Origin of the sequence: Aeromonas sp. 602396 (assembly GCF_049173735.1) — a bacterium.
Classification (GTDB): domain Bacteria; phylum Pseudomonadota; class Gammaproteobacteria; order Enterobacterales; family Aeromonadaceae; genus Aeromonas; species Aeromonas veronii_A.
On the sequence record NZ_JAAKSD010000014.1, the window covers coordinates 1 to 57,039 of the forward strand.

Sequence of the window (57,039 nt, forward strand, 5' to 3'; positions counted from 1 at the left end):
AGGTCGTTTAGCTCAGCTGGGAGAGCACCTCCCTTACAAGGAGGGGGTCACTGGTTCGATCCCAGTAACGACCACCATATTCGCAAGCGAAGCTGAGATATCAGCTTCAGCTTCAGTTGCTGAGAAAGTCCCCACTCAGATGGGGATTTTTTTTGCCCGCAATTCAGTACTTCAACTTCTTCTGTTGCCGGTGTGGCGAGCCGAACGCCACCTCTTATTGTGCCACTCTGCCACTCCGACCCTTCTTCATCCTGCTCTTCCGAGATTGCCCGACTGCACTCCTGTCCATCGTGATGCTGCTCATATGAACGCCTGTAATAAAGCAAACGCCAGCAATAAAAAGGGCAGGCCAAGGCCTGCCCGCAAAGATGCGCAAGGTGCTACATGATCCCGCGGATCAGGATCCCGCTGATCAGCAGCGGCGCCACCACGCGCCAGCACCAGAGCAGCGCCAGACGCAGGGCGGGTGACAGGCCCACAGGGAGAATGGCATCACCCAGGCGCCAGCCCAGCAGCAGGGTCAGTACCAGACCAAACAGCGGCATCATCAGGTTGGAGGTGAGATAGTCGAGCAACTCGAAGATGGTCTTGCCAAACAGGGTCAGATCGCTCCATGGGCCGAACGACAGGCTCACCGGAATGCCGGAGGCCATGATGAGCAGGGTCAACACCCGGCAGGCGCCACGGCGCGACCAGCCCCACTCCTCGGTGGTGAAGCGCACCAGATGCTCCAGCATGGAGATGGAGGAGGAGAGCGCGGCGACCAGCAGCAACAGGAAGAAGACCACCCCCAGCCCCTGACCGAACGGCAGATGACTGAACACGGCAGGCATGGTCATAAAGGTGAGCCCTGGGCCCGCGGTGGGATCGATGCCGGTGGAGGCCAGCGCCGGGAAGATCATCAAGCCCGCCAGCACCGAGATAAGGCTTGCCAGTGTGACCACCCAGACCCCGGAGCGCAGCACCCCTTCGCTATTGGGCAGGTAGGCGCCATAGGTAGTGTGTACCCCGAGCCCGATGGAGAGGGAGAAGAAGGCCAGCCCCAGCGCATCCAGCACGCTCTGGCCGGTCAGCATGGAGAAGTCCGGCAGCAGCAGCTGGCGCACACCCGCCATGGAGCCAGGCATGGAGAGGCCAACCCCCACCAGCAGCAGCATCATGATGAAGAGCGCGGGCATCATCCAGCGCAGCGCCCGCTCCACCCCTTTCTGAATACCTCCCTGCACGAACCACCAGGTTAGCCCGGCAAACACCAGATGGGTCAGCACCGGCCACCAGGGGTTGCTGACATAGCCGTTGAACAGGGCGGTGAGGGCGCTTCCTTCGCTCAGGTTGAGCTTGCCAGCCATCGCCAGCGCGGCGTAACCCACGGTCCAGCCGCCTACCACGCTGTAGAAGCTGTAGATAAAGAAGCCGCAGGCGATCCCCATATACCCCATCCAGCGCCAGTTCGGCCCCACCAGTTTGCGAAAAGCGCCGAGCACCCCGCGCTGGCTATGGCTGCCGAGCAGGGTTTCGCCGACCTGTACCGCTACCCCCAGGGTGAAGCTGAACAGCAGAAACACCAGCAGAAAGGCGCCACCGCCATTGGTGGCGGTCACATAGGGAAACTTCCAGATGGCACCAAGACCAATCGCTGTGCCTGCTGCGGCCAGCACATGACCGAGACGGGAAGACCACTGAACCTGGCTCATACAACCTCCGGGTAACACGACATCGAAGCAATACTCCTCTGTAGCAATAAACGACAGACCATAAAAAAGGCCGCCTGAGGCGACCTTTGCAATGAACATTCAGAAAAACTGTGCGTGCAAGGTCACCTCTCTTGCGAGCTAAAAAATCGACCAAACAGCACGAGGATGGCAGACATGAGGTGATAACCTAACTAATGAATGAGGAAACAGCCTAAACCATGGAAAGAATAATTGACACATAAAATCAAAAATTTTTTTGTGTGCCGCTGTCACCACTCTGACTGTACGTACAACTCAATGTGGAAAACCTCGCAGGGCCGCATCTTTTCTACCTTGTGGCTATTTACTGGGCGATACTCGACGTAGCTTCTTCTGGAACTTGTGGCCGCCACATGGCGCTGACGGGAACAACTATGAGACAGGATGTCATATGAGATGGGTGGTTCTGCTCTGGTGGCTGATCAGCCTGAGTGTGTCGGCGCAGCCCGGATTAACCCTGCTGAGTCACGATTTACCCCCCTTTACCGAATACCGCGACGGCAAGCTCGACGGATTTGCTATTCGCCTGATTGATGAGGTGCAGGAGGAGCTTGGCACCCGTTATCCGGTGCGGATTTACCCGCTCAAGCGGGCGCTGGCGCTGGCACGGGTCGAGCCCGGTTATGGACTGTTCGTGGTACAGCGGCTCCCGGAGCGGGAGTCCCATTTCAAATGGGTTGGCCCGCTCTTTATCAATCGGGTCTTTATCTATCAGGCGCCGGATAGTCGCCACCCGCTGACCTCGCTGGCGCAGCTGCGAGATCTGCCCAGAGTGGGGGTAGTGCTTGGTAACGCCGATGATGTGCGGCTGACCCATGAGGGCTACACCAATCTGGTGCGCTACAAGACAGTCGGGGAGGCGATAGAGCGGCTGATGCTGGGCAAGATCGATGCCTTGCCGATGGCGGAGCTGGTGATGGAGGCCACCCTCGACAAGATGGGGTTATCCCGGCGCAGCATTGTCAGCAGTGGTGTACTGCTCCATCAGGCCGGTCTCTATATCGTCTTCTCCAAGGGAACGGATGATGCCGAGATCACCCGCTGGCAGCATGCCCTGGAGGCCGTCAGAGCCGCACAGGGGCGGGCCGATGAGCCCACCCGCGAAGAGTAACCGTCACACCAGACCGCGAATCAAGATCCCGCCGATCAGCAAGGGGGCAATCCAGCGCCAGCAGTTCATCAGCAAGTGATGCCAGTGGCTGGCAATCCCCTGCGGCAGCGCCTTGCGTCCCAGCTTCCAGCCCAGCAGCAGCGTCAGCATCAGGCCGAACAGCGGCATCATCAGGTTGGAGGTGACAAAGTCCAGCAGCTCGAAAATGGTTTTGCCAAACAGGGTTGCGTGTTGCAGCGGGCCAAACGACAGGCTGACCGGAACACCGCTAACCATGACGAATCCAGTGATGGCGCTGCAGGCCGTGCGGCGTGACCAGCCCCAGGTCTCGCACAGGAAGCACTGCAAATGCTCCAGCAGGGAGATGGCCGAGGAGAGCGCCGCAAAGACCAGCAGGGCGAAGAAGATCACCTCAAGCACCTGACCGAATGCCAGCAGCTGAAACACCGCCGGCATGGTCATGAAGGTGAGACCGGGGCCGGAGGCCGGGTCGATACCGGTCGAGGCCAGCACCGGGAAAATCATCAGCCCCGCCAGTACCGCCACCATGCTGGCCAGCAGCACCACCCAGAGGCTGGAGCGACCAACCCCTTCGCTGGTCGGCAGATAGGCGCCGTAGGTGGTGTGAATGCCCAGACCGATGGAGAGGGAGAAGAAGGCCAGTCCCATGGCATCGAGCACGCCAGACATCCCCAGCTTGCTGAAGTCGGGCATCAGGAAGTGACGTACTCCCGCCATCGCATTGGGCAGGGTGAGGCCAAAGGCGACCAGCATCAGGATCATCAGGAACAGGGCCGGCATCATCCAGCGCAGGGTGCGCTCCACCCCTTTCTGAATGCCGCCTTGCACCACCATCCAGGTGAGGGCGGCAAACAGCAGGTGAGTGAGGATTGGCCAGAGGTCGCCGCTGACATAGTCATTGAAGCGGGCGGTGAGGGCCGCCGCATCCCCATGGTTGAGCTGACCTGAGATAGCCATGCCGGTATAACCCAGGGTCCAGCCGCCCACCACGCTGTAGAAGCAGTAGATGAGCAGGGTAGAGATCACTCCCATTACCCCAACCCAGCGCCACTGTTTGCCGAGCAGATCGGAGAAGGCTCCGACTACCCCGCGGCGACTCATGCTGCCGAGCAGGGTTTCCCCCATCAGTACCGCCACCCCCAGGGTGAAGCTGAACAGCAGAAAGACCAGCAGGAAGGCGCCGCCGCCGTTGACGGCGGTGACATAGGGGAATTTCCAGATTGCGCCGATACCGACCGCGGAACCCGCTGCGGCGAGGATGTAGCCGAGTCGGGATGACCATTGGGACTGCTTCATAAGAACTCCAATCGAGCGCCCCTTGGCAGGGGCAGAATGGCGCTCATGTTACGGAGGTCACTGCGCAATCACTACGACGGTTATCAGGTGTAAATGCGATTTCTTGGCATAATTGGCTAATTTAATTCTGTTTTTAGCCCAATCCTGCCACCAAATAAAAAACCGGAGCGAGATTGCTCCGGTTTGGTCTCTGACAACTGCTCGTCGGCGGACTAGATCACCCCCAGCTCCCGCAGCCGCTCCATCAGGTAGCTGTGGGCGGTATGACGCTCGGAGAGCACTACATCCGGGCGCGGATGGAGGAACAGCGGCAGGGAGATACGCGACTTGGCGGCGCTGCCACCGGTCGGGTTGATGACGCGGTGAGTGGTGGAAGGGTAGTAGCCGCGGGAGGCCTCCTGCAGCATGTCACCGATGTTGATGATGAGGGTGCCAAAGTCGCACGGCACGTCCATCCATTCGCCATCGGAGCCCTTCACCTGCAGCCCCGGCTCGTTGGCGGCGGGCAGAATGGTGAGCAGGTTGATATCCTCGTGGGCGGCGGCGCGGATGGCGCCCGGCTCCTCGGTGCCATCGAACGGCGGATAGTGCAGCACCCGCAGCAGGGTCTTCTGGCTCTCTTCGATCATCGAGGAGAGCGGGCAGCTGTAGTTGGCGGCAATATCGGCCGGGGTGTACTGCTCGACCCAGCTCAGCAGCTCTGCGGCCAGACCGTTGGCGAGGCGATAGTACTCCATCGCCTGCTCTTTCAGCTCTTGTGGCATCTGGCCCCAGGGGTAGATGTGGAAGTACTCCTTGATGTCTTTCTGGCTATGGCCCTTGGCCACCTCGGAGACCGACGGCGGGAAGTAGCCATCCTGAGTCTCGCGGTTGAACAGGAAATCCTGCTTCTGCTCACTCATGAAGAAGCGATACCAGTTGTCGTAGATGGACTGCACCAGCTCTTTCGGAATAGGGTGGTTGGTCAACACGCCAAAGCCGGTGGTTCGCAGGGATTCGGTGAAGCGTTGGGCCGCATCGGGTGAGCGGTAATCGACGGTCAGGACTTTCATTGTTTTTGTTGCGCGCCAGTTAAAAGATGGCGCAGTTTACCTTGCACCTGATAACAAGGAAAGCGGGTTGGCCGCCCGTCTGGCACTGCGTTGAATAGTGACAAAAGCATCAAATAAACCGCGCCAGATCACACGGGGGCGCATCCCTTGTTATGGCCTTTTATCCTCTCTAGAATGCCGCTCACTATCTTTTCCGGAGTCTGTTCATGTCCCCCAAAATCCTGTTGCTGACCCTGCCGGTATTGCTGGCGGGATGCAGTGCCCTGTCAGAAGATGAGTGCCGTACCATGAGTTGGTACAACCTGGGTTATCAGGATGGATCGGAAGGCAAAACCCGTCAGGCGACCCGCGATTACGTTTCGTCTTGCAGCGAATATGGCCTCAAAGTGGATGAGGCCGAGTGGAAACGGGGCTACGACAAGGGGCTGGAGCTCTACTGCATTCCCGAGCTGGCTTACAGCAAGGGCAAGGAGGGGCAGGCTTATCTGGGGGTATGCCCCAATGACGCCAGCTTCCTCAAGCAGTATCAGCGTGGCTACGAAGAGTACAAACTGGCTGCCCGCCTGCGGGAGATCAGCGACGAGCTGGAGCGTACCGAGCGGGATATCGATACGCTTGAACGCAGCATCCGCAACGAAACCAACACGGAACAGCGCGACTACTACCGTGCCAAGCGCGATCGAGCCATTCGCCACTACGAATCCCTGCGCCGGGAGTACAACCGTCTGCGTTATCCGGATCGGGTGATCCAGTTCTCCTTCGGCGGTTAATCCCTCTCTTCATGGCCAGCCCGCGTGCTGGCCATGTTGCATCTTGTCAGATCAGGGCAGTACCCAGCGCTGCAGTGCCAGTGCGATACCATCTTCGTTGTGGTCGGCCGTGACCCGATGGGCATGGCTCTGGATCTGCGGGGCCGCATTGCCCATGGCCACCGCCAGCCCAACTTGCTCGAACATGCTGATGTCGTTGTTGTTATCCCCAAACGCCACCACCTGCTCCATCGCAATCCCTTCGCTGGCTGCCCACTGGGCAAGCCGGTTGCCCTTGCTGCAACCGGGCTGTACCAGCTCCACCGCATAGGGGGCCGCCCAGTCGCGGGTAAAGGGCATCTGCTCGACCACCTCGCCCATAAAGGTGTGCAGGCGTGCCGGATCCTGATTGAACAGCTCCAGTTTCCAGACCGGGTTGTCGAGCCAGCCTGCCAGCTCCTCGACCGGGTGGAGGGCGATCTTGAGGTGGTCTGGCTGATTGGCCGACCAATGGCGGATGCGGGTGACATGCTCTTCGCAGCCGATGTAGCCGATCCCCTCGCTCAGGTGGAACAGAGCGCCCATCTGCTGCGCCTCGACCGCGGCCAGCAGCTCGGTAAGCGGGGCGGCCGCCAGCGGGTCGCCGCTGAGGATCCGGTTTTGCACCGGATCATAGAGATAGGCGCCATTGCTGCAGATGAGGGGGGTGTCGAGGGCCAGCTCGTGGTGGAAGGGGCGTGCCGTCATGTAGTGGCGTCCCGTGACCAGCAGCACCTTGATGCCGTGGGCGCGGGCTTGCGCCAGGGCTGCCCGGGTGGCCGACGAGATCTTGTGATCCCGGGTCAGCAGGGTGCCATCCATATCGAGCGCGATGGCCTTGTACTCACTCATAGCTCCTCCAGCATCGAACAAATCCGCAAAGAGCTTTACCGTCCCAGACCCGGCGCCCCGATGCAAGTCTTGCCCGCAGCCGAAGCGCCGAACTGTGATCCCTTCGTGGCTCAGGTGCAGCTGGCCAGCTGTTGACGACGGTCGGCACGGCGACGCAGCAGATAGAAACCGGCGGCACTGGCAAGGGAGCAGAGGGTGGCGAGATAGAAGGGCCACTCGGTACCGGCCAGCAGCACCAGACTGCCGAGCAGCACCGCCAGGATCTCGCTGCCTACGGCGAGGGCGCGGTAGAGCCCCATCGCCTGCCCCTGTTGCTCCGGGTGACTGCGGTTGGAGATCGCCACCGAAGTGGCCAGCTCCCCCAGACTCATGCCGATGCCAGCGGGAACGAAGGTAAGCGCCAGTCCCCACCAGTGCACGGGCAGGATAAAGAGCAGCATGCCGCTCGCCATCACCAGATGGCCGACAATGCCGAGGGAGCTGCCGCGCCAGTGACGGGCGATGCGGGAGCCGAGCCAGGAGCCCGCCATCATGGGCAGGCTCACCAGCACAGCCGCCTGCGCCAGCTGGGCCGGATCCCAGGCCAGCCGCTCTACCAGCCAGATGTTGAAGTAGGTGAAATAGAGCTGCACGGCGCCATAGCTGATCAGGGTGAGTGCGAAGTAGGGCAGCAGGGCCGGTTGCAGCAGCAACTGGCGGCTGGAGAGAGTCGCGGCCTGAAGGGTGGCCGCCACCGGCGGACGATAGGGGATCAGCCAGAGCACCAGCAGCAGGTTGAGCAGGGTCATCGCGACGGCCAGCCAGGCCGCCAGACTGTAATCCCCCGAGATCACCGCGGCGTAGCCCCCGATCACCGGCCCCACTACCCAGCCCAGATTCATGCCGATGTTGATCCAGGCGAAGCTGCGCGCCTTGTGCTCCTTGCCGGCGAGATCCGCCGCCATCGCCTGCACGATGGCGATGTTGCCGTTGCACAGCCCCTCCACAATCCGGCTGAGCAGCAACAGGGGGAGTGAGCGCCAGGCGATACCGAATGCCATCAGGGCATAGCCTGCCAGCACCCCCGCCAGCGATAGCAACAGCAGTGGCTTGCGGCCATAGCGGTCGGAGAGGCGACCGAGCCAGGGGCTGCCCACCAGCTGGAACAGGGGATAGAGCCCCATGATGACCCCCAGCCACACCTTGCGGCTCCAGTCGGAGGCTTCCGGCGTCAGCATGCCGTGGGCCGGATCCAGCAGCAAAGGTGCCAATACCGGGGAGGGGAGACTGAAGCCTGCAACTGCCAGCGTGACCGTCATGACCAGCACCCAGAGGGGATTTTTGTGCCCGTGTTTCTCCATGTTGCACCCATTAAGTAAAGTTATTTGTTTATTTATGCTGATTAATAGATGGGATTAAGTAAAGTGAATTGTTGATTTAATAAAGGGCGATCCCCATAATGAGACCATGAACGCAAGCACCGACAAGATCCTGTTTCTGCTCAAGAGCCATGGCCCGCAGAGCGCCGCCGCGCTGGGGGAGCAGTTGCAGATGACCTCCATGGGCGCCCGTCAGCACCTGCTCACGCTGGAGCAGGAGGGGTGGGTTACATTCAGCGACGAGGCGCGCGGGCGCGGTCGTCCCGTGCGGCTGTGGCAGCTCACCGAGCAGGCCTGGCAGCGCTTCCCCGATAGCCATAGCGACCTGACCGTGCAACTGATCGACAACGTGCGCGAGCTGTTTGGCGAGGAGGGGATGGAGCGGCTGATCCAGCAGCGGGAGCTGCAGATGCTTGCTCGCTATCAGGAGGCGCTGGGGTCCCATGGTCTCTCTGGCCGGCTGGCGGCGCTCAAGGAGCTGCGTACTCGCGAGGGCTACATGGCGGAGATCCGCCGCGAAGAGGATGGCAGCTGGCTGCTGTGGGAGAGCCACTGTCCCATCTGTGCGGCGGCGCGCACCTGCCGCGGTTTCTGTCGCAGCGAACTGGCGCTGTTTCGCCAGCTGCTGGCGCCGGCGAGGGTGGAGCGGGAGCAATATCTGCTGGAGGGGGCGCATCGCTGCCTCTATCGCATCACGCCGCCCGCGCTCTGATTTCGTCAAACGCCCAAAAACAACAAAGCAGGCGCCGGGATGCCTGCTTTGTTGCCTTCGGGGAGGGGGTTCTCTCGTTCCAGCCCGTCGTTTCCCGATAAGGTAAGACGGCTGATGGGGCTCTTGACCCGGTAAGGTCCTTCACCGCAGAGACCCGGTCAGGTATCTGCTTTGCCACCGGAAGATGGAACCATAGTATCCCTCCCGTGCCGGTGAGTGGTTGCAAAGTAACCACTTTTTTCGGTTGTTTTTGCAATAGTTCACCCTTAATCTAGGAAAAGTGGATTAGTCATTGCAACGAGGAAGGGTAGATGCTGAAACTTGATCGCATAGACAGACATATTCTCGAGCTGATGCAGGAGAATGGCCGCATCAGCAATCTGGAACTGGCCGAGCTGGTCGGGCTCTCGCCGTCCCCCTGCTCCCGCCGGGTCAAGGCGCTGGAGGATGCCGGTCTCATCGACACCCACGTTACTCTGCTCAACGCCCGCCAGCTTGGCCTCACCCTCACCGCCTACATTCACATTTCCATGGACAGACACACGCCCGAGCGGTTCGAAAACTTCGATCGCGCCATCAGCGAACTGCCCGAAGTGCTGGAGTGTGATCTCATCACCGGTAATGATGCCGACTACCAGCTCAAGGTGGTGGTGCGCGACATGGAGCACTATCAGCACTTCCTGCTGGACAAGCTGACCCATATTCCGGGGGTGACCGGGGTGCGCTCCAGCTTCGTGCTGCGTCGCATCAAGCACAAGACGGCACTACCGCTCAACCATCTGGGGTGAGCCCGCGCAAGCCGCTTATATAAACAGAAAGAGGAGGCCACTGGCCTCCTCTTTTGCTATTCGCTCTTGGTTATTCGGTAGTGGTTATCGGGTCTGGATTAGCTGTCGCGGTGACGGGGCGACTGCCGCTGTCAGACGCTGACCTGGCTGATGTCTGCCACCTGCAGCAGCCAGCCGCTCTGCTCCTGCAGCGGTTCGCCGCTGACCCGCAGCCGCTCGCCGGTCGGCACCCATTGCCCCTCGGGCAGTGAGACCAGCAGGCTCTCGCTGCCGTTGTCGAACAGCCAGCGATCTTCGCCAAGCGATTCAATCAGATAACCTTCCATCTCCACTCTGGACTCGGCTTGCCAGGATGGCGCAACGGAATCACGGCTCTCGATGAAATCCCCCTGAACACCAAAACTGGCTAGCCCCCACAGAATGGAGAGCCCGACGATGGATGTTTGCATCTTGTCTCTCCTCTTTTGGAACTGTAGGGCCAGTATGGGAACAGAAAACTGAGCGCACCATGAACAAGGTGGCAAAGTGCTGGCGAGATCGCGAAAAAATCCGGCCAATTGGCCGGCAGTGTCATTTTATGGTGTCTAGATCACACTATTTGGCGGCTTCTTCTGCCATCCGTTCCTCTCTTGGCTTATTCGTCCACATGGCTACCCCACGATGATCCCCACAGATCCCCTCTGCCACCACGGCGCGAACCCGGGTGCCATCTTTGCAAATGGCCTGCCAGGCGTCGGCATCATCGATGGCGAGCGAGTTGGGGGGCGGCGTGGTTTGGCAAGCCGTGAGCAGCAGGGCGCACAGGGGGAGCAATTTTTTCATGGCGGACTCCTCGGGGTAATGGGGGACTGAGAGGATGGGGATGACCTCTCCATCCGGGCTTCACTCCCCAGCATCAGTGATAACCGGTTAAGGGGCAAGGGGGGGGACCACTGACGGCCGCAGGTGCCGTGCAGCCGGGGCTTGCCCTGTGCCCTCCTTGGGCCTAAGGTGAGGCCGTTTTATTGCCTGATTGAAGGAGCGTTTTCATGTCCACTCTCTATCCCCGCGTCGGGGTCGGCGTCATCCTGACCAACGCCCAAGGCCAGGTGCTGCTTGGCAAACGCAAAGGGAGCCATGCCCCCTACTGGTCGATCCCGGGTGGTCATCTGGAGTTGGGGGAGAGCTTCGAGTCGGCGGCGATCCGCGAGGTAGCCGAGGAGACCGGACTTGAGATCCACGGGCCCGAGGTGGTGGCGGTGACCAACAATCTGGAGACATGGCGCGAGAGCGGGCTGCACTATATCTCGGTGACGCTGCACGCTAAGGCCGATGGTGAGCCGCAACTGCTGGAGCCGGAGAAGTGCGAAGGCTGGGTCTGGTGCGATCCGCGCGCGTTGCCCGAGCCCCATTTCGACGCCAGCCGTCAGTCCATCGCCTGCTGGCTGGCGGGACGCTGCTATTTGCCGGGTGATATGCCCATGGTGTCGGCCTAATCAGTCTGATTGTCATAAAACGATCATCGCGCTGTCATAATATCCCCTCTCCATCGGGAGAAGAGGGATGAGGGAGAAGAGCGTGGGACAGGTATTTATTCAGTTTTTATGGCTGGGCTGCATCAGCTTTGGTGGTCCGGCCGCTCATATCGGCTATTTCCAGCGCACCTTCGTCCAGCGGCTTGGCTGGCTGACACAGGCCGAATTTGCCCGCTTGCTGGCGCTGTGCCAACTGCTGCCGGGGCCCGCCTCCAGCCAGCTTGGTTTCGCCATCGGTCGTCATCGCGCCGGTCTGGGCGGGGCGCTCTCAGCTTTTCTTGGCTTCACGCTGCCCTCATTTCTGCTGCTACTGGCGGCCGCGATCGGCATCGGCCAGCTGGGCAGCAATCTGTGGCTCGATGCGGCTTTGCACGGCCTCAAGCTGCTGGCGCTTATCGTGGTGGCCGATGCGGTGTTCACCATGAGTCGTCAGTTCTGTGCCACTGGAATGACCCAAGGGATTATGGTGGTGACCGCTGCCGCACTCTGGTGGCAGCCCGGTCTGCTGACTCAACTGTTGATGCTGGCGGGAGCGGCGTTGATCTGCGCCCGCAGCCAGAGCGGGGCGGGTAGTGTGCCAGCCTCCGCCGAGCTACCTTCTGCCGCCAGCAGTCAGCCTCATTGGCCTACCCTGCTGATGTTTGGCATCCTTTTTATCGGTCTGCCGCTGCTCGGTAGCCCGCTTGGCCAGCTGGTTGCCGACTTCTATCGCGCCGGTAGTCTGGTGTTTGGCGGTGGCCATGTGGTGTTGCCGCTACTGCAAGAGAGCGTGGGACACACTCTCAACGAGCAGCAGTTTCTGACCGGTTACAGCCTGGCCCAGTTGGTGCCGGGCCCCATGTTTACCCTTGCCACCTATCTTGGCGCCCAGCTGCAACCCGAAATGCCGCTGATCGGGGCCCTGTTGGCGACCATGGCGCTGTTTGTGCCCGGTTTTCTGCTGCTCTGGGCGGTGGGCCCCTGCTGGCAACAGTGGCTGGCCCGGCCCCGTCTGGCGGGGGCCGTCACCGGAATCAACGCCGCCGTGGTGGGCTTGTTGTTGGCGGCCCTCTATCAGCCGGTGTGGCAGAGTGCGGTGCTGGCGCCGACCGATCTTGCGCTGGCGGCCATCGGCTTTTATCTGCTGCGGGTGTTGAAGTTGCCGGTGCCGGCCATCGCGGCCCTGTTGGTGATGGCTGCTATCCTGCCGGCGTGAAGCCGGTGAAATCCCGATAAAAAAACGGCGCCTCCATAACGGAGGTGCCGTTTTTATTGCAATGGGTAAACCGTTCAGACCTCGGGTTCGAAATCCAGACTCAGGCTGTTGACGCAGTAGCGCTGGCCGGTCTCGGTCGGTCCATCGGGGAAGACGTGACCGAGGTGAGAGCCGCACTGGCGGCAGGTGATCTCCACCCGCTTCATGCCGTGGCTGTTGTCCTCGGTGTACTCCACCGTCCCCTCGATGGCCTTGTCGAACGAGGGCCAGCCGCAGCCGGAGTCAAACTTCGCTCCTGAGTGAAACAGCACGCTCTTGCAGCAGACACAGAGGTAGTCGCCGCTCTTGCGATTGTGGAGCAGGGCGCCGCTGTAGGGGCGCTCGGTGCCCTTCTCCCAGCAGACGTGAAACTGCTCGGCGGTCAGTTTGCTGCGCCACTGTTCCGGATTGTTACTGCTCATACCGACTCCTTGCCATCCATACCGGAGCCCAGCATAGCGGCTCCGTAAAGCTGACTCCAGCATGCCTCTTATGCTTTGCCTGTATCTGTGATCGAGGTGGCAACCATCTCCTCACCGGATGCAGGGAGAATTTCCTGCTGCGGTGGCTGGGCATCCTCCGCCGTGCTGGCCAGCGCCACCCGCTCCAGCAGTTTGAGGGAGTGGGCCCGGCCGACCGCCACCTGCCGTTTGATGTCATCCGGCAGGAAGGGGAGGCCATCGTTGGTGGCGGTGTCGATAGTCTGGATCCACTCCAGCCCTTCCCCCGGCGGCGGCAGGCGGAACTGGATGTCGTAATCGCTGGCGTTGAACAGCACGTACCAGCGCTCGCCGACACAGTTGATCATGCCGATATCCATGGCGAACGCCTGCCCCATGGGGGCGTGCCAATCCTGATCGGTGAGCTGGTGGCCGTCCGGGTGATACCAGTTGACCTGATGGCAGCTGGACGGGGTGCCATTCCAGCTGTCGTCGCTCAGTTGCAGGTTGGAGAAGACGCAGGACTCCGCCCGCAGCGCCATCATCTGCTGGGTGAAGGCGAACAGCCGCTCATCCTCCGGTCGCCACTGCCAGTTGACCCAGCTGATCTGGTTGTCCTGACAGTAGGCGTTGTTGTTGCCAAGCTGGCTGCGTCCCATCTCGTCCCCGGCGAGGAAGTGGGGAGTACCTTGGGAGAGCAGCAGAGTGGCAATCAGATTGCGCTTCTGCTGCTGGCGCAGGCTGTTGACCCGCGGATCCAGGGTCGGCCCCTCTACCCCATGGTTATAGGAGAGGTTGTTGCCGTGGCCGTCCCGATTGTCTTCACCGTTGGCCTGATTGTGGCGCTGGTTGTAGGAGACCAGATCCTCCAGGGTGAAACCGTCGTGATAGCAGAGGTAGTTGACGCTGCTGTGAGGCGAGCGCCAGTTCTTCGGGAAGATATCCCGCGAGCCGACCAGACGGGTGGCAAAGTCCCCCATCTTGCCCGCATCACCGCGCCAGAAGGCGCGCACCGTGTCGCGATAGCGGTCATTGATCTCCTGCCACTGGCTCGGGAACTGACCCAGCCGGTAGCCGAAGGGGCCGATATCCCAGGGTTCGGCGATGAGCTTGACCTGTGACAGCACTGGGTCGGCCATCACGGCTTTGAAGAAGGCGCCCATGGGCTCGAACTCCCCCGCTTCCCGCGCCAGCGTTACCGCCAGATCGAAACGGAAGCCATCCACCTGCATCTCGGTGACCCAGTAACGCAGAGCATCGAGCACCAGCCGCAGGGTGTTGGGGTGATCCAGATTGACGCTGTTGCCACAACCGGTCACGTTGGCGTGACGGGTGTAGTCCGGGCCGTGGGGACCCGCTTCGAATGCGTAGTAACCGGCGTTGTCAAAGCCCTTGAACGAGAGGGTAGGGCCGTCGAAGCCCGAGGCGGCAGTGTGGTTGTAGACCACATCCAGGATCACCTCGAGCCCGGCCCGGTGCAGCTCGCGCACCATGGTCTTGAACTCGGTCACCGCCTCGTCTGCTCGGGTGCTGTAACGCGGCTCCGGGGCGAAGAAGGCAATGGGGTTGTAGCCCCAGTAGTTGGTCAGTCCCAGCTGCTCCAGTCGCGGTTCCGACATGAAGGCGGCCACCGGCATCAGCTGCACCGAGGTGATGCCGAGGCTCTTCATATGCTCGATAACCAGCGGATGACTGATGCCAAGGTAGGTGCCCTGCAGCGCTTTGGGGATCCCTGGATGCTGCTTGGTAAAGCCCTTGACGTGGGTCTCGTAGATAATGGTGCGGGCCGGACTGATCCCGGGTTTGCCAACCCCTTGCCAGTCAAAACTGTCATCCACTACCACCGACTTGGCAATCATCTCGGCACTGTCACCCTGATAGAGGGCTTCATCCCAGTAGGTGGGACGACTGAGCGCCTTGGCGTAGGGGTCAATCAGCAGTTTTTGCGGATCGAACAGCATCCCCTCCTGCGGAGTACCATAGACCCGATAGCCGTAGCGCTGACCGGCCTTTACGCCGCGCACGTAGCCAAAGCGATACTGGCCACGGCGGCCGGGCAACTCCAGCCGCATCAGCTCATGCTCCTGCTCGTCGTACAGGCAGATCTCCACCTTGTCCGACTGGGGGGCCCAGACGCAGAAGTGGCAACCGTTCTCGTCAAGGCGGGCCCCCAGCGGGTGGCCCACCCCTTTTTCCATTACAAGCATCAAGACTCCTGTTTGATAAACAAGGTCGCCAGCGGCGGCAGATCCAGCACTATGCTGTGTGCCATCCCCTGCCAGGGGGTCGGTTCGGCAGCGAACACCAGACCTACATCATAGTTACTACCCCAGTAATACTCGCTGTCGGTGTTGAGCACCACCCGATAGTGGCCCGCCGCAGGGACGCCGATCCGATATTCGAGACGGGGCACCGGGGTGAAGTTGCAAGCCACCACAATAGTCTGCTTGCCCTCTTTGTCCGCCCGCAGCCAGGCAAAGATGCTGTTGTCGGCATCGTTGTGATCCAGCCAGCGGAAGCCGGTCTGCTCATAATCGGCCTGATACAAGGCAGGCTCATGACGGTAGAGGTGGTTGAGATCGTGGATCAGCCGCTGCTGACCGGCATGCTTGGGATATTGCAGCAGATGCCACGGCAGTTGGGCGTCGTGGTTCCACTCGTTGCTCTGGGCGATTTCGGTGCCCATGAAATTGAGCTTCTTGCCCGGGTGGGCGTACATGAAGCCCATGTAGGCCCGCAGGTTGGCGGCTTGCTGCCACTCGTCGCCCGGCATCTTGTAGAGCATGGAGTGCTTGCCGTGCACCACCTCGTCGTGGGAGAGCGACAGGATGAAGTTCTCGTCATAGTGGTAAACCATGGAGAAGGTCATGTCGTTGTGGTGGTAGCGGCGATGGATCGGTTCTTTCTGCATATAGGTGAGAGTGTCGTGCATCCAGCCCATATTCCACTTGAAGCCAAATCCGAGGCCGCCGAGGAAGGTGGGGCGGGAGACACCGGCAAAGGCGGTGGACTCTTCGGCTATGGTCATGGCGTGGGGATACTTGCCGTAGACCTCCTCGTTGGTCCACTTGAGCAGGCTGATCGCCTCGTAGTTGTGGTTGCCGCCATCGACGTTCGGTACCCATTCACCGGCGTTGCGGGAGTAATCCAGATAGAGCATGGAGGCGACCGCATCCACCCGCAGGCCGTCGATGTGGAACTTGTCGAGCCAGAACAGGGCGCTCGCCACCAGGAACTGGCGCACTGTGTCGCGGCCGAAGTCGTAGATGTAGGAGTTCCAGTCCGGGTGCCAGCCACGGCGCGGATCTTCATATTCGTAGAGCGGGGTGCCGTCGAAACGGGCCAGTCCGTGGGCATCGGACGGGAAGTGGGCGGGCACCCAGTCCAGAATGATGCCGATCCCGGCCTGGTGGCACTGATCGACGAAGTATTTGAAATCATCAGCGGTGCCGTAGCGGCTGGTGGGGGAGAACATGCCCACCGGCTGGTAGCCCCAGGAGCCGCTGAAGGGGTGCTCGGAGACAGGCAGCAGCTCGATGTGGGTGTACTCCATCTCCTTGACGTAGGCGACCAGCTCCACTGCCAGTTCACGCCAGCTCAGGCTGTCGCCGTTGGGGTGGCGTTTCCAGGAGCCGACGTGCAGCTCATAGATGGAGAGCGGCTGCTCGCGTTTGTCGTTGTGCTGGCTGGCAATCCACTCGGCATCCTGCCACTGGTACTGGGCGTGGTCATAGACCACGGAGGCGAACGACGGATACTGCTCGCAGTAAAAGCCGACCGGATCGCTCTTGTGGGGCAGCCGGTTGCCCATGGGGTCTTTGAGCTCAAACTTGTAGCGATCCCCGGCCTTGAGGCCCGGCACAAACAGCACCCAGTGACCGCAGAGGCTGCGCTGCATCGGATGGCGGCGGCCATCCCAGAAGTTGAAATCGCCGATGAGGCTCACGGCGGTGGCGCTCGGCGCATAGACCGCAAAACGTACCCCTTCCACCTGCTGGCCAAGATGCTCCACGGTGCGCAACTGGGCGCCAAGGGTGTGGTAGAGGTTTTCCGGCTGGGCGGTCAGTTCGGCCAGGCCTGCCCAAGCGGCATCCTGAAACTGATAGGGGTCGATGACCTCGGTGGTGGCATCTTGGTAGCTGGCGATCAGCTGATAGGGGAAGGAGTTTTTGCGGCGGGTGAAAACAGTTTCAAAAAGACCCGATTCATCGGTGGGCGCCAGGGTGGCAACGACTTTGCCCGACTTGAGATCCTTGACGCGGACTTCGAGGGCATCAGGCAACCAGGCGGTCAGTTTGAGGCCGGGCCCATCCGGATTGGCCTGCAGGCCTAAGTGAGAGAAGGGATCGGAACAGCGGGCAGCAACCAAACGTTCAACGAGCATCGAGATTTCCTTTCATGACAGAGCATCCACTCCGGCCGAAGCCGGAGTGGATTTAGGTGAGAGCGCTGTGGGAGACAGCGTCTCAACGACTGGCCTCATCACGGGCTTGGCTCATCTTGCCAGCCAGTGCCTTGAGTGCCTCATTGGCAAAAATATCTTCCAGATCAGCGGAAAGCTTGCGGCGCCAGTTGGGGTATTCGTAACTGGTGCCCGGTACGTTGACCGGCTTGTCCATCTCCAGCCAGTCTTCCAGCTGGGTACTGAACAGGGCACAGCTGCCGCGGGACATATGGATCTGCAGACCGTGGTTGAGTTCGGTGTTCATGCCGACCCAGTTCACGTCATGACTGATGTTGTCAGAGATGACCTTGTGGGCATGCAGGCTGTCGAGGATCCGCTGTTTGGCCTGGTGGCGATCAGCATACAGAGTCTTCAGCACATCTTCATCCGGATACAGACCCAGTTGACGGCCGAGCGCCAGATCATCGCAGTGCCAGAAGCCCTTGAGGGTCGGCATGTCGTGGGTGGTCAGGGCTGACATCGCCTGCTCGGTGTAGTGCGCCGGGGAGATAAAGCCGCCATCTTCCTTGGAGCGCTCGAAGAAGAACACCTTGTAGGAGTGGACGCCGTTCTCTTTCAGAGTCACGTCGATCCCCTCCGGCACGGTGCCCAGATCCTCGCCGATCAGCAGGCACTGATTGCGGTGGGATTCGAGGGCCAGAATGCCCAGCAGATCGTTGACCGGATAGTAGATGTAGGCGCCCTTGGCGGCGGACGCTCCGGGCGGTACCCACCACAGGCGCAGCAGTGCCATCACGTGGTCGATGCGCAGTGCGCCGCAGGAGCGCATGTTGGCACGGAACAAGTCCACCATCGGCTGGTAGGCCGCTTCAAACAGCTTGTTCGGGTTCATCGGGGGCAGGCCCCAGTTCTGACCGAGCGGGCCGAGGATATCGGGCGGCGCACCGACAGAGGCTTTCGGGCAGTAGAGATCCTGGTTTGCCCAGATCTCGGTGGAGCCTTCGGAGACGCCCACCGCCAGATCCCGGTAGATACCCATCACCATGCCGGCAGCTTTGGCACGGGCATCGGCTTGCGCCAATTGCTCATCAGCCAGGAACTGCAGATAGAGATAGAAGTTTACATCTTGCGGGTGCTCGGCCATCCAGGCGGCAACGGCAGGGTTGTGGTAATCGCGCAGCTCCTGCGGCCATACCGGCCAGCCCCAGGCATTTTCGCCTTTGGCATAGAAGTGGGCCTGCAGGGCATCAAATGCAGCCTGCTGCTGCAGGCTGTCGCCACCGGCGGCGACGAAGGCATCGAAGGCGGCCTGACGTTCGGCGCTCAGGGTGGCATCGTCGAACACCTGACGCAGCATGCCGATCTTGGTCTCGATGACGCCGGTGTAATCGACGTTCTCTTTGGCGCGCAGATCGGCCAGATGCTGCTGGAAGGCAGGACTTGCCACTTCCGCTTTCAGGCGATCGTTCTGCTGGAATTCGGGCACCGCTTCCACATTGATATAGGCTACGTTGAGCCAGCGACGGGAAGAGGGGCTGTAGGGACTGGCGCTCTCCGGATTGGCCGGATAGAGGGCGTGGATAGGGTTGAGGCCGACGAAGTGGGCACCCCAGGCGGCGGCTTTCTCAACCAGCTGGCCCAGATCGCTGAAGTCACCGATACCCCAGTTATGGCGGCTGCGCAGGCAGTAAAGCTGCACGCTCGGACCCCATACCTTGCGGCCATCGGCAATCGGCGCCTGCTTGTAGCAGGCCTTGGGGGCAACGATGAGGCGCATGGTGGCCAGCGGCTCGTCATTGCCCTCTTCCAGCAACACCAGCTGGTGATAACCCAGCTCCGGGGCCATATCCAGCGTGACGCGATAGGCCTGGCACTCCATCTCTTCAAATTCGGCCACGCCGACCAGCTCACCCTCGATGGGGGTGAATTGACCGGACAGCACTGCACCCTGCTCCTGCTGGAGCTGCCAGGTGAGGGCGTCGTTGACGAATTCGATGGGGAGGCGAACCTCAAGGGTAACGGCGTCGCCGGTGCGAACCACCATCACAGGATCCAGCGCCCGCAGCCAGTGCTGGCGATGCTCCTCTTCCAGCTGCTGCACCAGTGCGGCCTCGTCATCGACGCGGTAGCCCATGGCGCCCAGCATGGCGGCCTTGCTCTCTTCTGATACCTGGGCCGGGTGGCCCCAGGCATCGACATACTCGCTGGCGATACCTTTTGCGGCAGCCAGCTGTTCAATCAGGGTGGTCATAGTTTGAGAATTCCCGCTGTGGATTCTATCTATACTATTTTGTTTGATTTTTATGGGGTGGTACTTGAACAGTGGCTCTTTGGCCATGCTAAACCGCGCACATTTTTACATATCTCTGTGAATGGTTGTGTGACCGAGTAGGCACTATTGTTGATATCTGCGCGATGCCACGATCTGGCACTTTTTTCGTCAAAACGTGGTAATCAGTTACATAAACAGAAAATTAATTTCACAGTTTTTCATGATATAGCGCAATTTCAGACAGAATGTTGGTTGACTCACCGGAGAGTTCTAGTAAATTTACAAGCGGAATTTTCTTTGACTACTGAACAGTTAGGTAACTAAATATGACTATCAAAGTAGGTATTAACGGTTTTGGCCGTATCGGTCGTTTCGTATTCCGTCTGGCTTGCGAGCGTGCAGACATCGAAGTTGTTGGTATCAACGACCTGATCGATGTTGACTACATGGCTTACATGCTGAAGTACGATTCAACTCACGGTCGTTTCAACGGTACCGTTGAAGTTAAAGACGGCAACCTGGTTGTAAACGGCAAAACCGTACGTGTTACCGCTGAGCGTGACCCGGCCAACCTGAAGTGGGGCGAAATCGGTGTTGACGTTGTTGCTGAAGCTACCGGTCTGTTCCTGACCGACGAGACTGCTCGTAAGCACATCGCTGCTGGTGCCAAGAAAGTTGTTCTGACTGGCCCGTCCAAAGACGCTACCCCGATGTTCGTAATGGGTGTTAACGACTCTACCTACGCTGGCCAGGACATCGTTTCCAACGCTTCCTGCACCACCAACTGCCTGGCACCGATCGCCAAGGTTCTGAACGATACCTTCGGTATCGAGTCTGGCCTGATGACCACCGTTCACGCTACCACTGCTACCCAGAAGACCGTTGATGGTCCGTCTGCCAAAGACTGGCGCGGTGGCCGCGGTGCGGCTCAGAACATCATCCCGTCCTCTACCGGTGCAGCCAAAGCTGTTGGCGTAGTTATCCCGGAACTGAAAGGCCTGCTGACCGGTATGGCTTTCCGTGTTCCGACTCCGGACGTGTCTGTTGTTGACCTGACCGTTAACCTGAAGAAAGCTGCCACCTACGCAGAAATCTGCGAAGCGATGAAAGCTGCTTCCGAAGGCGCTATGAAAGGCGTTCTGGGCTACACCGAAGACGAAGTTGTATCTACCGACTTCCTGGGTGAGCGTCAGACCTCCGTATTCGATGCCAAGGCTGGTATCCAGCTGAACGACAAATTCGTTAAAGTTGTATCCTGGTACGACAACGAAATGGGCTACTCCAGCAAAGTTCTGGATCTGATCGCTCACATCTCCAAGTAATTTGGGATGCGCAATCGCGTAGCTTGAAAAAGGCGGCCATTGGCCGCCTTTTTGTTTTTCGGTTTCCCCTGATGACAGGAGTCCACATGCAATCCATTCGTCCCCTGACAGCCAATTGCAAGCTTGCCAACAATGCGGCCGGTCTGCCGGTTCTCACTATCAACAACGACTATGCCAAGGCCGAGATCAGCCTGTTTGGCGCCCATGTGCTGAGCTATCAGCGTCATGGCGAGCCGGCCTCCATCTGGCTGAGTGACAAAGCGGTGCTGGATGGCAGCAAGCCTGTTCGCGGTGGTATCCCGATCTGCTGGCCCTGGTTTGGCCCGGCGCCCGCCCGCGTCGGTAGCGGCAAGCCCTCCCACGGTTTTGCCCGTACCACCCTCTGGATGCTGGACGGGGTCTCCGATCACGCTGATGGCACGCTTGTTCATCTTTCCCTGCGCGACAGCGAGGCAACCCGCGCCCTGTGGGATCACCCCTTCGAACTGGAGCTGGACGTGCTGGTGGGCAAAGAGCTTTCGCTGGTGCTGACCACTCGCAACACAGGTAGCCAGCCGCTGACTTATAGCGGTGCGCTGCATACCTATTTGCAGATCAGCGCACCGGAGGCGGTGAGCGTGAGCGGTCTGGGCGAGCCCTATGCCGACAAGCTGACCGGACAGGATGCCAAGCAGCAGGGGGCATTGACCCTGAGTGGGCCGCTGGATCGGGTCTACTGGCAGCCAGAGGCGCTGGTGAGCGTGCAGTATGGTGAGCGCGAGACCCGGGTAGTGAGCGGTAACCACGACAGCGTGGTGGTCTGGACCCCCTGGCTGGAAGGGGCTACCGCCATGGCCGACATGAGCGACGATGGCTATCGCACTATGTTGTGTGTCGAGGCCGCCATCGCTGGCGAGGCGGGGGTGACCGTTGCGCCGGATGAAGAGCACAGTCTCTCTACCGTGATCATCTGATCAGGATGAGGTTCAGATAAATAAAGAGGGCTCCCGCGGGAGCCCTCTTTGCATCTCGTGACGGCGGCAATCAGGCGTTGCCCTGGGTCTTGAGCTTGAGTTCGGCGGCGAAATTGAGCATGCGATCGAGGGGGATCAAGGCTTTGACCCGCAGATCTTCATCGACATGGATCTCGTGGCGCTCGGCACCGTCGGTGAGCGCCTCCTTGATCGCCACCAGACCGTTCATCGCCATCCAGGGGCAGTGGGCGCAGCTGCGGCAGGTAGCGCCATCGCCACCGGTCGGTGCTTCCACCATCTCTTTCTCCGGACAGGCCTGCTGCATCTTGTAGAAGATGCCCCGATCGGTCGCCACGATCAGCTTCTGCTGGGGCAGCTCCTTGGCCGCCTTGATCAGCTGGCTGGTGGAGCCCACCGCATCGGCCAGCTCGATCACCGAGGCGGGGGATTCCGGATGAACCAGCACGGCGGCATCCGGATTCTGCTCTTTCAGCTCGCGCAGGGCGCGGGCCTTGAACTCGTCGTGGACGATGCAGTGGCCCTGCCAGCGCAGCATCTGCGCCCCGGTTTTCTTCTCGATATAGGCACCCAGATGGCGATCCGGGCCCCAGATGATTTTGTGACCCAGGCTGTCGAGGTGTTCGACGATCTCGAGCGCGATGCTGGAGGTCACCACCCAGTCAGCCCGCGCTTTGACCGCAGCCGAGGTATTGGCGTAGACCACCACGGTATGATCCGGGTTGGCATCGCAAAACGCTGAAAACTGCTCGATGGGACAGCCCAGATCGAGGGAGCATTCGGCCTCCAGCGTCGGCATCAGCACCCGCTTGTGGGGGCTCAGGATCTTGGAGGTTTCCCCCATAAAGCGCACCCCGGCGACGATCAGGGTTTGCGCCTCGTGATCGCGGCCAAAGCGGGCCATCTCCAGCGAGTCACCGACGAAACCGCCGGTGGCTTCGGCCAGCGCCTGGATCTCGGGATCCGTGTAGTAATGGGCGACCAGTACCGCCTTGCGCTCCTTGAGCAGCGCCTTGATTTCTGTGGTCAAGGTCGTTCTCTGCTCGGCACTCAGGGGAAGAGGTTTGGCCGGAAAGGGGTAGTCCATTGCGACTACCGGCGGGACACTGCTCAGTGCATTGCTCATTGCGACTGTTCCATCAACGCTCGGGAAGGCAAAAATTATAACCAGAAGCCTGCCACAAACCCATCAACAAATCGGGTGAAGCGCAAGTGGGCGAATATACTCAAGTAATTCGTTGTTATTCTGCCATAAGGAGTTGTCGCATGAAGCAACGTTCCCTCAAGTTCAAGTTGTTGTGCCTTACCATGGGGCTGTTTCTGCTGACCGGGCTGGCCATGACCCTGTTGCAATCGGCCTCTTTCAGCTCCCTTCGCAACATGGTGATGACCCAGACCAGCGATGCACTGGAAGAGGAGGTTTCCCGCAGTCTGCAGTATCAGGCAGAACGCTATGCCATCCAGATTGCCTCGCTGATGCAGAACTCCTATCAGATCCCCCTGACCGTGACCGCCCAGATTGAAGCCGGGATGGCCAAACCGGAACTGCGGTTGTCGCGGCCCCAAGTGGAGTCGTTGCTCGGCAGCAGCCTGCAGCAAGCGAGCGGGATTAGCTCCATTTATGCCCAGTTTGAACCGGATGGCTATGATGGCGAGGATGGCAACTGGCTGGGCGGAGCCAGCCACTCGGTGGCAGGCAAGGGGAGTCTGGAGGTCTATTTCACCAAGGATCAGGGAGGGGCCGTCGCCCAGCAAGCGGTGGACGCTGCTGCCAGCGAGGCCAAGTTTGATACCTCCCTCAACGAGTTCGGCATTCGCAACAGCGAGTGGTATCTCTGTGGTCGCGATACCCGCCAGCCCTGCCTGATGGAGCCTTATCTCTACGAAATCAACCCGGGCAACAAGATGCTCATGACCAGTCTGACTGTGCCCGTGCTGCGTGACGGCAAGTTTGTCGGGCTGGCCGGGGTGGATATGAACCTGCCCATCTTCCAGCAACTGGCTGAAAACCTTGGCAAGAGCCTCTATGACAACAAGGCGGATGTGACCCTGGTCAGCAAGATGGGGCTGATTGTGGGCAGCAACCGCTATGCCGACAAGCTGGGCCGTCCACTCAAGGAGGTGGGCCTGACCCTGCCTGACGGTCGGCCGGTCAGCAGCGACAGTGACTTCATTCTTCATCAGCCCATTCGGGTTGAAGCAGCCAATACCCAGTGGTGGTTGATGATCAAGGTGCCCAAGGCGCTGGCGCTCGGCAAGGCGCACGCCATCAGCAATGAACTGGGCGCCCTGCTGGTGGATGGCCAGCGGCAGCAGATCATCGCCATGGGCGGGATTACCCTGCTGGTGCTGGGGCTGCTGGTCTGGTTTATCCAGACCATTACTGCGCCACTTTCTCTTATCAGCCGCCATGTGGGTCATCTCTCCAGCAACGAGGGTGACCTGACCCAGCAGATGGAGATCGACACCCATCAGGAGCTGATCGATCTGGGGTCCCAGCTCAATGCCTTCCTCGGCAAGCTGCGGGGCATGGTGCAAATGAGCAAGGGGATCGGTCAGCAGGTCTACCAGCAGGCGCGGGAGATGAAACATACCGCCGACACCATGCGCAACAGTCTGGACGAGCAGAATCTGGAGCTGGAGAGCGTGGTGAGCGCCATGCACCAGATGAGTACCACTGCAGTCAGCGTGGCAGGTTATGCCGAGCAGGCGGCGCAGGAGTCGGAAGCGGCGACCCACCACATCAATACCGCCCAGCAGACCCTCAGCAATGCCCGCAACGAGATCCATACTCTGGTCGGCGATATGCATGAGGCGGATAAGGCGGTGGCGCTGGTGGCCCAGCGCAGCACCAATATCAGCCGGATCCTCGATGTGATCCGCGCCATTGCCGAGCAGACCAATCTACTGGCCCTCAATGCCGCCATCGAGGCGGCGCGGGCGGGTGACATGGGCCGCGGCTTTGCAGTGGTGGCGGACGAGGTACGGGCGCTGGCGACCAAAACTCGTGAATCGACCGATGAGATTGGCCAGCTGATTGGCAGTTTGCAGACCGAGGTGAGCAGCAGCCAGCGTCTGATGAATACCGGTATCGAGCGCTCCACTACCACGGTGCAGGGCACCGAGCAGGCGTTCGAGGCACTCAATCGGGTGGTGGCCCAGATCCAGCAGATCCACGACCACATCAGTCAGGTAGCCACCGCCGCCGAGCAGCAGAGTGCGGTGAGCGACACCATCAACCAGAACCTGATGCGGATCGGTGATACCGCCAACGTGATTGGGCAGGAGGCCACCTCCAGCCATCAGCTGAGCGAAGCGCTGGAGCAAGCAGCCACGGCGCTGGCCAGTCAGCTCGATCGGCTGCGTACCTGAGTGGCTGCCAGAGAGACAAAAGCCCGCGAGCGATCGCGGGCTTTTTTATGACTCGATGGCAGAGTTGCGTCAGTTGCGGGGTTCAACCAGCAGGATGTGGGAGTCGGCCCCCACTACCCTGACCTTGCTGCCCGCAGGCAGCGACTCGTCGCAGCGCACCGTCCAGACCGTATCGTCCAGATGTACCCGGCTGGTGCCCTGGGCGACATCATCCAGCAGGGTCAGCTCGCGGCCCATATAGCTCTGCATCCGCTCGTTGATGGTGCTGGCGGCATCCTGACCCGAGTTGTCACGCTGGTGTTGCCAGCGCCACCAGGCCCAGGTGGTGAGCAGGGATTGCACCGCAAACAGCAGCAACTGCGCCTGCCAGCCAAAGGGCCAGATCAGCAGCAGCAGGCCCACTTCCAGCGCGGCGATGCCGGTCCAGAGCAAAAAGCCCACCGAGCCGAGCACCTCGATGGCCAGCAGAATGAAGCCGAGCCCCAGCCAGTGCCAGTGGGTCAGCCCCTCTAACAGGGCAGTCATGACTTACTGCCCTTGCCATCTTTGTTGAACAGCTCGGCCATGCCAGCCACCGAGCCAATCAGGCTGCCCGCTTCCAGCGGCATCATGATGATCTTGCTGTTGGGGCCTTCACCGATGCGGGCCAGTGCTTCGGTATATTTCTGGGCTACGAAGTAGTTGATGGCCTGCAGGTCTCCTTCCGCAATTGCCTGGGAAACCATGTGGGTCGCCTTGGCTTCCGCCTCGGCAGCCCGCTCCCGCGCTTCGGCGGCGAGGAAGGCGGCCTGACGCTCACCCTCGGCTTTGAGGATCTGGGACTGCTTTTCGCCTTCCGCTTTCAGGATCTTGGACTGGCGCACCCCTTCGGCCTCCAGTACCTCGGCCCGTTTCTGGCGCTCGGCCTTCATCTGGGCGTTCATCGCCTCGACCAGTGCCAGCGGCGGGCGCACATCTTTAATCTCGATGCGGGTCACCTTGATGCCCCAGGGGGCGGTGGCGGCATCCATGGTGCGCAACAGCTTCTCGTTGATGGTGTCGCGCTGGGAGAGCATCTCGTCCAGCTCCATGGCGCCGAGCACGGTGCGCATATTGGTCATGGTGAGATTGCGGATGGCGCTGGTGAGATCGTTGACCTCATAACCCGCTTTGCGGGCATCCACCACCTGCACAAAGCTGATGGCGTCGATGGTGACGTTGGCGTTATCGCGGGAGATCACCTCTTGTGCCGGGATATCCAGCACCTGCTCCATCATGATGATCTTGTGGCCGACCCGATCCACGTAGGGGATCAACAGGTTGAGGCCCGGGGTCAGGGTGCGGGTGTAGCGGCCGAAGCGCTCCACCGTCCAGTTGTAGCCCTGGGGCACTATCTTGATGCCCGCGCTCAGGGTGGCGAGCACCAGGAACACGAAAATCCCTAGCACAATCAATGATTCATTCATCATTTAGCTCCTTATGAAACACAGTCCCTAGCCTATGGTCTGGCGTCAGGTACCACAAGTGACTTTGTACGCCTTTGTCATGAATTGGCTTTGCTAATTACCAAAACGCATTAAAAAGCATTTTTTATTATTTTGAGGGATAAGCTGCCCTGCCTATAGTCGCCCCATATTAGTCGTGTTCCGAGGGATGGGCCGAAATGGATTATTTACCTATGTTTGCCAAGTTGGAAGGCCGCCCGGTACTGCTGGTGGGCGGGGGCGAGGTTGCCCTGCGCAAGGCGCGCCTGCTGCTGGCGGCCGGTGCCCGGCTGACCCTGGTCTCCCCGGAGCTTGAACCGGAATTTGCGGAATTCACCGGTCGTTTCACCCATCTGGCGGAGCGCTTCACCCCGGCCCATCTGGCTGGCCAGATTTTGGTGGTGGCGGCGACCGACAACCTCGAAGTCAACGCCCTCGTTTATCAGAGCGCCAACCAGCTGGGTCTGTTCGTCAACGTGGTGGATGACCCCAAACGCTCCAGCTTTATCTTCCCCTCGATCATCGATCGCTCGCCGCTGATGGTAGCGGTCTCCAGTGGCGGCAAGGCGCCGGTGCTGGTGCGCCTGTTGCGTGAGCGGTTGGAGAGCCTGCTGCCGCGCCATCTTGGCGGGCTGACCGAGCTCTCCGGCCGGGTCCGTGACAAGGCCAAGCGGGTGCTCTCCTCGATTTCCGATCGTCGTCGCTTCTGGGAGCGCGCCTTTGCCTCCAACACCCTCGCCAGCCTGATTGAAAAAGAGGATTGGCAAGGTGCCGAGCAGTGGCTGAGTGATGGCCTCGATCAGGCGAAAAGCGAAGTGGGCGAGGTGGTATTGGTCGGCGCGGGCCCCGGTGATCCGGGCCTGCTGACCCTCAAGGCGCTGCAACAGATTCAACAGGCTGAAGTGGTGCTCTACGACCAGCTGGTCTCCGCCGAGATCCTCGATCTGGTGCGCCGCGACGCCACTCTGGTGTCGGTTGGCAAGAAGGCGGGAGCCCACAGCGTGCCGCAGGAGGAGACCAATCGCCTGCTGGTGGAATACGCCAAGGCGGGCAACCGGGTGGTGCGGCTGAAAGGGGGCGATCCCTTTATGTTTGGTCGTGGCGGCGAAGAGCTGGAAGTGCTGGCCGATGAAGGCATCCCCTTCTCGGTAGTGCCCGGCATCACGGCCGCCGCCGGGGCCACCGCCTATGCCGGCATTCCGCTCACTCACCGTGATTACGCCCAGAGCGCCGTCTTTATCACTGGCCATTGCCAGAAAGAGGGCAAGGAGCCCGACTGGCAGCAGCTCGCCGCCACCAGTCAGACCCTGGTGATCTACATGGGGCTGATGCGCTCCGAGCATATCCAGCAGCAACTGGTGGATCACGGCCGAAGCCAAGCCACTCCCATCGCCATTATCGAGCGCGGCACCACATCCCGTCAGCGGGTGCTGACCGGCACGCTTGCCGACTTGGCCGAGCTGGCCAAACAAGCGGTGAGCCCGTCGCTTATCGTCATCGGCGAAGTGGTTGCCCTACGCGATCGGCTGGCTTGGTTTGGAGAAAAAAGCGGCGAGCAGCAGCGCGCTAACCCGGATCTCGATGGCTGCGACCTCAAGCTGGTGCAGCTGGCCTGACCGAGAAAGAGATATTTGATGCGGCTGCCGGTGCGGCCGCGCACTGAACCCCCCAGCGCCCCGAGCAGGCGCATAAGCAATGACCCGAGGACCAACATGGACCGTGAAAGATTGACCCACTTGCAGCAGCCGAACGCGGAGAGCAGTCATGCAGGTGTCTCTCGTGAAAGATTGACACATCTGCAGCAGCTGGAAGCCGAGAGCATCCATATCATCCGCGAGGTAGCTGCCGAATTTGAAAACCCGGTGATGATGTACTCCATCGGCAAGGACTCCTCCGTCATGCTGCACCTGGCCCGCAAGGCCTTCTATCCGGGCAAGATCCCGTTCCCCTTGCTCCACGTCGATACCGACTGGAAGTTCAAGGAGATGATCAAGTTCCGCGACGAGACCGCCAAAAAGTACGGGCTGGATCTTATCGTCCACAAGAACCCGGAAGGGCTCGCCATGGGCATCAACCCCTTCGTCCACGGCAGCGGCAAGCACACCGACATCATGAAGACCGAGGCGCTCAAGCAGGCGCTCAACAAATACGGCTTCGACGCCGCTTTCGGTGGCGCGCGCCGCGACGAGGAGAAGTCCCGTGCCAAGGAGCGGGTCTACTCATTCCGTGACAAGTCTCACCGCTGGGATCCGAAAAACCAGCGTCCCGAGCTGTGGCGGGTCTACAACAGCCAGGTCAACAAGGGGGAGAGCATCCGGGTGTTCCCGCTCTCCAACTGGACCGAGCTGGATATCTGGCAATACATCTATCTGGAAAAGATCGACATAGTGCCGCTCTACTTCGCCGCTTACCGTCCGGTGGTGGAGCGCAACGGCATCAAGATCATGGTGGATGACGATCGTATGCCCATTGGCCCGGAAGACGAAGTGAAGCAGGAACTGGTGCGCTTCCGCACCCTCGGTTGCTACCCGCTGACCGGGGCCATCGAATCCGATGCCACCACCTTGCCGGAAATTATTGAAGAGATGCTGCTCACCACCTCGAGCGAGCGGCAAGGGCGGCTGATTGACCACGATCAGGCCGGCTCCATGGAGCAGAAGAAGCGTCAGGGATATTTCTAAGGAGTCGTCAGCATGAACAGCCATATTCAGACCGCCATCACCGAACAGGGCATCGAAGCCTATCTGCACGCCCAGCAGCACAAGAGCCTGCTGCGTTTTCTCACCTGCGGCAGCGTGGATGACGGCAAGAGCACCCTTATCGGTCGCCTGCTGCACGACTCCCAGCAGATCTATGAAGATCAGCTCAAAGCGCTGGAGTCCGACAGCCAGAAGCTTGGCACCACCGGCGAGAAGCTGGACCTGGCGCTGCTGGTAGACGGCCTGCAGGCCGAGCGCGAGCAGGGCATCACCATCGACGTGGCCTACCGCTACTTCTCCACCGCCAAGCGCAAATTTATCATCTCGGATACCCCGGGCCACGAGCAGTACACCCGCAACATGGCCACCGGCGCCTCTACCTGCGATCTGGCCATCATTCTGATCGATGCCCGCAAGGGTGTGCTGGATCAGACCCGCCGCCACAGCTTTATCGCGAGCCTCTTGGGCATCAAGCAGTTCGTGGTGGCGGTCAACAAGATGGATCTGGTGGAGTTCAGTCAGGAGGTGTTTGAGCGCATCAGTGCCGACTACCGAGAGTTCGCCAAGAAGCTCAGCGTCGACACCATCCATATCGTGCCGGTCTCGGCACTGGACGGTGATAACGTGGTCAACCAGAGCGACAAGCTGGCCTGGTATCAGGGCGAAACCCTGCTTGCTCTGCTGGAGTCTGCCGAGGTTGAGCGCGAGCTGGAGCGCCATCCGGTGCGCCTGCCGGTGCAGTATGTGAACCGCCCCAACCTCGATTTTCGCGGCTTCGCGGGCACGCTCGCCTCTGGCATTCTGCGGGTGGGCGACCGGCTTGCGGTGCTGCCGTCGGGCAAGGAGAGCACAGTGACCCGCATCGTCACCTTCGACGGCGATCTGGAGTACGCCCTGCCGGGTCAGGCCATCACAGTCACCTTCGCCGACGAGATCGACATCAGCCGCGGCGACCTGCTGGTGGATGCCGCCAAGCAGCCGCAAGTGACCCAGAATGTGCTGGCCCATATCGTCTGGATGGGGGAGGAGTCCCTGCAACCGGGCCGGGTCTACGACGTCAAACTGGCCACCAAGAAGAGCCGTGGTCAGGTGGAGGCTATCCGCCACCGCATCGAGATCAACAAGCTGGACGAGCTGCCTGCGAGCGAGCTCAAGCTCAACGAGATTGGCCTGTGCGAGCTCAGCCTCACCGACCCGGTGGCGTTCGACCCGTATCAGGAGATCCGTGATACCGGCAGCTTTATCCTGATCGACCGGCTGACCAACGTCACCGTCGGCGCTGGCATGATAGTGGAAGGCTTGGCGGCCAAAGCGGCAAAAGGGCACTACAGCGAGTTTGAGATCGAGCTCAACGCCCTGGTGCGCAAGCACTTCCCGCACTGGCAAGCCCTTGCCATCGGTAACGACACAAGCAAGGAGTAAGCCCATGACCTGGCAACAATTCCTGGTGCTGGGTCTGCTGGCTGCTCTCGTGGCCCTGCTGATCCAGGGCAAACTCCGCCCGGCGCTGCTCTTCTCGGGCGCCGTGCTCATCACCTACCTGAGCGGGCTGGCGGATATCAACGCCGTGATGGCGGGCTACACCAACAGTGCCCTGCTGACGCTGGTGCTGTTGCTGCTGGTGTCGTTGGCGGTGGAGAAGACCCGCATCATGAGCTGGTTCGCCAATCTGGTGGGCACGGGTTCATTCAACAAGGTGCTGGTGAAGGTGTGGTTCTCCACCGCCTTCCTGTCTGCCTTCGTCAACAACACCGCCGTGGTGGCCTCCATGCTGGGAGCGGTCAAACGCAACCCCAACCATGCGCCATCGCGGCTGCTGCTGCCCATGTGCTTCGCGGCCACTTTTGGCGGGGTGCTGACCCTGATCGGCACCTCCACCAACCTGATCGTCAACAGCTTCCTCATCAAGATGGGGGTACCGCCGCTCGGCATGTTCGACTTCTTTATGGTGGGGGCGGGTACCCTGCTGACCGGTCTGGTGGCCGTGCTGCTGTTTGCCCGCCACCTGCCGGAGCAGGATACCGAGATGAGCCGGGAATCTGGCTACTTTCTCGAAGCCAAGGTGGGCGCCGGTTCACCGCTGGCGGGGCGCAGCGTCAAGGAGAACGGCCTGCGCAGCCTGAAAAGCCTCTATCTGGCAGAAATCATTCGCGGCGAGCAGGTGATCTGCCCGGTGCAGCCGGAACACGAGCTGCACGAAGGGGACGTACTGCTGTTTTGTGGCGATGTGGAGAGCGTCGGTGTGTTGCAGGAGATGAAGGGGCTGGATCTCTACGGCCAGCACCGCCTCAACGGCCAGCATCTGGTGGAGGTGATCGTCAGCCACAGCTCGCGGCTGGTGGGTCAGACCATCAAGGATGCCGAATTTCGCACCCACTTCGATGCGGTGGTACTGGCGGTGCGCCGTGGCGAAACCCAGCTTACCGGTGGCCTCGGCCAGATTGAGCTGCACGCCGGTGATACCCTGCTGCTGGCCCCCGGCCCCCAGTTTGCCCGCAACAAGTCGCTGGGGCGGGAGTTTGTGGTGGTGAGCGGGCTGGAAGCCTCCACCCGTCTCGATGGCAAGCGCAGCGCCGCCGTGGTGCTGGGCTTTCTCGGGGTGCTGGCGCTCTCGGTATTCGATCTGGTGCCGCTGTTCAAGGGCTTGCTGCTGATGCTGGTGGCGCTGCTGCTCACCCGCATCCTGACCCTGGACGAGATCCGCCGCCGCTTTCCGCTGGATATCTGGCTGGTGGTGGGCGGGGCGCTCGCCATCGCCGATCAGCTCGAAAAGAGCGGGCTGGCGAAGCTTATCGCCGACTGGCTGATGGGGGAGTTTAACGGTGCCAGCCCCATCATCGCCTTTATCGGTATTTATGTGTTTACGCTGGTGCTGACCGAGCTGATGAGCAACAACGCCGCCGCCGCGCTGGCCTTCCCCATGGGCTACCAGCTGGCGCTCAGCATGGATGTCTCGACCATGCCGTTTATTCTGGCGGTGCTGTTCGGGGCGAGCTCCAGCTTTATCCTGCCCTATGGCTACCAGACCAACCTGATGGTCTATGCCGCGGGCAACTACAAGATGCCGGACTACCTCAAGCTGGCCCTGCCGGTCTCGCTGGCCTATAGCCTCGGGGTGATTGTGATGGTGCCCCTGCTGTTTCCGTTTTAAGGCATAAGTGCCAATCAAGGAGTCTGGGATGAGCAATGCCATGGCATCAGCACGTTGTCGGCGGATAGTCCGAGGCGGCTCCCAGTGGTGCCGGACAGTTTAAGTTTTGAGGCGTGAGCGCCAAGCAAGGAGTGTGGGATGAGCAATATCGTGTGGCACAAGCATGCCGTCGACAAACAGAGCCGGGCCGAGCTTAAAGGGCAAAAACCGCTGGTGATCTGGTTTACCGGGCTGTCGGGGGCGGGCAAATCGACCCTGGCAGGGGCGCTGGAACAGGCGCTGGCGGCACAAGGCAAGCACACCTATCTGCTGGATGGGGACAATGTGCGCCACGGCCTCTGCGGGGATCTCGGTTTCGATGATGCTGCGCGGCAGGAGAATATCCGCCGGGTCGGCGAGGTGGCAAAGCTGATGGTGGATGCGGGCCTGATCGTGCTCACCGCCTTTATCTCGCCGTTCCGTGCCGAGCGGGCGCTGGTGCGCAGCCTCTTGGGCGAAGGGGAGTTTGTCGAAGTCTTTGTCGATACGCCGCTCGCCATCTGTGAAGAGCGCGATCCCAAGGGGCTCTATAAAAAGGCGCGGGCAGGGGAGATCACGAATTTTACCGGTATCGACTCCGCCTACGAGGCGCCGGAGCAGCCGGAAATCCATCTGCTGAATGCCGGTAAATCAGTAGAGGTGCTGGTGGATGAGCTGATGACTGCGCTAAGGCTGAGAGGGCTTATCGACTGATGTCTGTATGGGGATAGTATTTACCGAGCATTAATAGCAGAGGGGGCCTTGGCCCCCATTGTTATTGTTGCCAGATATTTACCCTGTCATCGCTATCACTCCATCAGAATGCTCTGGTTAATATTATTTTTTATATAAGCACAACAGTGAAAAATTAATGTTGATAGTTATGGCGATCCTGTTGGGCTAGGAAAAATGTTATGTTTCCCAAATATCTGTTCAAGGACGTCAATTGATTTTTCAGATAGTTCTTGGGTAAAGAGCAAAGTTAGATTATGTTTTGCGCGAGAGCAGCTTACGTAAAACAAGTTTCGATTTCGCTCAAATGTATCTTTCTTATCTGCTGGATAAGAACCATCCATCCATTCCAACATCTGGTTCCAGTTATACTGGTTCCAGCCTCGACCACAGATGACAAGCACATTATCAAACTGAGCCCCCTTCACTCCGTGTTTTGTTGAAAATGGAGTTTTGTCTTCGATATAGTTTCCCAAGCTTGAGACTTCTTGATAGTTTATGGAGCGAAAGTTATCAAGTTTTTTAATAAATCTTGCCTCATCCTCTTCCAGTTCTTCCGATGGTTTTGATTGAAGATTTTTGAATTTATTTTCTAAGTCTTCTACTTTTGATGGTGGTCTAGGTGTTTTTGTTTCCATCAAAAGGTCCAGAATATCACCAATCTTTCCACTGTTACTTATTTTTAGAGCTTTATCAAGATTCTCCCGCCAGCTAGTTTTATCGGATTGGCGTTTCAATTGAGGATGATTTTTTGTATTAATCTGTAGCAATTCACCATATTGCTTGTTTTCATATGAAGATAGGGTTGGCTCTACAACGTCAAGAAAGAATTTGATATATTTATCATTCTTTTTCAAGTAGTCATCAGTGTGGGGGAAACAGTCTGCTAGATTCTTGAATTTCTGTTCGCTCGCAATTAGATTATTTGTTAGAAATAAAATTTTGGTCTTTTGAGGAGACATATCCCAACCATCAGAAATCATCAGTGATTTCGTTTTTAAGATAAAGTCTTTCACATCAGACTCAGGAAGGTCATCTTTCCAATGTCCACCACCTTTGCCATCTCTTCTATCTCCAACCCAGTCATTAGAATGAAAAACCTTTATAATACCCTCTGAATTCGGATCCGACACCGCCTGTGGAAGGGCAGGCCGCATTCTATTCAAACATTGCACAATGTTCTTATCTGACCGAAAATTAGCTTTTTTGCCGATCTCTACGATTTTTTCTTTGGTGCTGGAAATCAAGCCACATGCTGAAGATCCATATATTTTTTGCCAATGGTCACCAAAAAGACCAACCATCACACCAGAATTATTATCTATGATATTATCAACAATACTTGCCGCTAGTTCGCGATCAGTGTCCTGATATTCGTCAATAAACACTATTGGGAACTTACTTTTTAGTAATTTTTGAAACTTAGGATAAGCAAGCATACGAGCCATTAACATCACTATGTCATCATGGTGCAAGGTTATCTCTCTTTCATTGATCGAAGGAAATCCTAGCTCGTATTTAACTGCTTGATTATGTATTCCTATAGAGTCAGATATTCTTTGCTGCCATTTCCCATCTAGCTCGGGAATGAGCTCCCTTAATTTAGCCTGATAGTGTTGCAAAATACTCCAGCAAAAAGCATGAATGGTGTCGGCAAAAATAACTGGATGATTGTCAGTTCTGTCTTTTATTTCGTTTTTTGCTACATTCGTGTAAGTAATACAGGCAATTTGCTGCCGTTTACTCAGCAATAAATCTGCTTGATGTGATATCAGATATTTGATGGATTCAATTAGTGAATAGGTTTTGCCTGCTCCTGCGCCAGCTTCCAAGCGAAAACACAAGTTGTTATCAAGACAATGCCTAATTTGCTTAAGTGCCTCGACAGAAGCCTGCTCTGCTGGATTTAAGAGTGTCATTTTTGTTCTCCTTCATCATTGCCTGAGTCATCCTTGTCCAACCACTTCAAGCCATCGCGAATATACTTTGGAACAACCCAATCAGTTTTATCCACTGCGAACTCAATCGCAAAATTAGCCTTGCTTTCATTCCCTATTTCTTTGGCCTTTTCAAATACTGCTTGCTCTAGCTCCTCGCCATGTAAACCATCTAAATTAAATAGATTAATATTCGCAAGAATAAATGCATCTTCAAAGCTTCTTCCACACAAACCATTCTCATCGACTTGAAAGGCTATGCAACGGCTTCCAGACATTTTGGAGACCTCATTTTTAGAGCGTATTTCTTCTAGAGTGGAATATCTATCCTTACCAAACCATTTTGACAGACCTATATTACTAGAATGCGTTCCCTTACTAACTATCGATGCTGGATATGTTGTCGATTTTTCACCTTTTGTCTTTCTGACAGAGTCCAAGTCAGTAATAAATAATGTCTTGAGCTCAAGAAAATCAATGAATTTATAGAAATGGTGCGCATATGCCCCCCCTATCTCAACAACAGATAAATACTTTCTCCTCAAACTTAATTTGTTGACTTGATCTGATTTTTTTATCATTTCAGGTAAGAGTATTCTTTCTGTAGCTCCTTCAATTAGAATCGCTCTATCTGCAAAATAGAGGTCACACTTTGTCAGTGTTAAGTACTTATGTAAAAATTCTTTATCTATTTTTGTTTCATCACTGCAAAACGCTGTCCCCAAATCTTTAACCTTGGTTTCCTTGCCACTTTTAGACAGGAAATAGCGTACTTTGCTAAAATCTGTCTCATTAGCAATATGAGATGAATGAGTGCTGACCACAAATTGAACCGGCCATGTATTTCCGTCATTCAACTTATTCTGGAACTCTTTAACTATTTCACCTAGTTGTCGAATAAACACCTCCTGCATTTGAGGGTGTAGGTGTGCTTCGGGTTCTTCAATAAATATCAAGTGACCTTTCGGGGGCGTGGGTTGTGTCTGGTATTCTCTGAAGTACTCATAAATTCTGAAGAGGATAAATATTAAGTTACGTACACCTAACCCGTTATAGGTTTCGGGTAGAGTAAAATGATCATCGCCTTCATAAAATATTCTAGTGTTGCTCTCTAAAAGGGATTTTACGTTTAATTCAGTGGCTGCACTTAAGTTTGGGTCTTGTAATCCTGGGTAGCCGAATATATTTAGTGTTGGTAAAAGATTTTTGACTTTCTGTTGAAAATCAGTGTCTACTTTTTCTTGAAGCGCTTCAACTACCTGATTAATTTCTTCAGATTTTGCTTTAAATGCTTCGGGGGCGCCAGAACTGTTTGCACTTTTAAATATATTCCCAAGCGACTTCCCAAGTACGTCACGTTCGCTATGGGTTTCGTCATCAAGGCCTCTCTGTGCATTGATTAACCCTGATAGAATGAGTCTTTTAAAAGATGAAAAATCAAGCCTAATCTTGTTCTTAAAATTGTTAGGCTCAATTGCATATATTACGGGTTCATAATACTCATTTATCAACCCCTTGAGGTCTGAGAAATATTTTTTTCGATCATTAATGTCCAGAGTCTGAAAGAAGTCTTTAATCTTTCCATCCTTCAATTGATAGGAAACCAAGACACAAGTTTCAAAAAGAGAATCATCTAGATCGATGATAAAGTCTCCTAGGACCCCAAAGTCATCTTCATTATCTTTATAATCAATGCGGAGTTCTAGTTCTATCGTAGGCATTAGGGCTCGAATTTCCTTATCTTCAGCAGAGCCTGAAAATTTTTCTAGAGCCATCTCAAACATTTTCAAGCATGACTGATTAAAATCCTCATATCGAACCTTCGGACCTGCTGGATTAAGGAAACTTCTGAAAATTTCTGCAAAGGATGTTTTCCCTGTGTTGTTTCGGCCGACGATCAAGGTCGTTTCATAGTCCAAGGTCATACATACATCTTTCAGTAATCTATAGTTTTTTATTCTAATGCTTTTAATTTTCATTCATATCTCCAATGTATTTATTATAAATATAATAATCAGTATTGTTATCTTAAGGCGCTATGTGGTTACACATTAAATAAATGCCCAGTTATATGGGCTATGTTCATTGATAGAAATCAAGGTGGTATAGCATAGGCTATGATAAGCGGCAGTAATTACTTCGTTTCTATATTTTAAATAAGCAAGCTAGGTTTTTAATGCTTGCAAAATCCGCCATATTAATTTTAACTGAAATAAAAAGGAAATTATTCTGAGTGGTGCCTAGCATGCCTCTACTTAATTAGATGAGTTGTTAGCTAACGCTACCGCCCCTGAATTTCAGCCTCCAGTCTGCTGCTTGTTACCGGCGTTTTGGCACTGGCTTGGCTCATGGCTGACTCCGACAAGAGGTTGCCAAGCGGCAATGTTACCGAACGGGGCTGGGGTGAAAAGCGCAAGCGGGCGGTTTTCTGAGCAAGATCAACAAATTAATCAGTAACGGGCGGTGAGATGGCCGCGCAACAGCGGCGGTCATCAGTGCAGGGGAAAATCGGACAGTGAAGCGAGAGTACCGCCCTCTTGCTGGCGGGCATTAATAAACCCTATGGGCCCTTGGGCCCATAGGGTTTTTCTGCGGTGATTGTTTGTGTAGTTGTTATCTGGCTTGGCGTATCGGCACGGCGCGGGTGGCGGCCACTTCGTAGCGGCTCTGGGTTGCCGGAGCGCCCTTCTGGAACTGGCGTACCAGCCGGTCGAGATCGCTCAACTGGTTTACCAGCTGGGTGATGCCGTGCACGGCGTGCTGGCTGCCAACGCTGGAGTCATCGGCCAGGGTCTTGATGCTGAGCACGTTGCGGTTGATCTCGGCGGTGACGTGGAACTGCTCCTGCACCGCCTGGGCAATCTGGCCGCTGCCGGAGGCGACCTGCTGCAGCATATTGTTGATTTGCTGGAGTATATTGCCGGTCGCGGTGGCCTTCTGCTGGCAACTGTCGGCAAGTTGGCAGCCCTTCTCCATCGCTTGCTCAGCCTCGCCAGAGCTGTTTTGCAGCTCGGTGATCATCTTCTGGATCTCGCTGGTCGAGGATTGGGTCTTGATGGCGAGCGTGCGGATCTCGTCAGCCACCACCGAGAAGCCGCGACCCGCTTCGCCAGCCCGGGCCGCTTCGATGGCGGCATTGAGGGCCAGCAGGTTGGTCTGGTTGGCGATGTTGTTGATCACATCGAGGATGCCGTCGATATCGCGGCAGTGGCCGACCAGCGCACTGATCACGCTCTTGGAGGTGATCAGCTCGCTGTTCATGCCTGCCACGGCAGCCACGGTTTCGGCCACGCTACTGTTGCCGCTCTTGAACAGCACGGCCGTTTCATCCAGCAGGCTGGAGGAGTCTGTCGAACTTTGCGACACCTCGCGAATGGACTCCGACATCTCGGTCACGGCAGTGGCTACCTGATTGGTTTCGGCCTGCTGCTGTTGCAGGTTGTCGGTGATGGATTCGGCGTTGCGCAGATCCCCCTCGGCGGCCTGCAGGATCTTGCTGCAAGTCTGCTGGGTGCGGGCCAGCACGGCGTTGAACTCGGCCTGATTCATCACCATCGAGAGTTCGATGGCAGCGATGTTGTCCACCTTGTTGGTGTAGAGCAGCTGCATCAGCGGGTTGTCAAAGCGGCTGCGGGCCATCTTGTTGAGCTTGCCGAGGCGACGGGAGAGGGCATTCAGGGTGATGGCCGCTATCGCCAGCGGCAGGGCGGCCAGCGCCAGTTGCCAGTTCATATCGTGGCTGTAGCCCAGGGCAAACATGGCGAGCAGGCTCAGCAGCAGACAGAGGTTGATAGCCAGGGTATGGGAGAAGGTGGGCAACTTGAGCGCCAGCGGCAGCTTGTTGTTGCGAAGGTCGGCATAGACCTTCTCGGCCCGCTGTTTGATCTCCTCGCTCGGGGCGGTGCGTACCGACTGATACTCCACCACCCGGCCACTGGCATCCTTGATGGGGGTGACAAAGGCGCTGACCCAGTAGTGATCGCCATTCTTGCAGCGATTTTTCACCGGCCCCATCCAGCTCTTGCCATCCCTGATGTGACCCCACAGATCGGCAAAGGCCTGTTTCGGCATGTCAGGATGGCGCACCAGATTGTGGTGTTCCCCCTTCAGCTCGTCGAGCGAGAAGCCTGCAATATCGCAGAACTCATCGTTGGCGTAGGTGATGCGGCTCTCCAGATCCGTGGTGGAGATCAGGCTCTGGTGGTCTGGATAGAGACGTTCTCTTTGGGTAACCGGTTGATTGATTCTCATGACCTTGCTCCCGAGCTGTGGTGGTTAAATTTTGATCTGCATCAAGACATGTGCAAAGGGCGGGCCAGCTGGCAAAAACTAATGATTGATGTGTTATTAGCGAGGTTTGGAGAGGAAAAACGCGTGGTTGTTTGCAATATGCAACGGAGCTGACGGGGTGTGCCTCTGCGGCATCTGCAATTTGCAACCTATTCTGGTCAAGCCCATGAGCTTGGAGTCAGCAGCTGGATGCGAAGGAGCCACGAACCGACGGGGCATCCGCTGCCCCGCCAGAGATCAGGGGAGAGGGTCGGGAGCGGGTGAGGAGGGGGCGCTGACGAGCTGCATCACTTCAATCTGGATCCCCTGCACCAGCACGGTTTTCAGATCCTGCAGGTACTCCTCCAGCGGTGACTCTTGCAGCAGCTGGGCAAGCTCGTTGCCCACCGGGGTGAGGCGGTAGTAGAGCAGGGTGATGTTGTTCTGCTTGCACTGCAGCCGCCAGCGCTGGTTGCCAAACTCCAGCTCGACCCCATCGGCGGGCAGCGGGCCTGACTCCAGCTCCGCGCGATGCAGCAGCCCGAGCTCAAACAGTTGCAGCAGGGCGTTGTAGGGCAGTCGGTATTTGCCAAGGCCAAGGCGCGTTGCTTTGGCGCGACTCAGCAGGGTGGCCCCCTTGTGCAGCCCCAGCAGCAGTCGTTGCTCGTCGCTGCCGGTGTAGTGGCAGGTCAGCGAGCAGATGCGCTGGAACAGCTGGGCCTCGCGCTGGGTCATCTCTTTGAGGGTGGCGAGGGCCCGGATGGAGAAGCGGCCCGGGGTGGCGACTTCCAGCGCGAAGATCCGCCCCCACAGCTGCTGCATCGGCACCATGCTGATATCTTCCGCCAGTTGCAGGAAGCGGGTCAGCCAGTCGCTGTCCATCTCGCCGCCGGCGGCCGTCTCTTCGCAGTGGCGGGAGGCCATCACCATGATGGCTTCCAGATTGCGCTGGCGGGCGGCCTGATCCGCCAGATGGCGAAAGGTGGCGCGCTGTTCGAAGGTGCTGTCGGTGTTGCGGGTGAGCATGCCGTCTATGCCGCGACTGCGCGCCAGACGCAGGGTCTGCTCCTGGCTGCTCAGGATCGAACTCTCTTTCTTCGGGGGGGGGAGGTCTGCCATGCTGACTCCATTCGCACAGGTTCTGGAGCTGAATGTTACTCCAACCGGGATGCCAAGATAACAAAGCGGCCTCCGTGGAGGCCGCTTTTTTTGCAACGGGAGGATTACTCCTCGTAGACGCTCACCTCGACCGCTTCCATCGAATAGGAGGCGGTGGCCATCTCGTGGCTGGAGCTGACCGTGCGCATCTTGCCTTTCACCCAGATGGCGTCCCACAGATCATCCACCGGCGCACCCTTGGGGTAGCTCACATAGATCACCTGATTGGTGGGGGGCGGCGGCACATGGATGCAGGCGCCGAAGTAGGGTACCAGCAGGAAGGCGGTGATCTTCTTGGCATCCCCCTCCAGCGGCACCACGAAGCCCGGAATGCGCACATCCTGGTTGTCCAGCTTCTTGTTTACCCCGCCCACCGGTTGCGGCACCGACATGGGATCTTCGTGATTGACCTGGGGCGGTGGCAGCAGTTTTTCCCCTTCCGGGATGAGCACATCCCAGTCGATGGTCTTGTAATCGGCGGCCAGGGCGGGCAGCACCAGCAGGCTGGCGAGCAGCGCCACAATTTTCCACTTCATCATCTGTCCTTCTGTTTCTATTTTGGGCGTCTCGCTAGACGCGAATGCTCATGCCATCGCTCAGGCTGTAGCGGTAAGCGCGGGCGGCAGGGAGTAGGCCGATCACCATGCCTGCCAGCCAGACTACCCCCAGCAACTGCCACTCATAGGCGCTCGGCAGCCCCAGACTCAGTTGCAGGCCATAGTGGCTGAGCAGCCAGGGCGAGGCAAGCCCCTGTCCCAGATAGAGCACGGCGACCCCGAGGGCGATACCGACCGTGGTCAGCGCCATGGCCTCCAGCGCCAGCAGCAGGAACAGGTGGGCGGGGCCGGCACCGAGGGATCGCAAAATGGCGAGCTCCCGGCGTCGTTCGTTAAGCCCTGCCAGCAGGGTAGTCAGCATGCCGATCAGGCCCGCCACCACCACGAAACCGGCGATGACCGAGAGGGCGGTTTCCGCCACGCTCATCAGGCTCCACAGCTCCTGCAGGGCGGCCCCCGGCAGGATCGCCATCAGCGGCTCTTTGGGATAGGTGTTGACGCTGCGCTGCAGCTGGAACGCCAGAATGCGGTTGCTCAGCCCCACCATAAAGGCGGTGATGGTTTTCGGGGTGAGATCCTGCGCCAGCGCCTGCTCCGGTGTCACGTTCTTGCTGTGGCGGCCGGTGTCCCAACCGAGATGGATCGCCTCGATCCCCGCCAGCGGCACATGGATGGTGCGATCGATGGGCGTACCGGTCGGCGCCAGAATACCCACCACCTTGAACGGCAGATTGTCGTGCTGGCTGAAGGAGGTGTTGCCAGCGCCGTGGGCGATGACGATGGATTGGTCAAGGTGATAGCCGAGCTTCTCGGCCACCTGAGCGCCCAGCACAGCTTCAAACGGCGTCTCGAAAGGCCGCCCTTCCCGCAGTTGCAGCGACTGCTGCTGACCGTACTTCAGGTGGGTGAAGTAGTCGCCATTGGTGCCGAGCACCCGAAATCCCTTGTGGGAGTCGCCAAGGGAGAGCGGGATGGTCCAGGCGACGCCCGGTTTCTGCTTGATGGCCTGATAGGAGTCCCACCCCACGTTGTTGGTGGGGTTGCCGATGCGAAACACCGAGTAGAGCAGCAGGTTCACCTGACCGGAGCGGGCGCCGACGATGAGATCGGTTCCCGAGACGGTGTTGGAGAAGCTTTCGCGGGCCTGGGTGCGCACCCGCTCCACCCCGAGCAGCAGGGTGACGCTGATGGCGACGGCCAGCAGGGTGAGCCCGGCGGTGAGTCGGCGGGCCCAGAGACTTTGCAGGGCGAGCTTTAGCATGATGCCCTCCGGTTGAGCTGTTGCAGGTTTTCGACCCGCGGGAACAGGGGTTCGAGATAAGGGTCGTGACTGACGAAGATCAGGGTCGAGCCCTGCTTGTCGCACTCCTCGAACAACAGCTTGATAAAGGCCGCCCGGTTGTCGGTATCGAGGGCCGAGGTGGGCTCGTCGGCGATCACCAGTGGCGGCGAGCCGATCAGCGCCCGTGCGGCGGCAACCCGCTGCTGCTGGCCGATGCTGAGGGCATGGACGGGGCGATGCAGTGCGTCGTCCGGCAGTTGCAGCTCCGCCAGCAGACGGCGCGCCTCCTGCTCCGGACTCCCTTGCAGGCGGGCCCGTTTGGCGGGCGAGAAGGTGAGGGCAGCAGTCACGTTGTCCTGCACCGAGAGAAAAGGCAGCAGATTGAACTGCTGGAAGATATAACCCAGATTGGCCGCCCGGAAGTGGTCACGGGCACGGCCAGAGAGCCGGGCCAATGGTTGGCCCAGCACCTCCAGGGTGCCGTGGTTGGCGGTCTGGATCCCGGCCAGCAACCCGAGCAGGGTCGACTTGCCGGAGCCCGACGGGCCCTTGATAAAGACCCGCTCACCCTCGCGGATGGTGAGGGCGGGCAGATCGAGTACAGCGTCGCCACCTGGCCAGGCAAAGGCCAGATCGCGGATCTCAACCACGGCTTTTTTCATGGCGTTACCAGCTCAGCTTGTTGGCGGACGGGGTCAGCTCGCCAGCGGTCTGGCCGGTAGGCAGAATGCCCTGCACGCTCAGCTTCTCAAGGCTCGGATAGACGCTGAACAGGGTCGCCTCAAGGCCGGTCAGTTTGGCCGGCGTGGCGCAAGTGTAGGTGTACATGGCGCCCATATCGGCGTGACCCGCTTCGTCATGATCATGGTGGTCTTCATGTTTGTCGCTGGCAGCCTTGTCATGGTCATGGTCATGGTCATGGTCATGGTCATGGTCGTGATCATGCTCTTCTTTGGCTGCTTGCAGCTCCTGCTGGGTCAGTTTGCAGCCAGCGGCCGGGTCGAAGCGAAACAGGGCGTCAGGCTGCTGGAGGCGGGCGACCGCCTTGGCATACTGCGCCTTCTCTTCATCGCTCTTGGCTGCGTGCTCGAAGCCCACCAGATCGGCTGCGGGTGCCTGCAGTTCGATCATCAGCTGGTCGCCATCGACCACCAGATTGAGGTGGCCGTGGCCATGCTCGTGGGCGCCGTGGCTGTGGCTCTCGTGTTCGTCGTGATTTGCGTGTGCGCCAAAGGCCGCAGCGGCCAGCAACAGAGTAACTGCTTTCATCTTTAATCCTTTTTCAAAACAAATAGCGAAATTAAACAAAGGGATAGAGAAAAGCAGAGGCGGGCGGCGCACGGATGGCATAGCTGTGAAGCGTGGCGGTATCTGCCGAGCGTTGCATGGTTGCAACTGCGGGCAGAACAGAGGTCGAACCGGGGAAACAATAGGGGGTGGCGGTGATGACCTGTTTGCCATCCAGATGGAGGGCGCAAACCAGGCAGTGATGGTCGTCGTGGCCGGGCAGGGCGGATTCAAACTGGTGCCGGGCAAGGGCAGGCTGCAGCCATAACCAGCCCAGCAGCAAGATCCAGATTTTCAGCTTGATACGACCCATAGACCCTTATGGAAAGGGCGCCATCAGCGCCCTTTCTCTCTGACTTAGAGATGGGACTTGATGAGCCCCATCACGGTAGCAATGTTGTTGGCATCGAGCTGGCCATCTTTGGCAAACAGCACTTTGCCCTCTTTATCCAGCAGGATGATCGCCGAGCTTTCCGGCGTCAGATCCCAGGCGTTGCGTGCCATCCCCTTGGCATCCAGCACCATGGCGGACCAGGGGAACTCTTTCTTGCTGTCCTCGGCACTGCTCTTCACGAAGCCGGAGGTACCCCAGATGGCGTCATTGCTGTTGATGACGGTAACGGTCTGGTACTTGTCTTGCGGCAGCTTGGCGGCCTTGATCGCCTCGATCATCGGGGCGTTCAGCTCCTTGGCACTGGAGCGACCGGCAATATGCTGAATCAGGAACACCTTGCCGGTGAGCGAGGTGCTCTGCCACGGCTGGTAGCCGATATCCTTGCCGTTCAGTACCAGCTCACCCTTGTCGCTGACATTGACCAGCGGCACCGGGTTGCCATCCTTGAAGTTGTGAGCAAAGACCAGAGATGGCAGCAGCGCCAAAGTAAGTACGAGATGTTTCATCCTGATGACACTCCATTTGTTATGTTATAACGAGTTTCGGATTGAGGGAATGGGCGAGCTTCATCCTAAACTGATCGGATCTGTTTAAAAAGTGTTAAATAAGATCGCAATTCAGAAGCGTCGGCGCCCCGCCAGTCAGGGGGTTGGCTGGCAAGGGCGGCTAGGATGGCATGACATCAATAAAAATCAATGAATTGGCTGCTGGTCTGAGCTGTCTGCGTCAGTAGAGCGACTCGCTGATGAGGGGGATCTTGGCCATGGTCATCTGCTGGGCCAGCAGGGACGAGCCGGTCAGCAGCACATGGCGCTGATTGTTGATCACCACCACATCTCCGGGTACGCCACTGTCTGCCGTAATGGCCAGCCAGGCAGGGGAGACGCTGCCGATGCTGATATCCGGATAGATGATGCTGAGCACATATTGCGGGGCCAGCTCCGCCAGCAGACTGGCCATCAGCAGCGCCTTCTCGTCGCTGTCGGCCTTGTTATCCTGCAACGCCTGCAGCGGCGGCGCGAAGTGATCCAGCTGCTCCGGCTGGGTGGGGATGGCGTTTAGCCACTCTTGCATCAGGCTGACGCTGGTGGCGAGATCCTTGGCGGCAAACTGCTGCGCCAGTGGCTTGAGGTGCCCTTTGAAGTGGTAGAAGAGCTGGGAGTAATCGGGGCGTACGCAAGGCAGTTTGCGATTGGCAGGATGGACGCAGGGTATCACCCTCATCTGGTAGAAGGCATCCTCCTGATACTGTTGGTAGGCTTGCCAGAATAGCAGCGACTCCATGCTGTCGTCCCGCAGGGTGAAGGCCTGCTCCAGATTGCGAAACTTGGTAGCTGTCTCGGGGCTGCTCTGATTGATCAGGTTGATGCTGTTGTAGAGCCGTGGGCTGATATAGGCGTAAAGGGTCTCCAGCGGATTGGTGAGAGAGGCCTTCAGCAGGCTCATCTCGTGGCGACTGGCGGCCATCACCTGATCGTCGGTGGTCAGCTGGAAGTGCTTGCGCTGGCCATCGGTGGATTGCCACTGCCAGCTCATGTTGATCTCGCTGGCGTTGCTTGTGGCGCCAAGGGTGGTGTAGAGAGTGAGGCTGAGCAACAGCGCGGGGGTCAGCTTCATGGTGGTGCTTCCTGCCGTGGACGATAATTAACAACTAGGTGAGCCGGCACCACTTTGGTGATGTTTCGTTTTGTGATCTGGATAACAGATTGATGTGACTTTTAATTTAATTGTGAAATTAAGTCACTCTGGAGGGGTTATGAAGCCTTGGATCATAGTGCTGTTTGGGCTGCTCAGCCTGCCAGCCATGGCGGGTCAGGTGATCGTCAACAAGGGGATGTCCGTTGCGGATACCTTTGCCCTGCGTGACCAGCTGGCGCGCGAACACGAATGGCAGGAGTGGCTGCGCTACCAGCAGGCCATCAAGTGGCTGGAGGTGTTGCCGGTCAACTGCGAGCTGATGAGCCAGCCGGGCGGCGGCTATCGCTGTGGCGGTGATTACTATCGTCCCTACCAGAAAGATGGCCGTGAAATATACATTCAGGGCAATCCTGCCGAAGAGGCGGCCGGTCTGCTGCCGCAAACACCGACAAAAAAGGCGCCATAAGGCGCCTTTTTTACAAACCGAGTGATGCTTACTTGGCAGCGTAACGCTCGGCAGAGGTTTTGATCTCGGCTTCGGCAGCGGCCTTGTCGCCCCAACCTTCCACCTTGACCCATTTGCCCGCTTCCAGCTCTTTGTAGCGCTCGAAGAAGTGCTGGATCTGGGCTTTCAGCAGTTCCGGCAGATCGTTCACATCCTGGATGTGGTCGTACTGCTTGGTCAGCTTGGAGTGTGGTACGGCAACGATCTTGGCATCTTCGCCAGATTCGTCGGTCATCTTCAGCACGCCAACCGGGCGGCAGCGAATGACGGAACCGGCCAACAGCGGGTAGGGGGTCGGAACCAGTACGTCGACGGGGTCACCATCCAGAGAGAGGGTCGCGTTCACGTAGCCGTAGTTGCACGGATAGAACATCGGGGTAGACATGAAGCGATCGACGAAAATAGCACCGCTGTCCTTGTCGACTTCGTATTTGATCGGGTCGGCATTCTGCGGGATTTCGATGATGACATAGATATCGTCGGGCAGGCTCTTGCCGGCCGGTACCAGGTTCAGGCTCATGATAATTCCTTCGTTGTTAGTATCAGGTTTGCAGGCCGATATTATAGCGATGTGATGTTAAATGACCATATTTCAGCGGCTATCGCTAACAAAGAAGGGGGATGTTTCCGGTTTGCGGCGCGTTGATGTGTGCGGGATGCAACAAAACGGCTGTTTTGATGCCCTGCCGCTGACCTTGGTGACCGGCAGGGCATGTGGAGTTGCGAGCAACGAGGGTCAGAGCGAGTAGGGGAGTCTCGATTCGTTGACCAGTCGCGACAGGGCTGTCACTACATGAGGGTCAAACTGGGTGCCGGAGCGGGACTGGATATACTCCATGGTTTGCGCCAGCGTCCAGGGTTCTTTGTAGGGGCGCTTGCTGAGCAGGGCATCGAATACATCGACCACCGCCACAATCCTCGCCGACAGGGGGATCTGCTGGCCTGCCAGCTGCTGCGGGTAGCCTTTACCATCGAAGTGCTCATGGTGGCCCCGGGCGATCTCTGCCCCCAGCGAGAGGTAGCTGGTTCCCTCCACCATTTCGCCCGCCTTGTGCAGGATATTGGCGCCGATACCGGCGTGCTGCTCCATGATGGCCCGTTCTTCCGGGTCGAAACGTCCGGGCTTGTGCAGGATATGATCCGGGGTGCCCACCTTGCCCACATCGTGCAGGATGGAGGCCATGCCGATCATCTCGACAAACTCCGGGGTCAGTTGCTCCGGGTAGGCTGCCATCTGCTTCAATTCGGCCACGATGGCATCCGAGAGTTTCTGCACCCGCAAGACATGCTCGCCGGTATCGGAGTCGCGAAACTCTGCCAGCGCCGCCAGCGCCACCACGGTGGCCTCCTGGGCGCGCAGCAGCTGATTGTAGAGATAGAGATTGTCGTAGGCCGCCGAGATGCGCTGACAGAAGACATCCAGCAGGTCGCACTCGAGAGGATCCAGAGGCTGGGTCGGGGTGAAGCTCAACACGAACTCGCGGCCATTCTGGGCGGCGATATAGAGGGAATCCTGAGGGTGTTCAAAGCGGTTGCAGCGCTCGTTTAACGCCTTCATGACCGACTCTTTCAGGGCAGAAAATTCATCAAGGCTCTTCTCCTCCAGCAGCGCCTCGTAGTCTCCGGTTGCCGCCAGGATCTCAAGCCCATGTTCTCCTGGGCGGCGTTCGGCACAGATGGCCCCTTCGGTGCCCACATCGAGAATGGCGCTGATCTGTTTGAGCACGCCGGAAGCAAACTCCTTGAGTGAATGGAGATGGTAGAGATCGCCCGCGCCCTCCAGAATTTTGCCGAGTCCCTGTCGGCTCTTGTCGATGGCGCTGAGGGTTTCGTAGGAGCGAAGGGAGGCGATGACGGTGGTGAAGAGTTTTTGTACCGTCAACTCGGTCTTGGTTTTGTAGTCGTTAATATCGTAATCGAGGATCACCCTTTGTTCCGGTGCCTGACCGGGCTGGCCGGTACGCAGCACGATCCGCACCAGCGAGTTGCGCATCTCGTTGCGGATCCGGTGCACCAGCCGCAAACCGGCATCTTCGGTCTCCATCACCACATCGAGCAGGATCAGGGCAATCCTGGGATTGGCCTCCAGCATGGTGGCGGCTTCAGCACCGCTGTAGGCGTTGAGCAGCTCCAGCGGGCGAGATTTGTACTGAATATTGGAGAGGGCAAGCCGGGTGGCGTGATGAATATCCGGCTCATCATCCACGATCAGCACTTGCCAGGGATTGAGTGCCTTGGGGACCACGACCTCTTCATCATCGAGTTCGATGATGTCGTCATCCAGCCAGATATCGTCCTTGTCTTGGGCACTGCTCATATCGGTTACGCCTCCGGCGCTCAATGAGTATGTGAAGAGTATGCACGATCACCTCTGTCAGGATCATCAGGATAAGCAGATATCGTGAGCTGGCACCGCCTCTTTCATCTTTACTCGAAAGGCTCAAGATAACTCTGGATCGATTTTTTCAACCAGGCCAATACTTTGCCGTGATAGGCATTTTCTGCCAGATAGACGCCATAGTCTCGCCACTGCAGGCTGAACTTGTGCTTCAGGGTCAGCAGGGTGCCTTGTCGCAGCTGGCTCTGGATAAGTGGCGAGGGGAGCACCGCCCAGCCCAGCCCATCGAGGACCGCGTTACGCATCAACTCGAAGCTGGAGAGACCTATATGCTGGCCTCCCACAGGTAGCAGGCTTTTTACAGAAAATTCATCTACATACGAGAGAGTTACCTGGGTGTGATCGGTCAGATCCTGCTGTTTGACCCGCTTCAGTCCGGCCAGCGGATGGCTGGGCGCCACCACCATCAGGGTGCGGATCGGGTTGAGCAGATCGATGTTGAGGCCGCTGCGCTCCTGATCCTCGGTAATAAGGCCAAATGCGGCATCGACGAACCCCTCTTCAACCAGCGCTGGCAGTTCAGGCGGAGAGGCAAGCACCAGCGAGATACTGGTGCCGGGAAACTGGTTGTGCAGGCTGGCCAGCATCTCGCGCCACACTTGCTCGGGGATGGCGTCATCGCGGGCAACCCGCAGCGCCACTTCGGCACCCGAGGCGTAATGTTTGCACTTCTGCTGCAAGCTGTTGGCCGCCTGTAGCAGGCGAGTGCAATCATCAAGTACCAGCTCGCCGATCTCGGTCAGGCGACTCTGATTGGCTCCTCGTTCGAAAAGTTCGACGCCAAGCTCAACTTCCAGTGCTGCGATGGAGGTGCTGACAGCGCTGCGGCTTTTGCCGAGACGACGGGCGGTGTTGGCTATAGAGCCGCTATTGGCTGACTCTACAAAGAGTTCTATCTGATATAGCTTCATGTTTTACAGACCATGGCGGAGTTTTTCACCATCACCTTAGCGTGCCGAACCAAGGCAAGGCAAACCTGTGGCGTCGGAATAATCGACGCTGAGCGATTGTCGCGAGTTGCTTCTCCCCGTTTACCATCTCTCCCGTCGAAGCAACAAAGGCATCCTATATGTTATTAAGTCGTATGTTTCTGGCCCGGCTGTTTTTGACCGGCGCCATCGTGACCGAGGTCGCCGGCACCTCCAGCATGACCATGATCCCCGAGCAGGGGGCTGGCTGGATGAATTACATCCCGATGTGGCTGTTGATCGGTTTCTCGTACTGGTTGCTGGCGAAAGCCGCCAAAACAATCTCCATTGGTATTGCGTTTGCGCTCTGGGAAGGGCTCGGGATCACCCTGATCACCATAGTGTCGGTCATGTTCCTCGGTTACGATGTGACCGTTCAGGAGCTGATTGGCCTGGCTCTCGCGATAGTGGGGATTGTTATGGTGACCATGGGGGAGACCCATGATGAGCCTGCAGACAAGTCAGTAGAAGCGGAGGCCACAGCATGAGTCCGTTTGTGATTGTATTGGGTGCCGCACTGATCGATATCGGCGCCAACATGGCCATCAACCGCTCCAAGGGTTTTCGTTACAAGGGGTGGGGCTTCCTGGGGATCATGCTGGTACTCGGCGCCTTTACCCTGCTCTCGGAAGCGGTAAGTGGTGGCCAGATTGACCTGGCTGTTGCCTACGCCACCTGGGGGGCTATCGGCATCGTCGGTACGGCGTTGGGCGGTTTGCTCTTCTTCGGTGAGCGGCTCAAGCCCATCGGCTGGGCTGGCATGATGGTGATGGCGCTGGCTGTCGTTATGCTGACTACCGCCTGATAACCTGAAGCAATAACAAAAGCCGCCCGGTTGCAACCGAGCGGCTTTTTGTTTGGCCGACAGTTTGACCGACTCAGGCTCAGCGCGGCGCTTCGTAGAGCTCCAGCGGCAGGCCGTCGGGGTCGGCGAAGAAGGTAAAGCGCTTGCCGGTCAGCTCGTCCACCCGCACTGGCTCAACATCGACTCGATGGGCATGCAGATGGGCGATGACCCGGTCAAGATCGCTGACCCGAAAGGCGAGATGGCGCAGGCCGCACGCCTCGGGGCGGGAGGGGCGCTCGGGAGGCGAGGGGAAGCTGAACAGCTCCAGCTGGCCGCCGTCCGGCAGGGCCAGATCCAGTTTCCACGACTGGCGCGCCTCGCGCAGGGTCTCGGCGATGATGGGCAGCCCCAGCACCTCGTGATAGAAGTGGCGCGATCGCTGGTAATCGCTGGCGATAATGGCAATGTGGTGAATAGCCTCAAACAACGGCTGGCTCATGATGACTCCTTGTAAGCAGGCTGGGGAGAGGGGCCGCCCGTGCAGCCCCTCTCGCGATGTCAGTTGAAGAATCCACCGAACCACTCATCCAGGGCACTGCGTGGCGTCGTACTGCCGGCACAGCTGGTCGGGGAGCCCATAGTCGAGGTCTTGGCCGGTACCTGCAGGCTGCCCGGGCAGTCGCTGGTGACGCGGGTGCCGCTGGCACGGGAGAAGTTGGCCCAGGTGATCCCCTCCGGGATCTGCAGGCTCAGGCTGTTGACGCCTCGCTGGCTCATGTAGCCGCTAAAGAGCTGCAGTGCCCCGCTTGCGCCGGTCAAGCCCGCCGGGGTGTTGTCGTCGCGCCCGACCCAGATACTGACCAGCTCGTTGTTGTCCATCCCGGTAAACCAGGAGTCGCGCAGCTCGTTGGTGGTGCCGGTCTTGGCTGCCATGGTGGCGCCGGGGAACTTGGCACTGAGGGCGCGGGCCGTGCCCTGACTCACCGTCTTGGTCATGGCGAACAGGGTCAGCCAGCTTGCTTGCTGGTCGGTGACCCGCTTGGCGGTCTGATCATGCTGATAGAGCAGGCTGCCATCCCCGTTGACTACGGCGCGAATGGCCGACAGCGGCTGGGTCAGTCCCTGATTGGCGATGGGCAGATACATCTGGTTCACCTCCAGCGGCGAGAGGGCCACTGCCCCCAGCACCAGCGACGGATAGGGCTGGATCTCCTGCTGGACTCCCAGCTTGTGCAGGGTGTCGACTACCTTCTCCAGCCCGACTTGCAGACCCAGATTGACGGTCGGTACGTTGAGGGAGCTGGCCAGCGCATCCATCAGCGGCACGCTCTGGCGGAACTTGCGATCGTAGTTCTGTGGCGTCCAGACCTGACCATCCTGACCGCGAATGCGGATCGGCTGATCTTTGAGCGGGGTCGCCAGGGTCAGACCGTTTGAGAGACCGGTGAGGTAGACCGCCGGTTTCACCAGCGAGCCGATCTGGCGGCGGGCATCCAGTGCCCGGTTGAACCCGGCGTAGCGGGGATCGCGGCCACCCACCAGCGCGACCACTTCGCCCTTGTGCCAGTCGGAGACCACCATGGCCGCCTCCAGCTTCTTCTTGCCGCGCAGTTTTTCGATATCGGCGAGGCCCGATTCGACCGCTCGCTCGGCCGCGTGCTGGGCGATGGGGTCGAGGCTGGTGAAGATCTTGAGGCCGGACTGCTTGAGCAGATCGGCGCCGAAGCGGCTCTGGATTTCCCGCTTGAGCAGTCCCATAAAGGCCGGGGTGCGGCCATAACTCATCTGGCCACGGGTGATGATGCCGAGGGGTTGGCGGCTGGCCAGTTCATACTCTGCCTGGGTCAGGCTGCCGTGATCCATCAGCAGCTTCAGCACCAGATCACGGCGGGTCTTGGCCCGCTCCGGGAAGCGCCATGGGTCGTAATAGGAGGGGCCTTTCACCAGACCGACCAGCAGGGCGACCTGATCGATATCCAGCTCGTTGACCGGAATGCCGAAGTAGAAGTAGGAGGCGAGGCCGAAACCGTAGACCCCTTGCGAGAAGTTCTGCCCCAGATAGACCTCGTTGAGGTAGGACTCCAGGATCTCGTCCTTGCTGTAGCGATAGTCGATCAGCACCGCCATATAGGCTTCCTGCAGTTTTCGCCACAGGCTGCGTTCACGGGTCAGGAAGAAGTTTTTGGCCAGCTGCTGGGTCAGGGTACTGCCCCCCTGCACGGTACGACCCGCGATCAGGTTGGCGAACATGGCCCGCATGATGGCCACCGGCGAGACGCCGCCATGCTGGTAGAAGTCGCGATCTTCGGTGGTGAGCAGGGTCACCAGCAGGCTGTCGGGCACTTCGGCGATACGCACCAGCAGGCGATCTTCCCGATCTTCGGTATTGAGGCGATCGAGCAGCACCGGGTCCATCTGGGCGTAACCGAGCTGGCGCTGGTTCTCCAGCGACTGGATCCCCTCAAGGCGCGGGCCGTTGAAGGTGAGGCGCAGGCCGCGGGCTCCGTCGGCGCCGTCATAGAACTCGAACGGGCGGCGAATCAGCTCGATGCGGTTGCCGTTGATGGTGTATTCACCCGGCGTGTGAGGCTGGCGCACCTGCTTGTAGCTCAGCATGTTGAGCTCGCGCAGCATCTGGTCCCGCGACAGGCGCTGGCTGGGGTAGAGCTCCAGTGGACGGCTGTAGACCATCACCGGCAGCTGCCACTTCTCGCCATCGAAGCGCTCGCGCACCTTGGTATCGAGGTAGATGCCAAACACCACCATAAAGGCCGCCACCACCAGGGAGAGCTTGAAGCCAAGCCAGAACAGCTTGCGCCAGATGGTGCGTTTGGGCGCTGCCTTCTTGGGGGCACGCTTGCGTCGTTGGGTTGCCATAAATCCTCTTTGCTTTCCTTTCTACTTGTTATGTCGCATTCGCGAACGTCCGAGCGGGATTAACCCGTCGAACCTAGATGCCCATCTTCTTTTTGGTGACTTTGGTCGGCATCGCCTCCAGCGGATTATCCGGCCAGTAGTGGCGGGGATAGCGTCCCTTCATCTCTTTCTTCACCTGTTCGTAGGATCCTGCCCAGAAAGCGGCCAGATCGGCAGTGATCTGCAGCGGTCGCTGGGCGGGGGAGAGCAGCTCAACTACCAGCGGTACCCGGCCATCGGCCACGCAGGGGGTTGAGCCTTGCCCGAACATCTCCTGAATGCGCACCGGGATCACCGGTGCTTGCCCTGGCTGATAGCGGATCCGCACCCGGCTGCCGGTGGGCGCTGCAAAGTGGCTCGGCAGCGCCTCGTCCAGCCGTTTGGGCAACGGCCAGGGCAGGGATTGGCGCAGGATGTCGCCGAGGTTGAGCTTTTTCAACTGCTCCAACCGGGTCATGCCGCTCACCGCTGGCAGCAGCCACTGTTCCAGCGTGGCCAGCAAATTTTCCTCATCCATCGCGGGCCACCCCTCATCGGGCAGCCAGTCGCGGGCGCAGCGCAGACGGGCCAGCAGCCCTTCGCTGCTCTCGTCCCACGGCAGCACATGCAGCCCCTTGCGGCGAATGCCTTGCAGCAGGCAGCGCCCTTTCTGCTCGTCAGAGAGTTCGGTCAGTGGTCGCTGGCTTAGCACCAGCTCGCCGAGCACCTGCTGGCGTTCGGCGCGCACCCGCTCTTCCCGTTCATCCCAGTCGAACCACTGGCGCTCGCTTACCAGTTCCGGCAGCAGGCGTACCAGCTCGTCCAGATCGACCGGTTCGGCGATAAAGATGCGGCTGCCGCGATCGTTTTGCCCCATCTCGATGGCGATAAGGGCCCCTTGTCCCTGACAGGGATGACCTTCTACCAGATCGCAGCTCACCCCACCACTGAGTTGATAGCGACTGCCGCTGCGCAGCTTGCCGATGCGATCCGGCCAGGCGAGGGCGCAGAGTAGCCCCAGCCACTGACCCTGCGCACTGGCAGGGCGCACACCAAGCCGTTCAAACCAGCGGGCCGCGCTCTGGCGCAGGGCACTTTGACGGCGGTGAAACAGCACAGAGAGGCGCTCCGATCCTCGCAGATCTTCTTCCTGCAACGCCACCAGATAAGCGGCATCGGCGACAATCCCTGTCAGACCTTCAGCTTCCAGCTCGCGGGCGCGCAGCAGCATGCGGGCGAGACGAGGGTGGGTACCGAAGGCCGCCATGGCACGACCAGCGGGAGTGAGTTGTTGCTCACCCTCCGGCTTCATGGCGCCAAGAGCCACCAGCAGCCGCTGGGCGCTGGCCACCGCAGCGGCGGGAGGCATATCGAGAAGCGGCAGATCTTCCACCTTTGCCCCCCACTGGGCGGCGTCCAGCAGCAGGCCGGTCAGCTCCTGAGTGAGGATGTCTGGCGGGCTCTGCTCGGCGAGCCGCTCCTGCACCTCGCTGCTCCAGAGCCGGTAGCAGATACCGGGGCCGAGGCGACCGGCGCGGCCTGCCCGCTGGGTGGCGGAGGATTTGGCTATCTGGCGGGTTTCCAGTCGGGTGACACCGCTTTTCAGATCAAAGGAGGCCCGTCGTTCCAACCCGCTGTCGATCACCACCGAAATCCCCTCAATGGTGAGGGAGGTCTCCGCCACATTGGTGGTGAGCACCAGCTTACGGCGGCCCGCAGGCGCTGGTTCGATGGCTGCCTGCTGCGCCGCCATGTCGAGGCGGCCGTAGAGTGGGGCGAGGGTCACGTCGTCCGGCAGTTTGTCTGCCAACCATTGCGCCAGTCGCTCGATCTCACCCTGTCCCGGCAGAAAGACCAGCAGGCTGCCATCTTGCTCGGCCAGCGCTTCGAGCACCACGGCGCCGACTTGCGGCTCCAGCCACTGCTGGCGATTGGCGGGGCGGTAGTGGTAGTCGATGGGGAAACCGCGCCCTTCCGAGCGAACCACAGGGGCATCCGGCAACAAGGTCTCGAGTGCCATGCCATCCAGGGTTGCGGACATCACCAGTAGCTTGAGGTCATCGCGTAATCCCTGCTGGCTCTCGATGGCGAAGGCCAATGCGGTATCGGCGTGCAGGCTGCGTTCATGGAACTCATCGAAGATGACCAGCGAAACGCCAGTAAGCTCAGGGTCTTGCTGCAACATCCGGGTCAGCACCCCTTCGGTGACGATCTCGAGCCGGGTCGCTGAGCTGGTGCGGCTCTCGCCACGCACTCGCAGGCCGATGCGCTCGCCCACCTTCTCCCCCAGCTGGCGCGCCAGAAAAGTGGCGATATTGCGCGCAGCCAGGCGCCTTGGTTCCAGCATGATGATGCGGCCGGGCAGCCGGTTCTGACGCACCAGCTCCAGCGGCAGCAGGGTCGATTTGCCTGCGCCGGGAGGCGCCTGCAGGATCACGCTGGTGTGGCTGTCGAGGGCGGCAAAGAGTTCGGGTAATACCGAAACGATGGGGAGCTGGGACAAAGCGATGAGCACCTTTTGTGGCAACCGGTAAAACGGCGCCTATTCTGCCACAGCCACCCGCACCACCGTGAGTGGATGTGCGGAGATGGTCACTCGGGCGGGAGGGTGGCGAGACATGGCCGGATGGCTGCCATAGAATGGGCCCATCCAATGAGCGTGAAAAAGGCATTATCACCACATGGCCAAACTTTTTTTTGCCCTGCCCGTCAAGGAGCTCGCCCCCGAGCTCATCGCCTGGCGCGATAAGCTGCCCTGGCCCGGTCAGCCGGTGCCACAAGCCAACCTCCACCTGACCCTGGCTTTTCTGGGTGAGGCGGACGAGTTGACCACCCGCCGCCTGATCGCCGCCGTAGAGCGTCAGCACTGTCCGCCGCTCTCCATCAGGCTGGATGAGATCGGCTGGTTCAGCCGGGCAAAGGCTGCCTGGATTGGCCCGAAGGAGTGGCCCAACGAGCTGACCGTGCTGGCTAAGGCGCTGCGCCGCCACGGCGAGAAGCTGCGCCTTGGCAATGGCGAGCAGGGTTATCGCCCCCATGTCACCCTGTCGCGCAAGGCGGGTGAGGCTCCGGCCATCCTGCCTGCCCCAAATTTTCTGCTGCAGGCCGATGAGTTCTGCCTCTATCAATCCATCTCGACTCCGGACGGGGTGCGCTACGAGCCGCTTGCCTGCTGGCCGCTGCGCGCCCGGGTAAAAGAAGACGCGCGGAGGGCTAACCCGTGATCTTTGATCCCCCCCTGCAATCGGGCCAGCTGGTGGCCCGCTACAAGCGCTTTCTGACCGATGTGCAACTCGATAACGGCGAGGTCATCACTATCCACTGCGCCAATACCGGTGCCATGACCGGTTGTGCCGATCCGGGCACCCGGGTCTGGTACTCCACCTCCGATAACCCCAAGCGCAAGCTGCCCAACAGCTGGGAGATCGCCGAGAGCCCGGCGGGCCACTTTATCTGCGTCAACACGGCGCGCGCCAATCAGATCGCCCGGGAGTTGATCGAGCAGGAGGCTATCGCTCCGCTGGCGGGGTACAGCCGGTTGCGCACCGAGGTGAAGTATGGCGAAGAGAACAGTCGCATCGATCTGTTGCTGGAAGATGACGAAAAGGGCAATTGTTACATCGAGGTAAAATCGGTCACCCTGCTCGACGAGCGGGAGGA

The 57,039-nt window shown here is 59.0% G+C and carries 50 protein-coding genes and 1 tRNA gene (1 of these 51 only partly in view); 20 read left to right on the forward strand and 31 right to left on the reverse strand.

Annotated features, from left to right (window positions below; translation table 11 throughout):
• Window position 1: 1 nt before the first annotated feature.
• Window positions 2-77, forward strand: a tRNA-Val gene (locus tag G5229_RS15860).
• 303 nt (window positions 78-380) lie between these two features.
• On the opposite strand, the gene G5229_RS15865 is transcribed toward G5229_RS15860, so the two are convergent.
• The gene (locus tag G5229_RS15865; protein ID WP_236320252.1) at window positions 381-1,694 is read right to left on the reverse strand and encodes a sodium-dependent transporter; all 1,314 of its coding nucleotides are present in this window, start codon (window positions 1,692-1,694) and stop codon (window positions 381-383) included.
• 430 nt (window positions 1,695-2,124) lie between these two features.
• Here G5229_RS15865 and G5229_RS15870 point away from each other — a divergent pair, with 430 nt between their 5' ends.
• Window positions 2,125-2,844 (forward strand): substrate-binding periplasmic protein, encoded by a 720-nt coding sequence (locus G5229_RS15870; protein ID WP_421209593.1) that lies wholly within the window; start codon window positions 2,125-2,127, stop codon window positions 2,842-2,844.
• A gap of 3 nt (window positions 2,845-2,847) precedes the next feature.
• Here G5229_RS15870 and G5229_RS15875 read toward each other — a convergent pair whose 3' ends face one another.
• Together G5229_RS15875 and G5229_RS15880 are read right to left on the reverse strand one after the other, a co-directional pair.
• Window positions 2,848-4,161, reverse strand: coding sequence for a sodium-dependent transporter (locus tag G5229_RS15875; RefSeq protein ID WP_421209594.1), 1,314 nt, complete (start codon window positions 4,159-4,161; stop codon window positions 2,848-2,850).
• Between the two features lie 212 nt (window positions 4,162-4,373).
• On the reverse strand, window positions 4,374-5,213 hold the full coding sequence (locus G5229_RS15880; protein ID WP_421209596.1) for an isopenicillin N synthase family dioxygenase: 840 nt from the start codon (window positions 5,211-5,213) through the stop codon (window positions 4,374-4,376).
• 206 nt (window positions 5,214-5,419) lie between these two features.
• On the opposite strand from G5229_RS15880, the gene G5229_RS15885 reads away from it, so the two are divergent.
• Window positions 5,420-5,983, forward strand: coding sequence for a DUF2799 domain-containing protein (locus G5229_RS15885; protein WP_005362971.1), 564 nt, complete (start codon window positions 5,420-5,422; stop codon window positions 5,981-5,983).
• 51 nt (window positions 5,984-6,034) lie between these two features.
• On the opposite strand, the gene G5229_RS15890 is transcribed toward G5229_RS15885, so the two are convergent.
• Window positions 6,035-6,853, reverse strand: coding sequence for a Cof-type HAD-IIB family hydrolase (locus tag G5229_RS15890; RefSeq protein WP_111900214.1), 819 nt, complete (start codon window positions 6,851-6,853; stop codon window positions 6,035-6,037).
• Window positions 6,854-6,963: 110 nt separating this feature from the next.
• A complete protein-coding gene (locus G5229_RS15895) occupies window positions 6,964-8,193 on the reverse strand; it encodes an MFS transporter (protein WP_416033596.1) in 1,230 nt (409 codons plus the stop codon).
• Window positions 8,194-8,299: 106 nt separating this feature from the next.
• Here G5229_RS15895 and G5229_RS15900 point away from each other — a divergent pair, with 106 nt between their 5' ends.
• A complete protein-coding gene (locus G5229_RS15900) occupies window positions 8,300-8,923 on the forward strand; it encodes a helix-turn-helix transcriptional regulator (RefSeq protein WP_100645115.1) in 624 nt (207 codons plus the stop codon).
• Between the two features lie 311 nt (window positions 8,924-9,234).
• Window positions 9,235-9,711, forward strand: a complete 477-nt coding sequence (locus G5229_RS15905) for an Lrp/AsnC family transcriptional regulator (RefSeq protein ID WP_005304871.1) — start codon at window positions 9,235-9,237, stop codon at window positions 9,709-9,711.
• 131 nt (window positions 9,712-9,842) lie between these two features.
• Here the strand turns inward: G5229_RS15905 and G5229_RS15910 are convergent, their stop codons facing one another.
• Window positions 9,843-10,160, reverse strand: coding sequence for a hypothetical protein (locus G5229_RS15910; protein WP_202005344.1), 318 nt, complete (start codon window positions 10,158-10,160; stop codon window positions 9,843-9,845).
• Window positions 10,161-10,305: 145 nt separating this feature from the next.
• On the reverse strand, window positions 10,306-10,533 hold the full coding sequence (locus G5229_RS15915) for a hypothetical protein (RefSeq protein ID WP_216952052.1): 228 nt from the start codon (window positions 10,531-10,533) through the stop codon (window positions 10,306-10,308).
• Window positions 10,534-10,739: 206 nt separating this feature from the next.
• Between G5229_RS15915 and G5229_RS15920 the strand changes: the two genes are divergently transcribed.
• On the forward strand, window positions 10,740-11,186 hold the full coding sequence (locus G5229_RS15920) for a nucleotide triphosphate diphosphatase NUDT15 (protein ID WP_064339420.1): 447 nt from the start codon (window positions 10,740-10,742) through the stop codon (window positions 11,184-11,186).
• A gap of 82 nt (window positions 11,187-11,268) precedes the next feature.
• On the forward strand, window positions 11,269-12,420 hold the full coding sequence (chrA, locus tag G5229_RS15925) for a chromate efflux transporter (RefSeq protein WP_421209600.1): 1,152 nt from the start codon (window positions 11,269-11,271) through the stop codon (window positions 12,418-12,420).
• 74 nt (window positions 12,421-12,494) lie between these two features.
• Here the strand turns inward: chrA and msrB are convergent, their stop codons facing one another.
• From msrB to malQ, 4 genes are all read right to left on the reverse strand, one after another.
• On the reverse strand, window positions 12,495-12,881 hold the full coding sequence (msrB, locus tag G5229_RS15930) for a peptide-methionine (R)-S-oxide reductase MsrB (RefSeq protein ID WP_042079988.1): 387 nt from the start codon (window positions 12,879-12,881) through the stop codon (window positions 12,495-12,497).
• 68 nt (window positions 12,882-12,949) lie between these two features.
• Window positions 12,950-15,106: a glycogen debranching protein GlgX gene (glgX, locus tag G5229_RS15935; RefSeq protein ID WP_421209602.1), complete on the reverse strand. Its 2,157-nt coding sequence runs from the start codon at window positions 15,104-15,106 to the stop codon at window positions 12,950-12,952.
• The gene (glgB, locus tag G5229_RS15940) at window positions 15,106-17,283 is read right to left on the reverse strand and encodes a 1,4-alpha-glucan branching protein GlgB (protein ID WP_058059677.1); all 2,178 of its coding nucleotides are present in this window, start codon (window positions 17,281-17,283) and stop codon (window positions 15,106-15,108) included. Before glgB ends, glgX begins: the two co-directional genes overlap by 1 nt.
• An 82-nt stretch (window positions 17,284-17,365) precedes the next feature.
• Window positions 17,366-19,555: a 4-alpha-glucanotransferase gene (gene malQ, locus G5229_RS15945; protein WP_216952049.1), complete on the reverse strand. Its 2,190-nt coding sequence runs from the start codon at window positions 19,553-19,555 to the stop codon at window positions 17,366-17,368.
• Between the two features lie 347 nt (window positions 19,556-19,902).
• Here malQ and gap point away from each other — a divergent pair, with 347 nt between their 5' ends.
• Together gap and G5229_RS15955 are read left to right on the forward strand one after the other, a co-directional pair.
• On the forward strand, window positions 19,903-20,898 hold the full coding sequence (gap, locus tag G5229_RS15950) for a type I glyceraldehyde-3-phosphate dehydrogenase (protein WP_005335708.1): 996 nt from the start codon (window positions 19,903-19,905) through the stop codon (window positions 20,896-20,898).
• Between the two features lie 86 nt (window positions 20,899-20,984).
• Window positions 20,985-21,851, forward strand: coding sequence for a D-hexose-6-phosphate mutarotase (locus G5229_RS15955; protein WP_421209604.1), 867 nt, complete (start codon window positions 20,985-20,987; stop codon window positions 21,849-21,851).
• Between the two features lie 70 nt (window positions 21,852-21,921).
• Here the strand turns inward: G5229_RS15955 and nadA are convergent, their stop codons facing one another.
• Window positions 21,922-22,995, reverse strand: a complete 1,074-nt coding sequence (gene nadA / locus G5229_RS15960) for a quinolinate synthase NadA (protein WP_005335706.1) — start codon at window positions 22,993-22,995, stop codon at window positions 21,922-21,924.
• Window positions 22,996-23,135: 140 nt separating this feature from the next.
• On the opposite strand from nadA, the gene G5229_RS15965 reads away from it, so the two are divergent.
• Window positions 23,136-25,241, forward strand: a complete 2,106-nt coding sequence (locus G5229_RS15965) for a methyl-accepting chemotaxis protein (protein WP_421209606.1) — start codon at window positions 23,136-23,138, stop codon at window positions 25,239-25,241.
• Window positions 25,242-25,310: 69 nt separating this feature from the next.
• Here the strand turns inward: G5229_RS15965 and G5229_RS15970 are convergent, their stop codons facing one another.
• Together G5229_RS15970 and G5229_RS15975 are read right to left on the reverse strand one after the other, a co-directional pair.
• Window positions 25,311-25,766: an NfeD family protein gene (locus tag G5229_RS15970; protein ID WP_005354718.1), complete on the reverse strand. Its 456-nt coding sequence runs from the start codon at window positions 25,764-25,766 to the stop codon at window positions 25,311-25,313.
• On the reverse strand, window positions 25,763-26,686 hold the full coding sequence (locus G5229_RS15975; protein ID WP_005335703.1) for an SPFH domain-containing protein: 924 nt from the start codon (window positions 26,684-26,686) through the stop codon (window positions 25,763-25,765). Before G5229_RS15975 ends, G5229_RS15970 begins: the two co-directional genes overlap by 4 nt.
• A 197-nt stretch (window positions 26,687-26,883) precedes the next feature.
• Here G5229_RS15975 and cysG point away from each other — a divergent pair, with 197 nt between their 5' ends.
• The 5 genes from cysG (at window position 26,884) to cysC (ending at window position 33,286) form a co-directional block, all read left to right on the forward strand.
• Window positions 26,884-28,320, forward strand: coding sequence for a siroheme synthase CysG (gene cysG, locus G5229_RS15980; protein ID WP_421209608.1), 1,437 nt, complete (start codon window positions 26,884-26,886; stop codon window positions 28,318-28,320).
• A 96-nt stretch (window positions 28,321-28,416) separates the two neighbouring features.
• Window positions 28,417-29,385 (forward strand): sulfate adenylyltransferase subunit CysD, encoded by a 969-nt coding sequence (gene cysD, locus G5229_RS15985; RefSeq protein WP_323888585.1) that lies wholly within the window; start codon window positions 28,417-28,419, stop codon window positions 29,383-29,385.
• Between the two features lie 12 nt (window positions 29,386-29,397).
• Window positions 29,398-30,825: a sulfate adenylyltransferase subunit CysN gene (cysN, locus tag G5229_RS15990; protein ID WP_421209611.1), complete on the forward strand. Its 1,428-nt coding sequence runs from the start codon at window positions 29,398-29,400 to the stop codon at window positions 30,823-30,825.
• Between the two features lie 4 nt (window positions 30,826-30,829).
• A complete protein-coding gene (locus G5229_RS15995; protein ID WP_266135241.1) occupies window positions 30,830-32,554 on the forward strand; it encodes an SLC13 family permease in 1,725 nt (574 codons plus the stop codon).
• A 138-nt stretch (window positions 32,555-32,692) separates the two neighbouring features.
• Window positions 32,693-33,286: an adenylyl-sulfate kinase gene (gene cysC, locus G5229_RS16000; RefSeq protein WP_421209613.1), complete on the forward strand. Its 594-nt coding sequence runs from the start codon at window positions 32,693-32,695 to the stop codon at window positions 33,284-33,286.
• 167 nt (window positions 33,287-33,453) lie between these two features.
• Here the strand turns inward: cysC and G5229_RS16005 are convergent, their stop codons facing one another.
• The 11 genes from G5229_RS16005 to G5229_RS16055 all read right to left on the reverse strand — a co-directional run bounded on the left by G5229_RS16005 (window position 33,454) and on the right by G5229_RS16055 (window position 45,805).
• On the reverse strand, window positions 33,454-35,223 hold the full coding sequence (locus G5229_RS16005; RefSeq protein ID WP_421209615.1) for a UvrD-helicase domain-containing protein: 1,770 nt from the start codon (window positions 35,221-35,223) through the stop codon (window positions 33,454-33,456).
• Window positions 35,220-37,220 (reverse strand): ATP-dependent nuclease, encoded by a 2,001-nt coding sequence (locus G5229_RS16010; RefSeq protein WP_128834125.1) that lies wholly within the window; start codon window positions 37,218-37,220, stop codon window positions 35,220-35,222. The genes G5229_RS16005 and G5229_RS16010 overlap by 4 nt, the downstream gene beginning before the upstream one ends.
• A gap of 634 nt (window positions 37,221-37,854) precedes the next feature.
• The gene (locus G5229_RS16015) at window positions 37,855-39,492 is read right to left on the reverse strand and encodes a PAS domain-containing methyl-accepting chemotaxis protein (protein WP_421209616.1); all 1,638 of its coding nucleotides are present in this window, start codon (window positions 39,490-39,492) and stop codon (window positions 37,855-37,857) included.
• Window positions 39,493-39,768: 276 nt separating this feature from the next.
• The gene (locus G5229_RS16020) at window positions 39,769-40,629 is read right to left on the reverse strand and encodes a TIGR03899 family protein (RefSeq protein WP_047439578.1); all 861 of its coding nucleotides are present in this window, start codon (window positions 40,627-40,629) and stop codon (window positions 39,769-39,771) included.
• Window positions 40,630-40,733: 104 nt separating this feature from the next.
• Window positions 40,734-41,207 carry a DUF3299 domain-containing protein gene (locus tag G5229_RS16025; RefSeq protein ID WP_026034852.1) on the reverse strand — a complete coding sequence of 158 codons (474 nt, stop codon included), beginning with the start codon at window positions 41,205-41,207 and terminating at the stop codon, window positions 40,734-40,736.
• Between the two features lie 31 nt (window positions 41,208-41,238).
• On the reverse strand, window positions 41,239-42,486 hold the full coding sequence (locus G5229_RS16030) for an ABC transporter permease (RefSeq protein WP_021229567.1): 1,248 nt from the start codon (window positions 42,484-42,486) through the stop codon (window positions 41,239-41,241).
• Window positions 42,480-43,169, reverse strand: a complete 690-nt coding sequence (locus G5229_RS16035; protein ID WP_005335686.1) for an ABC transporter ATP-binding protein — start codon at window positions 43,167-43,169, stop codon at window positions 42,480-42,482. The genes G5229_RS16030 and G5229_RS16035 overlap by 7 nt, the downstream gene beginning before the upstream one ends.
• 4 nt (window positions 43,170-43,173) lie before the next feature.
• Window positions 43,174-43,776, reverse strand: coding sequence for a DUF2796 domain-containing protein (locus tag G5229_RS16040; RefSeq protein WP_088868496.1), 603 nt, complete (start codon window positions 43,774-43,776; stop codon window positions 43,174-43,176).
• 31 nt (window positions 43,777-43,807) lie between these two features.
• Window positions 43,808-44,107, reverse strand: a complete 300-nt coding sequence (locus G5229_RS16045; protein ID WP_100645133.1) for a DUF2607 family protein — start codon at window positions 44,105-44,107, stop codon at window positions 43,808-43,810.
• Between the two features lie 44 nt (window positions 44,108-44,151).
• On the reverse strand, window positions 44,152-44,694 hold the full coding sequence (locus G5229_RS16050; RefSeq protein WP_005343253.1) for a YtfJ family protein: 543 nt from the start codon (window positions 44,692-44,694) through the stop codon (window positions 44,152-44,154).
• Between the two features lie 220 nt (window positions 44,695-44,914).
• Window positions 44,915-45,805: a hypothetical protein gene (locus G5229_RS16055; protein WP_167557564.1), complete on the reverse strand. Its 891-nt coding sequence runs from the start codon at window positions 45,803-45,805 to the stop codon at window positions 44,915-44,917.
• Window positions 45,806-45,944: 139 nt separating this feature from the next.
• On the opposite strand from G5229_RS16055, the gene G5229_RS16060 reads away from it, so the two are divergent.
• Window positions 45,945-46,292: a hypothetical protein gene (locus G5229_RS16060; RefSeq protein WP_167557563.1), complete on the forward strand. Its 348-nt coding sequence runs from the start codon at window positions 45,945-45,947 to the stop codon at window positions 46,290-46,292.
• 28 nt (window positions 46,293-46,320) lie between these two features.
• On the opposite strand, the gene ppa is transcribed toward G5229_RS16060, so the two are convergent.
• The 3 genes from ppa to G5229_RS16075 form a co-directional block, all read right to left on the reverse strand.
• Window positions 46,321-46,851: an inorganic diphosphatase gene (ppa, locus tag G5229_RS16065; RefSeq protein WP_005335667.1), complete on the reverse strand. Its 531-nt coding sequence runs from the start codon at window positions 46,849-46,851 to the stop codon at window positions 46,321-46,323.
• A 216-nt stretch (window positions 46,852-47,067) separates the two neighbouring features.
• Window positions 47,068-48,648, reverse strand: coding sequence for a DUF3369 domain-containing protein (locus G5229_RS16070; protein WP_421209619.1), 1,581 nt, complete (start codon window positions 48,646-48,648; stop codon window positions 47,068-47,070).
• A gap of 110 nt (window positions 48,649-48,758) precedes the next feature.
• Window positions 48,759-49,640, reverse strand: coding sequence for a LysR family transcriptional regulator (locus G5229_RS16075; RefSeq protein ID WP_216979467.1), 882 nt, complete (start codon window positions 49,638-49,640; stop codon window positions 48,759-48,761).
• A 158-nt stretch (window positions 49,641-49,798) separates the two neighbouring features.
• On the opposite strand from G5229_RS16075, the gene G5229_RS16080 reads away from it, so the two are divergent.
• Together G5229_RS16080 and G5229_RS16085 are read left to right on the forward strand one after the other, a co-directional pair.
• Window positions 49,799-50,185, forward strand: a complete 387-nt coding sequence (locus G5229_RS16080) for a DMT family transporter (RefSeq protein WP_179902532.1) — start codon at window positions 49,799-49,801, stop codon at window positions 50,183-50,185.
• The gene (locus G5229_RS16085; RefSeq protein ID WP_005335659.1) at window positions 50,182-50,502 is read left to right on the forward strand and encodes an SMR family transporter; all 321 of its coding nucleotides are present in this window, start codon (window positions 50,182-50,184) and stop codon (window positions 50,500-50,502) included. The genes G5229_RS16080 and G5229_RS16085 overlap by 4 nt, the downstream gene beginning before the upstream one ends.
• 79 nt (window positions 50,503-50,581) lie before the next feature.
• Here G5229_RS16085 and G5229_RS16090 read toward each other — a convergent pair whose 3' ends face one another.
• The 3 genes from G5229_RS16090 to hrpB form a co-directional block, all read right to left on the reverse strand.
• Window positions 50,582-50,983 (reverse strand): VOC family protein, encoded by a 402-nt coding sequence (locus tag G5229_RS16090; RefSeq protein ID WP_421206899.1) that lies wholly within the window; start codon window positions 50,981-50,983, stop codon window positions 50,582-50,584.
• 59 nt (window positions 50,984-51,042) lie between these two features.
• Window positions 51,043-53,361, reverse strand: a complete 2,319-nt coding sequence (mrcB, locus tag G5229_RS16095) for a penicillin-binding protein 1B (RefSeq protein ID WP_337073486.1) — start codon at window positions 53,359-53,361, stop codon at window positions 51,043-51,045.
• Between the two features lie 73 nt (window positions 53,362-53,434).
• On the reverse strand, window positions 53,435-55,882 hold the full coding sequence (hrpB, locus tag G5229_RS16100) for an ATP-dependent helicase HrpB (protein WP_421209621.1): 2,448 nt from the start codon (window positions 55,880-55,882) through the stop codon (window positions 53,435-53,437).
• 178 nt (window positions 55,883-56,060) lie between these two features.
• On the opposite strand from hrpB, the gene thpR reads away from it, so the two are divergent.
• Together thpR and sfsA are read left to right on the forward strand one after the other, a co-directional pair.
• Complete coding sequence (gene thpR / locus G5229_RS16105) at window positions 56,061-56,603, forward strand: RNA 2',3'-cyclic phosphodiesterase (RefSeq protein WP_337073488.1); 543 nt, start codon at window positions 56,061-56,063, stop codon at window positions 56,601-56,603.
• Window positions 56,600-57,039, forward strand: the 5' portion of a protein-coding gene (gene sfsA / locus G5229_RS16110) for a DNA/RNA nuclease SfsA (RefSeq protein WP_337073489.1). 304 nt of this gene lie beyond the right edge of the window; the window shows 440 of its 744 coding nt (coding positions 1-440); the start codon lies at window positions 56,600-56,602; the stop codon falls past the right edge of the window. The genes thpR and sfsA overlap by 4 nt, the downstream gene beginning before the upstream one ends.

Bases quoted from the DNA above. Each gene is read 5' to 3' on its own strand.
- G5229_RS15865 (WP_236320252.1), bottom strand. From the start codon at position 1,694: ATGAGCCAGGTTCAGTGGTCTTCCCGTCTCGGTCATGTGCTGGCCGCA.
- G5229_RS15870 (WP_421209593.1), top strand. From the start codon at position 2,125: ATGAGATGGGTGGTTCTGCTCTGGTGGCTGATCAGCCTGAGTGTGTCG.
- G5229_RS15875 (WP_421209594.1), bottom strand. From the start codon at position 4,161: ATGAAGCAGTCCCAATGGTCATCCCGACTCGGCTACATCCTCGCCGCA.
- G5229_RS15880 (WP_421209596.1), bottom strand. From the start codon at position 5,213: ATGAAAGTCCTGACCGTCGATTACCGCTCACCCGATGCGGCCCAACGC.
- G5229_RS15885 (WP_005362971.1), top strand. From the start codon at position 5,420: ATGTCCCCCAAAATCCTGTTGCTGACCCTGCCGGTATTGCTGGCGGGA.
- G5229_RS15890 (WP_111900214.1), bottom strand. From the start codon at position 6,853: ATGAGTGAGTACAAGGCCATCGCGCTCGATATGGATGGCACCCTGCTG.
- G5229_RS15895 (WP_416033596.1), bottom strand. From the start codon at position 8,193: ATGGAGAAACACGGGCACAAAAATCCCCTCTGGGTGCTGGTCATGACG.
- G5229_RS15900 (WP_100645115.1), top strand. From the start codon at position 8,300: ATGAACGCAAGCACCGACAAGATCCTGTTTCTGCTCAAGAGCCATGGC.
- G5229_RS15905 (WP_005304871.1), top strand. From the start codon at position 9,235: ATGCTGAAACTTGATCGCATAGACAGACATATTCTCGAGCTGATGCAG.
- G5229_RS15910 (WP_202005344.1), bottom strand. From the start codon at position 10,160: ATGCAAACATCCATCGTCGGGCTCTCCATTCTGTGGGGGCTAGCCAGT.
- G5229_RS15915 (WP_216952052.1), bottom strand. From the start codon at position 10,533: ATGAAAAAATTGCTCCCCCTGTGCGCCCTGCTGCTCACGGCTTGCCAA.
- G5229_RS15920 (WP_064339420.1), top strand. From the start codon at position 10,740: ATGTCCACTCTCTATCCCCGCGTCGGGGTCGGCGTCATCCTGACCAAC.
- msrB (WP_042079988.1), bottom strand. From the start codon at position 12,881: ATGAGCAGTAACAATCCGGAACAGTGGCGCAGCAAACTGACCGCCGAG.
- glgX (WP_421209602.1), bottom strand. From the start codon at position 15,106: ATGCTTGTAATGGAAAAAGGGGTGGGCCACCCGCTGGGGGCCCGCCTT.
- glgB (WP_058059677.1), bottom strand. From the start codon at position 17,283: ATGCTCGTTGAACGTTTGGTTGCTGCCCGCTGTTCCGATCCCTTCTCT.
- malQ (WP_216952049.1), bottom strand. From the start codon at position 19,555: ATGACCACCCTGATTGAACAGCTGGCTGCCGCAAAAGGTATCGCCAGC.
- gap (WP_005335708.1), top strand. From the start codon at position 19,903: ATGACTATCAAAGTAGGTATTAACGGTTTTGGCCGTATCGGTCGTTTC.
- G5229_RS15955 (WP_421209604.1), top strand. From the start codon at position 20,985: ATGCAATCCATTCGTCCCCTGACAGCCAATTGCAAGCTTGCCAACAAT.
- nadA (WP_005335706.1), bottom strand. From the start codon at position 22,995: ATGAGCAATGCACTGAGCAGTGTCCCGCCGGTAGTCGCAATGGACTAC.
- G5229_RS15965 (WP_421209606.1), top strand. From the start codon at position 23,136: ATGAAGCAACGTTCCCTCAAGTTCAAGTTGTTGTGCCTTACCATGGGG.
- G5229_RS15970 (WP_005354718.1), bottom strand. From the start codon at position 25,766: ATGACTGCCCTGTTAGAGGGGCTGACCCACTGGCACTGGCTGGGGCTC.
- G5229_RS15975 (WP_005335703.1), bottom strand. From the start codon at position 26,686: ATGAATGAATCATTGATTGTGCTAGGGATTTTCGTGTTCCTGGTGCTC.
- cysG (WP_421209608.1), top strand. From the start codon at position 26,884: ATGGATTATTTACCTATGTTTGCCAAGTTGGAAGGCCGCCCGGTACTG.
- cysD (WP_323888585.1), top strand. From the start codon at position 28,417: ATGGACCGTGAAAGATTGACCCACTTGCAGCAGCCGAACGCGGAGAGC.
- cysN (WP_421209611.1), top strand. From the start codon at position 29,398: ATGAACAGCCATATTCAGACCGCCATCACCGAACAGGGCATCGAAGCC.
- G5229_RS15995 (WP_266135241.1), top strand. From the start codon at position 30,830: ATGACCTGGCAACAATTCCTGGTGCTGGGTCTGCTGGCTGCTCTCGTG.
- cysC (WP_421209613.1), top strand. From the start codon at position 32,693: ATGAGCAATATCGTGTGGCACAAGCATGCCGTCGACAAACAGAGCCGG.
- G5229_RS16005 (WP_421209615.1), bottom strand. From the start codon at position 35,223: ATGACACTCTTAAATCCAGCAGAGCAGGCTTCTGTCGAGGCACTTAAG.
- G5229_RS16010 (WP_128834125.1), bottom strand. From the start codon at position 37,220: ATGAAAATTAAAAGCATTAGAATAAAAAACTATAGATTACTGAAAGAT.
- G5229_RS16015 (WP_421209616.1), bottom strand. From the start codon at position 39,492: ATGAGAATCAATCAACCGGTTACCCAAAGAGAACGTCTCTATCCAGAC.
- G5229_RS16020 (WP_047439578.1), bottom strand. From the start codon at position 40,629: ATGGCAGACCTCCCCCCCCCGAAGAAAGAGAGTTCGATCCTGAGCAGC.
- G5229_RS16025 (WP_026034852.1), bottom strand. From the start codon at position 41,207: ATGATGAAGTGGAAAATTGTGGCGCTGCTCGCCAGCCTGCTGGTGCTG.
- G5229_RS16030 (WP_021229567.1), bottom strand. From the start codon at position 42,486: ATGCTAAAGCTCGCCCTGCAAAGTCTCTGGGCCCGCCGACTCACCGCC.
- G5229_RS16035 (WP_005335686.1), bottom strand. From the start codon at position 43,169: ATGAAAAAAGCCGTGGTTGAGATCCGCGATCTGGCCTTTGCCTGGCCA.
- G5229_RS16040 (WP_088868496.1), bottom strand. From the start codon at position 43,776: ATGAAAGCAGTTACTCTGTTGCTGGCCGCTGCGGCCTTTGGCGCACAC.
- G5229_RS16045 (WP_100645133.1), bottom strand. From the start codon at position 44,107: ATGGGTCGTATCAAGCTGAAAATCTGGATCTTGCTGCTGGGCTGGTTA.
- G5229_RS16050 (WP_005343253.1), bottom strand. From the start codon at position 44,694: ATGAAACATCTCGTACTTACTTTGGCGCTGCTGCCATCTCTGGTCTTT.
- G5229_RS16055 (WP_167557564.1), bottom strand. From the start codon at position 45,805: ATGAAGCTGACCCCCGCGCTGTTGCTCAGCCTCACTCTCTACACCACC.
- G5229_RS16060 (WP_167557563.1), top strand. From the start codon at position 45,945: ATGAAGCCTTGGATCATAGTGCTGTTTGGGCTGCTCAGCCTGCCAGCC.
- ppa (WP_005335667.1), bottom strand. From the start codon at position 46,851: ATGAGCCTGAACCTGGTACCGGCCGGCAAGAGCCTGCCCGACGATATC.
- G5229_RS16070 (WP_421209619.1), bottom strand. From the start codon at position 48,648: ATGAGCAGTGCCCAAGACAAGGACGATATCTGGCTGGATGACGACATC.
- G5229_RS16075 (WP_216979467.1), bottom strand. From the start codon at position 49,640: ATGAAGCTATATCAGATAGAACTCTTTGTAGAGTCAGCCAATAGCGGC.
- G5229_RS16080 (WP_179902532.1), top strand. From the start codon at position 49,799: ATGTTATTAAGTCGTATGTTTCTGGCCCGGCTGTTTTTGACCGGCGCC.
- G5229_RS16085 (WP_005335659.1), top strand. From the start codon at position 50,182: ATGAGTCCGTTTGTGATTGTATTGGGTGCCGCACTGATCGATATCGGC.
- G5229_RS16090 (WP_421206899.1), bottom strand. From the start codon at position 50,983: ATGAGCCAGCCGTTGTTTGAGGCTATTCACCACATTGCCATTATCGCC.
- mrcB (WP_337073486.1), bottom strand. From the start codon at position 53,361: ATGGCAACCCAACGACGCAAGCGTGCCCCCAAGAAGGCAGCGCCCAAA.
- thpR (WP_337073488.1), top strand. From the start codon at position 56,061: ATGGCCAAACTTTTTTTTGCCCTGCCCGTCAAGGAGCTCGCCCCCGAG.